The following is a 55,191-nucleotide window of genomic DNA, read 5'->3' on the forward strand; positions in this document are numbered from 1 at the left end:
CGGGATGCTTTTGTGGCGAGGGAGCTTGCTCCCGCTGGGCTGCGCAGCAGCCCCAAAGCGGCGGCTTATGCAAAATGATGTGCGGGCTTTCAGATTTTTGGGAGCGCTTCGCACTCCCGCGGGAGCAAGCTCCCTCGCCACAGGGTTTTGTGTCAGGGCTGGCTGGCCTTCGGTAGCTCAATCAGGAACCGCGTCCAGCCATCGGTCGATTCACAGCGGATCTGCCCGCCATGGGCGCGGATAATTGAGCGGGTGATGGCCAGTCCGAGCCCCGCGTGTTCGCTGCTGCCCTCCTGGCGAGCCGGGTCGGCGCGGTAGAAGCGGTCGAACAGGCGCGGCAGCAAGTCCGCTGCAATTCCTTCGCCACTGTTCTCCACACTGACGCTCATCCCTTGAGTCGCATCGACAATCTGCACCCGCACTTCGCCGTCAGCGGGGGTGAAGCGCAGGGCGTTGTCCAGCAGGTTGGAGAGCGCCCGGCGCAACATGTTGCGGTCACCCTCTATGCGGCCATCGCCCTCGCGGCTCAGGCGGACGTTGGTGTCTTCGGCCAGCGGCGCGAAGAAGTCCAGCAGCACGTCCACTTCCTCGGCCAATTGCAGCGGTTCGCGATTGAGCGCCAGCAAGCCGTGGTCGGCCTTGGCCAGGTACAGCATGTCGTTGACCAGTTGCGCCATCCATTGCAGTTCTTCGAGATTGCTGTGCAACGCCTCGCGGTAATCCTCCAGGGGGCGTTCGCGGGTGAGGGTGACCTGGGTGTGGGTCAGCAGGTTCGACAGCGGCGTGCGTAATTCATGGGCGATGTCGGCAGAGAACGCTGAGAGCCGCTGAAACGCATCGTCGAGGCGTCCGAGCATGGCGTTGATGCTGTGGGCCAATTCCGCCAGTTCGGCGGGCATTTGCTCTTCGGGCAGCCGGGCGTTGAGTGAGCGGGCCGAGACACTGCCGGCAATGGCGCCCATGCGTCGCAAGGGGCGCAAGGCCCGCCGGGCGGCCCAGGCGCCGAGCAGGGCGGTGGCCAGGGCCGAGAGGCCGACGGTCAGCCAGATCAGGCGCTGCATGCGTTGCAGGAAGTGCTGGTGGTGGGTGATGTCCAGCAACAGGGTCAGTTGCGGCGAATCGGCTCGATTGGGGTGCAAGGGCGCGTTCAACACTCGGTAATCGTTGTCGGCATCGCTGAGGGTCGACAGGCCGGGTTGCTCCGGCAACTGGGCCGGAATCCGGATCGAACTGTCGTACCAGCGCACACCGTCGCTGCCCTTGATGCGCAGCGCCAGGTCGGCCTGACGGCTCAATTCATCTTCCAGGCGGCGCTGGGTCTGCTCGGCGTCAAGGTCTTGCAGGGCCCGGCGCAGACCGATCAGCTTGCCTTCGAGCAGTTGCTGGTCCAGCTCGATGAAGTGCGCCTCGCTGCCGCGGCTGAACAACACCCCGGCAAACAACGACACCACGGCGGTGCAGGCGGCGAACAGCAGGGCCAGGCGACTGCTCAGCGACCACCGGCCCCTCACAGGCTGCGCTCTTCAAGCACATAGCCCATGCCCCGCACGGTATGGATGAGTTTGCTGGGGAAGTCATCGTCAATCTTGATTCGCAGGCGTCGTATCGCGACTTCGATGACGTTGGTGTCGCTGTCGAAATTCATGTCCCAGACCTGGGACGCGATCAGCGATTTGGGCAGCACTTCGCCCTGGCGACGCAGGAGCATCTCCAACAAGGCGAATTCCTTGGCGGTGAGGTCGATGCGTCGGCCGCTGCGTTCGACGCGACGGCGAATCAGGTCCAGGCGCAAGTCGGCCAGTTGCAGGCTGGTTTCCTGTTGCGTCGAACTGCCTCGACGCAACAGGCTGCGCACCCGTGCCAGCAACTCGGAAAAGGCAAAGGGCTTGACCAGGTAATCATCGGCGCCCAGCTCCAGGCCGTGTACGCGATCCTGTATCGCATCCCGCGCGGTGAGAAACAGCACCGGTGTATCCAGCCCGGCGCCACGGACGGCTTGCAGGATCTGCCAGCCATCGCGGCCGGGCAACATCACGTCGAGGATCAGCAGGGCGTATTCACCGCTCAAGGCCAGTTGCTGGCCGGTGATGCCATCGGCCACCAGGTCGGCGTTGAACCCGGCTTCACCCAGGCCTTGGCGCAGGTATTGGCCGGTTTTGGTTTGGTCTTCGACGATCAGCAGTTTCATGGGCAACTCAGGGCATGGTTTTAACGTGGGCGTTATACCGCAGCGGCCAGCGCCGTGGCACAACCTGACAGAGTTGTAATGCAACTGTCAGTCAATTGGCAGCCGCACCGATCTAGAGTCTTGGACAAGTTGAACCTTACCTTGTCGGAGTATGAATATGTTGATGGTAAACCGTCTGATCCTGGCCGCCTCTGCGTGGGTATTGAGTACCTCGTTGTGGGCGTCTCCTGGTGCGCACTTTGATTTCGGCCAGCCCGCACCGGCGGCCAAGGCTAGTCGCACCATCGAGGTGGTGATGGGCGACATGTCGTTCAATCCTGGCACGCTGGATATCAAGGCAGGCGAGACGGTGCGGTTTGTACTCATCAATAAAGGCCGGTTGTTGCACGAATTCAACCTCGGTAACGCCGCGATGCATGCCCAGCACCAGCAGGAAATGCTCAAGATGCAACAGAGCGGCATGTTGACGCCGACCGGGATGAAGCCGGGAATGGACCATGCCTCGATGAATCCGGCCTCGATGAAGCACGGTGGTAAAGACGGCATGATGCGCCACGACGACGCTAACAGCGTGCTGGTTGAGCCGGGTAAGTCCGCCGAGCTGACCTGGGCTTTCGATAAGGCTACCCGGCTGGAATTTGCCTGCAATGTCCCCGGTCATTACCAGGCGGGGATGAAGGGCGACCTGACAGTCAGTCAGTAAGCACTCAAAGGCTGTGGCAAAGGCTGATAGAATCGGCTGATTCTTCAGTCAGGTTTCCGTCATGCATCCCGCAGCCGAACATTCGCCGCTGGGCAAATCCAGCGAATACATCGCCACGTACACGCCGTCACTGCTGTTTCCGATCCCGCGCACGGCGAAATGGGCGGAATTGGGCCTGACGGCCGAGACCTTGCCGTACAAGGGCGTGGATTTCTGGAACTGCTTCGAGCTGTCGTGGCTGCTGCCGTCCGGCAAGCCGGTGGTGGCCATCGGTGAATTCGCGATCCCTGCGGATTCGCCGAATATCATCGAGTCCAAATCCTTCAAGTTGTACCTCAACTCCTTGAACCAGACCCCGTTTGCCGATACCGCGAGCCTGGAAGCGACCCTGCGCCAGGACCTGTCGGCGGCTGCCGGTAAAGCAGTGGGTGTGCGGATCCGCAGCCTCAAGGATGTGGAGCGTGAAGGTATCGTGGCATTGCCCGGTACGTGCATCGACGATTTGGACATCAGCGTCGACTCCTACGCGCACCCGCGCCCGGAACTGCTGCGTTGCGATGCCTCGCGCATCGTCGAGCAAAGCCTGCACAGCCATCTGCTCAAGTCCAACTGCCCGGTGACCAGTCAGCCAGACTGGGGCAGCGTGGCGGTGGAATATCGCGGTGCGGCCCTGGATCCCGCCAGCCTGCTGGCCTACATCGTCAGCTTCCGCCAGCATTCGGATTTCCATGAGCAGTGCGTGGAACGGATCTTTCTCGACCTGCAGCGCTTGCTCAAGCCGGAGAAATTGACGGTGTACGCGCGGTATGTGCGTCGGGGCGGGCTGGATATCAACCCGTATCGCAGTACTGAAGACGTTCAACTGCCGAACCACCGCCTGGTCCGCCAATGAAGCTATAAATGTGGGAGCTTGCTCGCTCCCACAATGGACTGCATTAAAAAGCCCCGCTCTCGATAGCAGGGCTTTTTGCATTTAAAGGGTTCAGATCCCCATATTGCCCAAAGCTTGCACAATGTTGCGCAAGGTCCCGGCAAGGGTGGGGTGTTCCACCTCGAAGCGCTCGACAGCCAGGTTTACATTGTCGGCGAGGTTGTTGTCCGGCGCTTTGGTTTCCAACTCAAGCTCAAGTTCGATCTTTTGCATCAGCGCGTGCAGGTCATCGCGCTCGACTTCGGAAAGTGGTGGATTCTGTTCCAATTGCTCGCGCAGTTTGTTGAGCTGTTCTTGCAATTCGCGGGCAGGCATTGGCGTACTCCCTTTATTGATAGGCACTGCCATGGACCGCGACGCTGGGTCAAAAGTCCATGGCCTGCCTTAAGAGTAATCTACCGTCGCGCTGCCTGCATGATCCCGGTCATGGCTTCTCGCCTTTGAGTCGGCGCAGGCTGATGTCGGCCAGGCACGTGTCGAGTTCACCCAAGTGATCGATCACCGAATGCACGCCCAGGCCAAATAATTGTACGGTGGCCTTGGCGCGCTTGGTTTCCCGTTGCTGTTGGCTCAGTGCCTGCCATTCGATGGGTGCCAGGCCGCATAGCGAACCGCAGGACGCCAATCCGATGGTCCATAAACCGGCGTTGAGCCCTGACTGCAACAACCGGGGTTCGCCACTGACCAACACGCAACCGTCCAGTTGCTGGACGTTCAGCGCCATCAAGGCTTGCCAACAGGCATGAGGCGCCGGCCAAGGATTAATTGTTGCTGGAAGTTGCGGCGGTTTGATCCACGTCGGCAATGAAGCCGCCAGGGCATGACTGGTGGCCGGTGGCAGTTCATCGAGCCAGGCGCAAGGAATTCCCTGGTCCTGCAGGTGATGCAAACTCTCAAGTGCGCCAGGCGTCGGCTGTGCATGCTCGACCGGTGCTGCCCCAGGCTGGCGAATGCGCGCCCCGAAATCCACCAGGCATCCACTCAGGCCAAACAGTACGGCGGTCAGGCTGGGGACGGGGAGGGGCAGGGCTTCGGCGCGGGCCATGGGAACATCCTTGAAATAACCAGCAGCCTAACGGCCCTCCATGACAGTCCCGTGACAGCGAAATGAAGGCAGCAGATGACAGAAGGGTCCTAGAATCAGCTTCTTTTTTTGAATGCTGCCAGTAGGACTTTTCCGCCTTATACTAGCCACCTTACCGCCTGGGCTCGGCGCCCTTGCCTGATTAATCCAAGGAGTTTTCCCCTATGCGCTGGAGCCATCGTCTAGCTCAGCTGTGTTTGTCTGCCAGCGTCATGCTGGTTCCGTTCGCTGCCCAGGCCGCCACGGAAGAAGATCCTTGGGAAAGCATCAACCGTCCGATCTTTACCTTCAACGACACCATTGATACCTACGCGCTCAAGCCACTGGCCCAGGGTTATCAATATGTGACGCCGCAGTTCCTCGAAGACGGCGTCCACAACATGTTCCGCAACATCGGTGACGTGGGCAACCTGGCCAACAACGTGCTGCAGGCCAAGCCGGCCGCTGCCGGGGTCGACACCGCCCGGTTGATCTTCAACACCACCTTCGGCCTGCTGGGTTTCTTTGATGTGGGCACCCAGATGGGCCTGCAGCGCAGCGATGAAGATTTTGGCCAGACCTTGGGCTACTGGGGCCTGGGCAGCGGGCCATATGTAATGCTGCCGCTGCTGGGGCCAAGTACCCTGCGTGACGCGCCGGCCAAGCTGGTCGATGACTACACCGCCCCGTATCGTTATATCGATAACGTCTCAGTGCGTAACTCTATTCGAGGCCTGAACGTCGTCGACACCCGCGCCAGCCTGTTGTCGGCCGAGAAGATGGTGAGCGGCGACAAGTATGTCTTCATCCGCAACGCCTACTTGCAAAACCGCGAATTCAAGGTCAAGGATGGCCAGGTCGAAGACGATTTTTAATTCCGACCTGTAAAACCACGAAGGCGGCCAAAAAGGCCGCCTCTGTGCTTTGGCGTCGTGTTTGAGCGGGTTTGATCCTTCCATTGAGTTACGCTTCGCTCGGTTCTTATAACTCTCTGTACTTTGACAAATAAAGACGGCAAGCGGCTATCTGCCTGAGCTTGAAACGCCCCGCGGATGGGAGTACCGTCTGCGCCTTAGAAGGGCACCTCTGGTGTAGTTGTGTGTAGGGCAATGGCCTGAAACCGGTACGACAGAGAGGCTAGAAAGCGAATCCAGTAGTGCGTGCAAGGCCAGACGGCCCAGCCCGCTACGCCAACCTAATTCTGGCGCCGTTTGCCCACATGCCAAAAACCAGTGCCACGCTGCTGATAATCGATGATGACGAAGTGGTGCGAGCCAGTCTCGCAGCCTACTTGGAAGACAGTGGTTTCAGCGTCCTGCAGGCCAGCAATGGCCAACAGGGTCTTCAGGTATTCGAGCAAGACAAGCCCGACCTGGTCATCTGCGACCTGCGCATGCCGCAGATGGGCGGACTCGAACTCATTCGCCAGGTCACCGAGATTTCCTCGCAGACCCCGGTGATCGTGGTTTCGGGCGCAGGCGTGATGAACGACGCGGTCGAGGCGTTGCGCCTGGGCGCGGCGGATTACCTGATCAAGCCCCTTGAAGACCTTGCGGTGCTCGAGCACTCGGTGCGCCGGGCCTTGGACCGCTCGCGCCTGTTGGTGGAAAACCAGCGCTACCGCGAGAAGCTGGAAACCGCCAACCGTGAGCTGGAAGCCAGCCTGAACCTGTTGCAGGAAGACCAGAACGCTGGGCGCCAGGTGCAGATGAACATGCTGCCGGTCAGCCCCTGGACCGTCGACGATTTCCGTTTTGCCCACCAGATCATCCCGTCGTTGTACCTGTCGGGTGATTTCGTGGACTATTTTCGGGTCGACGAGCGGCGTGTAGCGTTCTATCTGGCGGACGTTTCCGGCCATGGTGCTTCTTCGGCATTCGTCACGGTGCTGTTGAAGTTCATGACCACGCGCCTGTTGTTTGAGTCCAAGCGTAATGGCACTCTGCCAGAATTCAAGCCTTCTGAGGTCCTTGGGCATATCAACCGAGGCCTGATCAGTTGTAAGCTGGGCAAACACGTCACAATGGTCGGTGGAGTCATCGACGAGGAGACTGGTTTGTTGACCTATAGCATCGGCGGCCACCTGCCTTTGCCTGTGTTGTATACACCAGACAGTGTGCGTTACCTGGAAGGGCGTGGTTTGCCGGTGGGCCTGTTCAACGAGGCCACCTACGAAGACCACGTACTGGAATTGCCGCCGACATTCAGCCTGACGCTGATGTCTGATGGCATTTTGGACCTTTTGACAGAACCTACACTCAAAGAGAAAGAAGCGGCCTTGCCTGAACGGGTGAGTGCGGCGGGCGGCAGCCTGGAAGGCTTGCGTCAAGTGTTTGGATTAGCCACGCTCGGGGAGATGCCGGATGATATCGCCCTGTTAGTGTTGAGCAGGAACCTTTGATGAGTACCGGTAGAATCCAGTTCGCCGAGCAGGACGGCACCTTTGTCCTGAAGTTTGTCGGTGAAGTGCGCCTGACTCTGTGTTCGGCGCTGGATGCGACTATTGAGCGGATCTTCACTTCGTTGAATTTCAACGCCATCGTGATCGACCTGACCGAAACCCGCAGCATCGACAGCACCACATTGGGCCTGCTGGCCAAACTGTCGATCCTGTCGCGGCAGAAGGTCGGCCTGCTGCCGACTGTCGTCACCACCCACAACGACATTACCCGTCTACTGCAATCGATGGGCTTCGACCAGGTGTTCAACATCGTGGGCGACCCTGTGCCGTGCCCGGAATGCCTGGACGACCTGCCTGACCAGGACCAGTCCGAAGAAGAAGTGCGGATCAAGGTGCTCGAAGCCCACAAGATCCTGATGGGGCTCAACGATTCCAATCGTGAAGCCTTCCATGACCTGGTGAATGCGCTGGAAGGGCCTTGACCCCTGGGTTTTGCTTAGGCTGACCGGCCTCATCGTTGGAACGCCGCCCGGAGCAAGCTCGCTCCCACATTGGAGTGCAGTCACCTGGCTTGCTCGCGATAGCGTTTAACGATCCGCCATTCCCCTCAGGCCAAGCCACATAAAAAAGGGCGAACCCACCAAGGTTCGCCCTTTTTGCATGCCTTTGTGAATCAGCTCAAAGCTTGGCTTGCAGCAACGCCTCCAGCTTCTCCTGGTCCCGGGCAAACTGACGAATACCTTCTGCCAGTTTCTCGGTCGCCATGGCGTCCTCGTTGGACAACCAGCGGAACTGCGCTTCATTGAGGATCAAGCGCGCTTCCCCGGCTTGCCCTGGCGCCAGCTTGCGCTCCAGCTTGCCTTCGTCGGCGGCGAGTTTTTCCAGCAGGTCCGGGCTGACGGTCAGCCGGTCGCAGCCGGCCAGTTGCTCGATCTGGTTGAGGTTGCGGAAGCTCGCGCCCATGACCACGGTCTTGTAGTCATTGGCCTTGTAGTAGTTGTAGATGCGCGTCACCGACTGCACGCCTGGATCATCAGCGCCGGTGTAGTCGTTGCCATTGGCTTTCTTGTACCAGTCGTAGATACGGCCCACGAACGGCGAAATCAGGAACACCCCGGCATCGGCGCAGGCGGCGGCCTGGGCGAAGGAGAACAACAGGGTCAGGTTGCACTGGATGCCTTCACGCTCCAGCTGCTCGGCGGCGCGAATACCTTCCCAGGTGGAAGCGATCTTGATCAGCACGCGCTCGCGGCCAATACCGGCCTTTTCGTACAGATCGATCAGGCGATGCGCACGCTTCAACATGGCCTCGGTGTCGAACGACAGGCGCGCGTCCACTTCAGTGGAAATACGCCCCGGGATCACTTTCAGGATTTCTTGCCCAACCGCCACGGCAAAACGGTCGCTGGCCAGGCCCACATCGCCCTTGCAGTCCGCCACGCAGGCGTTCAGTTGCTCGGCGTAGCCTTGAATGGCCGACGCCTTGAGCAGCAGGGAAGGGTTGGTGGTAGCGTCCACGGGCTTGACGCGGGCGATGGCCTCGAAGTCGCCGGTATCGGCCACGACGGTGGTGAACTGTTTGAGTTGTTCCAGCTTGGAAGTCATGAGCGTGCTCTGTCCTATGGGTCCGTTGACATTACCCGAGGGCTGGCAGCCACTCAAGGGCGTGAAGGGGTATCGACGGGCCCCAGCGGCAACAACCTGAAAACGGCTGTTTGAAAGGCCGGGGCGGTATCGGTAGATACGATGCCAAAACAGCGCGCAGGTTCAAAGCAAGTGACGGTTAACGCCCTTCCAGCAGTTGCCGCGCCTGGTCGAGCAACGCCAGCGGATCCTTGGTCTTGTGGATGTCCACCGACAACAACTGCCGAAACCGCCGCGCCCCTGGAAAACCGGTACCCAGCCCGAGCACATGACGGGTGATGTGATGCATTGCGCCACCGGCGGCCAAATGATCGGCGATATAAGGCCGCAACTGCGCCAGCGCCTCGGCCCGGCTGATGATCGGCGCGGTGCTGCCGAACAGCTGTTGATCCACCTCTGCCAGTAGGTACGGGTTGTGATACGCCTCGCGCCCCAGCATCACACCGTCAAACGTCTGCAAATGCTCGTGGCAGGCCTCCAGCGTCTTGATCCCACCATTGAGCACAATCTCCAACTCCGGAAAATCCGCCTTCAACCGCGCGGCCACGTCATAACGCAGCGGCGGGATGTCGCGATTCTCCTTCGGCGACAGCCCCTCCAGAATCGCAATCCGCGCATGCACGGTGAAACTCGTGCACCCGGCCTCGCGCACCGTCCCGACAAACTCACACAACTGCTCGTAACTGTCCCGCCCATTGATCCCGATGCGATGCTTGACCGTCACCGGAATTGATACCGCATCGCGCATGGCTTTCACACAGTCAGCCACCAAATCCGGATGCCCCATCAGGCACGCGCCGATCATATTGTTCTGCACCCGATCGCTGGGGCAGCCGACGTTAAGGTTCACCTCGTCGTAACCGTGCTCCTGGGCCATACGGGCGCAGGCAGCCAGGTCGGCCGGGACGCTGCCGCCCAGTTGCAGGGCCAGGGGGTGTTCGGATGGGTGATGGCGCAGGAAGCGTTCGTGGTCGCCGTTGAGCAAGGCGCCGGTGGTGACCATTTCGGTGTAGAGCAGGGCGTGTTTGGAGAGGATGCGTAGGAAGAAACGGCAGTGGGCGTCGGTCCAATCCATCATGGGTGCAACACTGAAGCGGCGGGACAGCGTAGGGACTGTGTTTCCTAGGCTGGAATGGGTGTTTAGTAGCATTTTGCTCTGCATATTTTTAGCGTGTTTTGGGGCGTTTTCGGGCGTTTTTTTGACTCTCGGTGATACGACGTACCACTTCAAAACTGACACGTACCACTTTCGATATGGCGACTATCAGGGCAAGAAAACTGGCGGATGGGCACTGTGAGCTGTACGGCTCAGATCCGCATCAAGCGCGATGGAGTGCAAGTCTACCAAGAGAGCCAAACGTTCGCTCGAAAACAGGCGGCGCAGGCTTGGGTGCGCCGACATGAGGTAGACCTCGATCAACCAGGTGCGATTGAGCGAGCGAATTGGAAACGTATTACTGTCCAGGACATGATCAAACAGTACCTGAATTAGATGGAGAAAGTTCGCCCCTTGGGTAAAACCAAGGAAGCCACCCTCAAAGCCATTGCTGCGTCGGACTTCGGTCAGACCGTTGACTCCGACATCAATAGTCAGCGGTTGGTGGACTTTGCGCTATGGCGTATGAGCAAGGAGGGCGGTGGCGTTCAACCGCAGACTGCTGGCAATGACCTGGCCCATCTTGGGGCTGTTCTGTCGATTGCTCGACCTGCATGGGGATATGCGGTCGATCAGCATGCAATGACGGATGCTCGAAAAGTGTTGAGGAAGCTGGGCTACAACATGAAAAGCCGTGAGCGTGGCCGGCGGCCAATCAAGGATGAACTGGATAAGTTACTTAAGCACTTTGTTGGTATTTTGGAACGCCGTCCCAGCTCAATCAACATGCTGAAGGTGACTGGTTTCGCGTTGTTCTCAACGCGTCGGCAGGACGAGATCTGTCGCATTCTTTGGGCTGATGTCGACGAGGAAGGTCAGCGCGTGCTTGTACGGGACATGAAAAACCCGGGGCAGAAGATTGGGAATAATGTTTGGTGTTACGTCCCTGACGAGGCCTGGAACATACTGCAACGCATGCCAAAAGAACGTGCTGAAATTTCCCGTACAACTCTTCGTCAATCTCCACGGCTTGGGCAAAGGCCTGCAAGTTCCTTATGATTGAGGAGCTGCACTTTCACGATCTGAGACACGATGGCGTTAGTCGGCTATTTGAGATGGACTGGGAAATCCCCAGGGTTGCCAGCGTCTCTGGACATAGAGACTGGAACTCCCTGAGACGTTATACCCACCTCCGCGGAAGCCGTGAGCCATATCAAAATTGGGAGTGGTTGAGGGTGATTGTGCGAGCGACTGTGAGTCTTGGAGCTAATTAATTATTGTACTCGATGTTTCATAAATGTTACAGATGAGCTTGTTCCTATTACCTTTTGAAAGGTGCTCTGTGGGGCGCTAAAGTTTTTTGAAAGCTTCATAAGCTTGTCCTGAGTGTGCTGTTAAGCATTTCATGTCGCGTTAGCTAGACGGTTTTGAAAAACCCGACTACTGTGCAGTGTGTGCGAATTTTTCGTAGTTTATGACTGGCTTGTGCCTATCTAATGCGGGGTGGTCATGTATAGATGTGTTCATTTTGTCGCGTTGTTTGCATCGTTGGTCTTTCCGACGATGACTTATTCTAGTTACATGCAAAGTAACAAAGATAAAGCGCTGGAAGGAAAGGTGCATGCGGTACTTAGAGGTCTTCCGATCGCTCGTTCAAGTTTCGATGTGGGTGTTCATCGAGATGAGGTGTTGCTTGTTGGAATGATTGAATCTCCCGCGTTAGAGAAAACCGTGGTGAATGCGGTTTCTGCCGTTCCCGGCGTATTACGGGTTCATAATGAACTGAAGTCAGCGCCCCGTAGTGATAAATCCTACGATTTAACAATGGCAAAGCAGTTAGATGTTGTTGTAGAAAATTCTGGTATCGCCGGCCCCCAACGTATTGCTGCTTACGTAATCGAGGGAGGGTTATATTTGATGGGGCCAGTTACCGAGGCGGAAGGAAATAAAGTCGTGAAGGCTGTTGTGGCTTGGTCCTCTTCTCATCCTGAACTTAAGAAGGTATCTAAGCTTTTTGTGTATTGGAAAGAAGTTCCTGGGTTGGTAAGTATGAAGGGATGTCAAATCTACATTATGGATAGTGCAGTGGGGAAAAGTGAAAAAGTGTCTTGGGATGGACGTTGTGTTAAAGGCATTGCTGAGGGGCAAGGAGTAGTTACCCTTGTAAAAGGGGGTGAGAATATAAAAGGGGAAGGAGTGTTTGAACATGGTTCTTTGGTAATGGGTACTCTTAAGTATCAAAGAGGTTCCGAGTCATTTGTTTATAATGGTGGGGTATTCAATCTGCTGCCTCAAGGCCCCGGTACAGCGAAGATAGAGAGCACAGATGTGAGTGCAGAAGTGGTTGGTACATTCGATGAGGGAGAGATCACAAATTGGACAACCACAACGAATCTTAAAACCGGGGAGGTCCGTCGTTTTGGGGAGAGTCGAGCTGTTGTGGCTACGACCGAGCCTGATTCAGGCTCTGATGATGAGTCATCCGGGATTGGCAACATCATAGGCGGTATACTACAAGGGGCTGGGCAGGCAATGCAATCGATGGGCGGGACACAGTATGGTAGAGGAGTGCTTATTGAAGGAATTGGTGGTGCAGTTGCCGGTGATGAAGCTGTCGCCAATCGATCTATGGAATCTCTCAATTCGGGTCGTGCTACGGCGACATATGGTCGGGGTTTAGTTTCTGCAGAGTCAAAAAAAGGGAATTGTCGATACACGCCATCAGGTTCGATTCGTGGTTGTGTAGTACCAAATTTGAATCATTGTATTAAGGCCCAGCCAGGTCGAGATGGGCAAGCAATACGAATTAATGGGTGTTCGCAATCTATTAGCTTGTTCGTATGTAGTTCTGGTCAAGGCCAGCGTTCGGCTAATGCGGTTTCGCCACTTTGTTCAACATTGGTGAATCCTTCCAACAGCAAGTCTATTGCGGAACCTTTGAATTACTCCATTGAACCAGGTCAAAGTATTCCTATTTCTGCAACGTCAGTAACTTGGGCATGTCCTTTCGGATACACAGATGTTTTGGGGTGGGATGGCAGAACGCTTCAGACGGTCTGCTACGAAGCGGGGCTTCAAACGGATAGTCGCTGATTGTTAATCCCTATTACGAATCGGGTTCGATTTAGTAGGAAGCGGGCGCCCTCACATTGGGCGCCAATGATCAACATTGAGTTAACTGGTTCGGCGGCATCCGTTGAGCTGGTTGAATTCTTTCACCGCGGCTTCCCGTTGCAAATCTAGGTAAGTCGCCAGATCAGTAATGTGGATACTTTTGCGCTTTTTTGGCTCGACTCCATCCGCGTGATTGGGATTTTGATCTGTCCAGCCATGACTTGTGCTGGAACATATCGGTGGTTAGGTGCGTAACGTGGTCCTTGCAAACCATGTCCCGTGGGATGATCGCCTGGCCGCTGTACTGAGCCATCAGGATGAAACCAGTGTTCATTTTTCCTCCCGGGCTGCGGGTTGATCCTGTTGTTTCTCTGCTGAGTTCGGCCATTCCAGTGTTGCCTGCTTCCACGCCCGACGCATCCATGCTGCGAAACCCGCTTTATAGGCATAATGCTCGCGGGCGAACGTGTCAGATGTGCTTGCTCCTGATGTCCTGATGTATGTCACGCGCTTTCTGCAGTACTGCAGGCCTTCAAGTATTGGAAACTCTTTCTCGAACTCGGCCCGCTCGTCGATATGGACTACGTCAACGGCCAGCCTTGGCGGTCTTTCAAGAATGCATTCAGGGTGCGTATACCCGACAGCAGGCTGCGCGGGCGGGCGATTCTGAGCGATTAGCGTTGCATTGGGTGTGTCTGCCTCGCGCAGTTTTTCGTGGGGTATAAGCGCCTCAGTGGTGTTGCTGGAAGGAGCAACTGTGCGGTCATCGACTCCATCAGCAGCATGGGTTTGCAATTCCCAGGATCGGCCGGGCCGGGCGAGCTCATCTGGGCTTACGGGTGATTGCCTATTTTAAGAGGGCATTCCGCGTCGGCGCGATCCGTTGCGGACCTGCGAGTAAATTGCAGGTTGCTTAGAAATTGCTACAAAGCGAGGAAGTTTCAACGAAACAGCCAGTCTGGCTGGGTCTTAGGGGAGAGCTATGCCCAATCCATCATCGGGGCGACGGAGAAGCGGCGGGAGAGTGGTGCAGTTTGTAGGGGCATTGGGAATCTGAATCAGCGAGGCGGATGGCACAGTTTATCAGGGAAGGGCAGGAGGTGTTGGGAGAGCAATATTGCGCCGGATTCACCAGTTGGTGCGGGGGCGTTGTCGAGTGTGAAATACGCCGAGGATTTGGAGGCGATCACCGTGTACGCGATACGGAATCAGGTAAGACCAGTTTGGGACTGCCCATTCCCGCGTCTGTTTGACTCGTCCTTCTCGACCCATTGCGGGAAACTGAGCCAATTTGTCTACGCTGGCAAAGATCGCTTCGGAGAAGTCGTCAGCAGCCTTGGGGTTTTCAAGTGCAATATAGTTGGCTTCGTCCTCCAGGTTTTTGAGTGCTTTTTCCAGCCACTCAACCTGCATTCTGACTCCAGCGCCGAGCGCGCATTGCTGCGACTTGCTCATCGGTAGCAAATTTGCCTTGGTCAGCTTCCTTTACTGCAAGTTCGATCTGTGTAGTCAGAGCTTTTTCGTGTTCGATGTAGTCGCGAAGAACGTCCATCGCTAGGTAGCTCGCACTTTGGCCGTTGGTCTTGGCCAGATCGGCGAGGGAGTTTGATAGGTCTTCGGGCAGATTCAGGGATATGCCGGACATGGCAGCCTCGATGGTGGTCGTTTTCGGGCATCTTACACCGTTGACCGAGCGCTTGAATCAGCAGGCCGTCGCAAGGTGTATCTCGACGTGAATTGTTCCCCTCGTGCGCTGATCTGAAAAGCCTCACAGACGCCGCCGTCGAAGAAGGGTACATTTCTGCGGGTGAATCTGGTTTGGGCCAGGCCTGTGCAGTGACTACAAATTGTTCGGCTCTTACTCATATGCACGAAGCCTATCAATGCTTCGATGCCCCGCTGTTCATGAACGACAGAATGGACTACTCATTCACCATGCTGATACGGGAGACTTTTCCATCGGCGAAATGAACACGGATACCTGAGCAGGTCGGCGCACTGTTGAAGCAAAGGTAGGTGGCAGTTTTTTCAGTGACCTGACCTTTTTCATTCCTCTGAAACCCAATTTGGGCTCGATTCAAACCATAGGCAGCATAGGCTAAGCATTCTGGATCGCCGATGCGTACGTCCTGCTTCTCCGCTCGCTGTGCTTGTGAGCTGGTGAGGGCGCCTGAAGCAACAAGATTTTGTAATACCGCAGGTTCCTTGAACTTGTTATCCCATCGATAGCGCCCGCAACTGCTATATGCGTCCTCGTTGGTATTTTCAGTCCATCCACTGTCGTATGCACTTGAAGGCTTGCTTACGCATGCTGTGACTTGGGTAAGGAACGCTAAGATCAAAATTTTATTCAGAGTTTTCATGCTTCGTTACTCTCTCATGTGAAAAGAGCGACTACCTTCCATGCGCCAACATGAGGGTGGTCACTGAATCTGCAGTATCGTCCTGCGAGTGGAGCTAAGGTCCATGCTTCGTGTACAAAGCGCGGCGAGCCTAGTGGGCCGCCTCATTCCCTTTTCACTCCTCACGAACTACGCTGAAGCGTATATCGGCGGTGCCGCGTTTTACTTAATGCGACCCCATGCCTCCCCCAGTTGAAGGCTGTCCAGATGCCCTCATTGGCGAAGTGCTTTTCCAAGTTTTGAAGATGTGATGGAGGGCTAGCTTTAGCAGTGACCGGGAGGCAGTAGCTCATCTGATCGAACCTCTTGGTGGGTTCACCGACGGTGTCCTGTCTATGGATTGAGGATAAAGTGGTCGGTGCCGGCAAACCATAAAATAGGAATTCGTTATGATTTTTTCAGATTCACGCATGTACCACACTACCGATGGGGTTGATCGTGAAAAGCTTAATCCCTGTCAGGTGGTGGTACGCGAGGAAGCAATGATCATCGAGTATGTCGACGAGTTTGGTAGCCGTGTGACCTATCACGCTCGACAAGTTGCTGAGGGGCAGTTCGAAATACGGCAAGAGATTGAGGAGGAGGACTATCTCTATACCGCGACACTGCAGCAGGAAGGAAGTGGCTTCTACGATGGTAGGTGGTTCCAGCGCTACGGTAACCAGCAAAAGCGGGGCTCATGGTCTATTGAGCTGGGCTAACAGCGCAGGGAAAGACAATGATCCAAAAGCGTTACCGAATCGATCAATAAAAACTGCCGGCCGACTACCCAACTCACCGACACACGGACGAATTCTGGGAGCAGTTGGGTCGCACCGTTGCCACCTATGGCTTCTTGGAGTAAGTACTGGGCCGAGCTATCTTCGCCCTGATCGCCACACGCAAGTATGCTCAGGATGAGCTGGAGGAAGCGTAAAATGGTTGGGTCAGTATGAGCGGGCCTTGTCCGATCCTCTCGGCGGACTCATCACTGCGTACGACACCGCGTTGCGAAAACACCATGAATTGCCCGTCCATAATCCCGAGCAGTTGATCGGGGACCTGCAATGTGCCGCACAGTTGCGCAACGTGCTGTGCCACGGTTCCTGGCAGGCGCCGGATGGCGAAGGCGGGAATCTGAATCAGCGAGACGGATGGCACAGTTTTTCAGGGAAGGGCAGGACGTGTTGGGAGAGCAATATTGCGCCGACTTCAGTGGGTGCGGGGGCGTTGTCGAGTGTGAAATACGCCGAGAATTTGGAGGCGATCACCGTGTGCGCGATACGGCATCAGACACACACCGAGGATCAAAGCAAATGAGACTGCCCCATTCTCACTGGCCCATGCTTATGCTGATTATGGTTTCGGTTTGGATGTCTACCAAGCTCAATGCACCGTCGGAAAATGCGCAGCCAGTGTCGATATATACGACATTGCCCAAGCGCATAATGCTGGGTACTGTTGAATGACCAACATAGAGTCGGTCTATTCCTTTAATGGGCGTGTGGTCGTTTTGCTCGATTTTTTCTCTGGCATACAGCGCTGTCTTCAAGGCTTGCCGTTGATGTGACTCCCCAGAATTTCCAGTGATAGCGTCTTTGGCTTCCTGCCATCCATCGTCACTTCGGATGACAGGAACTTCGGCATGGACTATTCCAATTGTTTGATCGTTTGCTGATTTGATTTCAATAATCAATGGAAGTGCTTGCAAAGCTTTTAAAAGCTCATGCTGGACGGTTAGTTGTAACTCGTAGAGCCAGGCACCACCGTTTCGGATATGTCGGGGTATGTCACCATGGCCGGAGATGCAGTCAATAAGCATCTGCTCATGATTGCCGCGCACGGCATGGAACCACGGCTTTTCAAGCCAGTTCAATACGTCCATGGAATCGGGGCCGCGGTCGATAAGGTCTCCCACGGAAAAGATGCGATCCAGCTCAGTGTTGAAGTCTAGTTTGTTCAAGGCTGCTGTTAGAAGTTTGAAATGCCCGTGGATGTCGCCCACCACAAAGTCGCGACCTTTTTTGTTGGGTGGGAAAGATCTCGTCCTGTACATTGTCAGTTCTTTAGCAGACGTTAATTGACGGCGACTGTATCACTTGGCGAAATAAACCGTAAGGCGGTGAGCGAGGGAATAACGTTGTACGGTCAAGCTTGAATCGCCTGCCCGATACATTTCTCAAAAACCTGCTCCATAGGCCCCATGACGCCGTTATAAGCCGCAATGTTGGCAAAGATCCACTCGTCCTTCTCAATCCCCCACCAACTGATTTCAAACCCGGCATTCATGATGAGGTGTTCAAACAGGATGCGTTGCGCACGACCGTTGCCTTCGCGGAAGGGGTGTACGACGTTGATGTCGGAATAGGCCTCTGCAACGGCGACGATCAGCTCAGCCCGCTCCATGCCCTCGAACCAGTTGGCCGTCGCCATGTGCATGAAGATCTTGTTGGCTTCCGCTTGCATGTACTGGGGTTGGCAAAAGCGGGTGGCTTGTTTGGACATGCCAACGGTGCGCAGCTCTCCGGCCCATTCGAACAGGTCCGAAAAGAGGATTCGATGAATGTTCTGAAGGTAGGCCAGGCTGTAGGGAGGAGGGCTGAATTCGACGTTGTCCGCTGCGATGGCCGAGAGCTGTTGTTCGGCTTCGCTTAGGGTCGGTTCGTCACGGATATCGAGTTTGTTGCGAAGGACCGTGGAGCCGGGATAGCAATAAGCGTCCTCGCCGACTCCATATTTGTCAGCCATCAGGTTCTGGTCTGGGTGAAGGCCTTCAAGACCTCTTCACGCGTTGGCATTTTGCGTTCGCCGTCCGCGAAGGTCGTTTTAAAACCTTCCAGGCGGAGGCTGGCCGCGTAGTTGGATCTACGCGTCCTGGCGGCATAGGCCTTTTTGGTTTCAAGGCTGACATTGCCCATGGGCTGGACCTCAAATCGCGCTGGTGGGCGGATTATAGCCCATCCCGCAGGCGTGGCCTATGTTGTGGCTCGGGTGAAGGCCGTTGGGCGCTCATTCGTTTCGAGATTTGTCCTTGTCGCCCCTAGCTGCGCAGCCCAATCCATCGCCGGACACCCTCATCGGAAATTTCCCTCAACACGTGTCGCTCCTCGATGACTATCCACCCCATCACCCCGTGCGCTAAGTTTTCTCCGTCGCTGCAGATTCAGCGGAGGGTGTGGAAGCCCTAATGCCTGGGATTTTTTCAATTAATCCTGAGATCGCCCAATGAAAAAAGGTTTGGATGTGATGCCGTCATCGCGAGCAAGCTCGCACAGGTTGATCTGCGTTTCGATGGGTTTGCTTATATCCCCCCTGGGGGGATAGGATGGCGAGCGTAAATTCATCGAAACCCAAGGCTCAAACCATGACTGAGCACGACCACGAACATCCCCACCAAAGCCATGCGGCGATCATCAAGCGTCTCAAGCGCGCGGACGGTCATTTGCGCAGCATTATCACGATGATCGAAGAGGGCCGTGAGTGCGTCGATATCGCCCAGCAGTTGCATGCGGTGGAGAAAGCGGTGTGCCAAGCCAAGCGGACGTTGATCCAGGATCACATCGATCGCTGCCTGGAGGACACCGTTTCGTCGTTGAATAAAGGCGAGCGCGCTCCGCTGGAAGCCTTCAAACAAATCACCAAGTACCTCTAGGCCCGACATGCCCAATTTTGCTGAACTGCTGCAACAGGGGGGCACGCACGCCTGGCTGTATTTCCCCAGCGCTATCTTGCTGGGCGCCTTGCATGGCCTGGAGCCTGGTCATTCGAAAACCATGATGGCGGCGTTTATCGTGGCGATTCGGGGCTCGGTCAAACAGGCAGTGTTGCTAGGCCTGGCGGCGACGCTGTCCCACACCGTCGTGGTGTGGCTGGTCGCCCTCGGCGGCATGTACCTGGGCCAGGGGTTGGACGCTGAAACCACCGAGCCGTATTTCCAACTGGCATCCGCTGCGCTGATCGTTGCCATCGCGCTGTGGATGCTGTGGCGTACCTGGCGTGGCGAGCGGATGTTCAGGTTCGAGCAGGCACATGACCACCATCATCACGATCACGATCACGATCACCACCACCATGAACATGCCCACGGGCATCCCGAACCCAAAGGCCTGGCGCTGTCGCTGGAGGGCTATCAGGATGCCCACGAGCAGGCACATGCCAACGATATCCGTAAGCGCTTCACCAATCGGCAGGTCACCACCGGCCAGATCATCGTGTTCGGCCTGACGGGCGGGCTCATTCCTTGCCCCGCGGCCATTACCGTGCTGCTGCTGTGCTTGCAAGTCAAAGAGGTCGCGCTGGGTGGCCTGCTGGTCCTGTGCTTCAGCATCGGCCTGGCGATTACCCTGGTGACCGTGGGGGCTGCGGCGGCCATTGGTGCACGACAGGCTTCCAATCGCTGGCCTTGGCTGGGCACCGTTGCTCGCCGGGCACCTTACTTGTCCAGTGTATTGATCATCGGCGTCGGTCTCTACGTGGGCATCCACGGCTGGATCGGCTTGAACGCGTAGCCTCCACCGATCAGTTCGCACCTTCTGACGTAGTGGGTGCGTTGCCCGGTCGCTGCAGCGAAGCGCCTTCCAGGGTTTCCCACAGCTTACGCATCGTTGGGTTGCGATTGGCAATCGCACAGTACGAGCGAATCTCCAATCGCGTGCTCCATTGCTCGCTACCGGCCCGCACCAACAGTCCACGCTCCAACTCGTCGGCCACTGCACTCTGCGGCAGCCAGGCCACGCCGTAGCCCTCGATGGCCATGCGCATCAGTAGCATCGCCATGTCCGCTTCATAACAGCGTTCCAGGGTGATCGGTTCAGGGCCGTTGTTGATGACGATGTCCGCGACGCGCCCCAGGAACGTCGTTGCCGTGTAGGCCAGGTAAGGCACCGGTTTGCCGGCGCGGCCGGGCAGGCGGAACAGCGGTTCGCCCTTGCGGTTGGGCGCGCACAAGGGGATGAACGCATCGTGGCCGAGCACCAGGCTGCCAAAACGCTCGGGGTCCAGCAGGATGGGGGCAAGCGGATGGTGATAGACCATCATCAAGTCGCAACTGCCTTCCTCCAGTGCAATGACGGCGTCATGAATATTGGCGGCCACCACCCGGGCGTTGAACTGTTCGTTGTGTTGCTGGAACTGCGAGAGCCACTTGGGCAGGAAGGTCATCGACAGGCTGTGGCCGGCGGTGATCTGGATCGAGCGTCCGGGCATTCGTTCCACGTCGCGCAGTGTCGAGCGCAACCTCAGTAGTCCGGCGAGGGCCTCTCGGCTTTCATCGCAGAAGGTGACTCCCGCGGGGGTGAGCTGGACAGGGTAGGTGCCCCGGTCCACCAGCTTGACGCCCACCCATTCCTCGAGTGAGCGGATACGCCGGGACAAGGCCGATTGTGTCACGCAACGAACCTCGGCGGCGCGGGAGAAGTTTTTCCATTCGCCAATCGCCTGAAGATCATCCAGCCATTTGAGTTGCATATCGAGAAACTCCCCCTGTGAGAGCGCGATTTTACTGCGCAATCTCCCGGCATAGCGCGGCCTTTCGCTAACTATTCCAAAAGCGCATGGGGTTAGCTGGATTACTCATCATCTCTGCGAATCGGCTCCTTAGAATCGATCCTGCCAAGTAAAAAAACTCCAAGAACTACTTGAGGACAGCACCGTGAAGAACAAGCTCCCACGTCGAATTGCCATGGGCATTGCCCTGGGCGTACTTGTTGGTTGGGCGTGTCACTATTTCGCAGGGAGCGAGCAAAGTGCCAAAGAGATCGCCAGTTACTTCTCGATGGTTACTGATATTTTCCTGCGCATGATCAAGATGATCATCGCGCCGCTGGTTTTTGCGACGCTGGTCGGGGGTATCGCTAGCATGGGTAGTTCCCGTTCCGTCGGCAGGATCGGGGCCCGGGCGATGGCCTGGTTTGTCACCGCCTCGGTCGTCTCGCTGCTGATCGGCATGGGGCTGGTCAACCTGTTTCAACCCGGTGCCGGGCTGAACATGGACGTGGCCCAGCACGCAACGGCGGCCGTGCCGGTCAACACCGGCGACTTCAGTCTCAAGGCGTTCATCGGTCATGTGTTTCCGCGCAGCATTGCCGAAGCGATGGCCAACAACGAGATCCTGCAGATCGTGGTGTTCTCGCTGTTCTTCGGCTTTGCACTGGCCGGCGTGAAACGGGCGGGTTACACCCGGATCACCGATTGCATCGAAGAACTGGCGAAGGTGATGTTCAAGATCACCGACTACGTGATGGCGTTTGCGCCGATTGGGGTGTTTGCCGCGATCGCCTCGGCCATTACCACCCAGGGGCTTGGCCTGCTGGTGGATTACGGCAAGCTGATTGCTGAGTTCTACCTGGGAATCCTGATTCTCTGGGCGCTGCTGTTCGGTGCCGGTTACCTGTTCCTTGGTCGCTCGGTTTTCCACCTCGGCAAGCTCATCCGCGAACCGATTCTCCTGGCCTTTTCCACCGCCAGCAGCGAGTCCGCCTACCCGAAGACCATCGAGGCACTGGAGAAATTTGGTGCGCCCAAACGCGTGTCCAGTTTCGTGTTGCCCCTCGGTTACTCGTTCAACCTCGACGGTTCCATGATGTATCAGGCGTTCGCCATCCTGTTTATCGCCCAGGCCTACAACATTGATTTGAGTTTCACGCAGCAGTTGCTGATTCTTCTGACGCTGATGGTCACCAGCAAGGGCATGGCCGGTGTCGCGCGGGCTTCGGTGGTTGTGGTCGCGGCCACGTTGCCGATGTTCAATCTTCCCGAGGCGGGGCTGCTGTTGATCATCGGCATCGACCAGTTCCTCGACATGGCCCGTACCGCCACCAACGTGGTGGGTAACAGCATTGCGACGGCGGTTGTCGCCAAGTCCGAACCCCACGAAGAGGCCGACGAGGACGAGGGCGCAGGTGCCCCGGTTCGGTCGCGATCCGAGCCGGTGCCGGTGGCTTGAGGATACGTTCATGAAGGCTAAAGCGAAGTCGAGTCACAAGGCTTCTGTGGTGCGCAAGTTGGGCATCGTCGGTGGGCTTGGGTCTCTGGCCGGGGGCGATCTGTTCTTCAAGTTGGTCAAGTCCCGGGCGGTGCTCGAGGATCAGGGGCGCTACCATTTCCTGTTCGAACAGCACCCGTTCAAGGACGTGCTGCTGCCGCTGGACCAGGGCGCGAGCATGACGTCGCGCAAGTTTTATGTGTTCCAGGTGTGCAAGTCGTTCGAGGACAGTGGCTTCGATGCGGTGATGCTCCCATGCTTCGCCAGTCATACCTTTCGCGCTGAAATCGAGGAGGAACTGGGCATTCCCGTGCTGGACATGATGGCCGCCTTGACCCGGCACGTCAGCCACACGGTGCCGCCCCAGGCGACGTTGGGGGTGATCGCCTCCGACTTCGTGCGCCATTGCGGATTGTTCGAGCGATATTTTGGGAAAGACTTCCGGATTGTTTACCCCGACGCAGACGCTCAAGTGGGGTTGATGGAGGCGATGTACGGCCTCAACGGCATCAAGGACGGTCATCTCGAAGGCGTGCCGCTTGAGGCGGTCTATCGGGCGTGTCTCTCATTGCAGACCCAGGGTGCGACGGTGATTCTGCCCGGCATGACCGAGCTGTCCCTGGTTTGTGCCGATTTGCAGCGTCGCGGGATCACCGTGCTGGACATCAATGAGATCTACGCCGACTTCGCGACACTGGACCCGCAGCCCAGGCGCCCACCTTTCAAGCTGGGCATCGTGGGAGGCGTCGGGCCTGCCGCCACAGTGGACTTCATGGCCAAGGTGGTGGCCAATACCCCGGCGGGAAAGGACCAGGACCACATCAAGATGGTGGTCGAGCAAAACCCGCAGATACCGGATCGGACGGCCAGCCTGCTGCGTGATGAAACCGACCCGACGATGGCGATGTATGCCACCTGCAAACGTCTCGAAAGTGCTGGCGCCAATGCCATTGCGATTCCCTGCAACACCGCCCATGCCTTCGTCGAGCGGATCCAGGCCCACCTGAGGGTGCCTATCGTGAACATGTTGAGTGAGACGGTGGAGTGGATCGCGCGGACCTATGGTTCGGGCAAGGCGATTGGCCTGCTGGCGACTTCCGGTACGGTGCAGAGTCAGGTCTATCACCAGGCGGCGCGCCATGCCGGGCTCCAGGTCCTCACGCCAGGTGTCGATTACCAGGCGATGGTCATGGACGCCATCTACGGACCGCGGGGTATCAAGGCCGGCTTCACACAAGGGCTCTGCAAGGAGCAACTGTTGCTGGCGGCCGAGCATCTGTGTGAGCTGGGGGCCGGGGTGTTGATCCTGGGGTGTACGGAGTTGCCGCTGGTGCTGGCGCATTGCGATGCGTTCGATATCAATGGGCACAGGGTGGCGCTGGTTGATCCGACGATGATTCTGGCGTTGAGGTGTGTGACGTTGGCGCAGAGGGCTGACAAGCCGATGAGCGTTCTGAAAATGTCGATGGATGTTGCTGCTATCTGACGGTTGAAATTTGGCTCTTGTGGCGAGGGAGCTTGCTCCCGCTTGAGTGCGAAGCGCTCACAAAAGGGGCTGCTACGCAGCCCAGCGGGAGCAAGCTCCCTCGCCACAATGAGTCAGGCCACAATAAGTCAAACCTGAATCTATCAAACCACCTTGGTGTGGTTGGCCGGCCCACGCAACGCCGCAATGTCCCGCTTGGGCGGCACACCAAACAAACGGGCGTATTCGCGGCTGAACTGGGAAGGGCTTTCATAACCCACCTTGAAGGCCGCACTCGCCACGTCCACGTGCTCATTGAGCATCAAGCGTTTTGCTTCGTTCAACCGCAGCCTGCTCAATCAACGGATCTACCGCTTTGGGGAACTGCGAAAGGCCATTCCCGGCATCACGCAATACATGTTGACGGCGCAACTTCGCTAACTGGAAAGAGATGGCCTGGTGTCTCGCGCTGTGTTCGCAGAAGTGCCGCCGCGGGTGGAATACGAAATCACGCAAAGACCCGAGGGCTTGGGCCGACGATGGAGGCGTTGACGACCTGGGGCGGAATATGGCAACAGCGTGCCTGTGAAGGGGACCTCGCGCGGACGCAAAGCCAAAGACCGTTGAAAGGGCGACCTCAAGGGTCGCCCATTTGCGTTAAAGCCCCAGGCCTTGCTCTACCAGCGCGAGCAAGGTGTCCTCGTCCAGCATGGCGGGTTCTGGACGCGGTTGTTCGCTCAGGCGCAGTGCCTGGATATGCCAGAGCGATTCACCATGTTCGCCAAGTTTGCGTACGATGCAGTGTTCCTGCCCCTTCATATGAACTTCAATACATCCCTCTCCCTTGGACGAGAAACGTGCAATGGGGTCGAATGAAATGCGGTGATGATTGCCTTCGATCACCAGTTGATCGATGGCGTAGCTGTACGTCGAACCGCTGGAATGACTTTCAAATACATGGGTGGGGTTGCGCCGAATGTCCAGGCCGGCCTCGCACACGGGCGCCAGCCAGATTTCGATCTGGCGATACAGTTCGTAGACCTGGGCGGGCCAGTGTTCGATCGCCAGGTCGGCGCAATTGTCGGTATCCGCGCGGGTTTGCTGGGTTTTCCTCAGTTTGGCCGCTAGCTCGTCTGCCTTGCTCATGTCGATTCCCTGTCGTGATGATAGGTTGAGCTTAGCTGATGGGCTGGGGGGTTCATTTGCGCTGGGTCATGGGGTGGTGTGTTGTTGAGTTTCGGTGCGATGACGATCACCGGAACAATTTACGAGGAGCAAGTCATGCACATGAGAATACTGAGCAACAACGACCTGGGACCTTTGCGCGATGCGCTCACCCTGGCCGGTCTACCCATCGACGATCTGGCGTATCCCGGTCGACAGTTCTTCAGCTTCAGCGACCAAGATGTTGTTGTGGCGTTTGGTGGCATCGAGGGGGAGGGGGCTGACCGGTTGCTGCGCTCGCTGGTTGTCCTCGAGGGGCAGCGGGGGAAGGGCGTTGGCGCGGCGGTGTTGGCCGCTATCGAGGCGTTTGCAAAACGTGAGGGTGTAGAGCAGCTCCATCTGCTGACTGACAGTGCCGCCGCGTTTTTTACCAGCCAGGGCTATCAGGCGCGGGACCGATCGCTGGCGCCTGCTTCGATCGGTGCGACGGCCCAATTCAAAACCTTGTGCCCGGCTTCGGCGACCTACCTGGGCAAACGTCTCGTCTAGCGCAGCAAGTGCACCGCCAGCCCAGCCAGCCCGCACGCGATCAACACCTGGATCACCCCCAGCTTGTAGCGAAACAGCGCAACGGCCGCTGCGATTGCGATGATTGCCGACGGCCAGTCCAGGGCACCTGCAAAACCATTGGGCCAGAGTACGTGGTAACCGAAGAAGCACGCCAGGTTGAGGATCACCCCGACCACCGCCGCGGTGATCGCAGTCAGCGGCGCGGTGAATTTCAGCGCGTTGTGCGTCGACTCCACCAACGGGCCGCCGGCCAGGATGAACAGGAATGAGGGCAGGAACGTGAACCAGGTCACCAGCGTGGCCGCGACGGCCCCGGCGAGAAACGCCTGTTCGGGACCGAACACCTGCATCACGTAGCCTCCGACGAAACCGACGAAGGCCACGACCATGATCAGCGGCCCGGGCGTGGTTTCGCCCAGGGCCAGGCCGTCGATCATTTGTGTCGGTGTCAGCCAGCCGAAGTGGCCGACGGCACCCTGGTACACGTAGGGTAAAACCGCATAGGCACCGCCGAACGTCAACAATGCAGCCTTGGTGAAAAACCAGGCCATTTGCGTCAGCGTGCCTTCCCAGCCGAACACCGCGGTCAGCAGGCCCATTGGCAACGCCCACAGCAGGGCACCGATGATCGACAGCCGGGCGAGCCTGAAAGCGCTGAACCGGACGTGCTCCGGGGGCGGGGTGTCATCGTCGATCAATGCCGGGCCGAAGGATTGGTGCTTGTCATCGTGGCCGCCCAGGCTGAATTTTTCCGGTACCCAGCGACCCCCCAGGTAACCGATGACGGCGGCACCCAGCACGATCAGCGGGAAGGGCACGTTGAAGGCGAATATCGCGGTGAACGACGCCGCAGCGATCGCCCACAGCCAATTGTTCTTGAGTGCGCGGGAGCCGATCCGGTGGGCGGCATGCGCCACGATTGCCGTTACCGCTGGCTTGATGCCGTAGAAAATGCCCGCCACCACCGGCACTTCGCCAAAGGCGACATACAACCAGGACAAGGTGATGAGGATGAACAGTGAAGGCAGTACGAACAATGCCCCGGCGATGATCCCGCCCCAACCGCGGTGCATCAGCCAGCCCAGGTAGGTGGCCAGTTGCTGGGCTTCTGGCCCCGGCAGCAACATGCAGTAATTGAGGGCATGCAGGAATCGTCGTTCGGAAATCCAGCGTCGGCGCTCCACCAACTCCTGGTGCATGATCGAGATCTGCCCCGCAGGGCCGCCGAAGCTGATGAAGCCTAGTTTGAGCCAGAACCAGAAGGCCACGCGCAGGCTGACGGCGTCGGGTCGGGTCAGGGGCTGTTCGTCATCGGTTCGGGTCGATTTGCTCATGGGCGACGGGGCACGTAAAAGTCAAAGGCGATCTACGTTATGGGGCGTTACGCAATTTAGATAGCCCCCCGGCAAGGTTTGCTTGTAAAAAACAGCCCTTCAGAGATTTGAAACACAAGGTTGAAACAATCATCGCCCGATCATCTTGCTTTCGCACAATCGCCCCAAGGAGTGGGTCAATGAAACAACGTCTTGCCATTGTCGTGCTGATGGTACTGACACTGGGTTCCATGGGCGCGGCCAATGCCCGCGAATCCGGCAATGCACGGGCGCAATCCGTGGCCGGGGTATTCGATTACTATTTGCTGGCGCTGTCCTGGTCGCCGACGTTCTGCCTGACTCACCAGAAGGATGCGCAGTGTTCCGGCAAGGGCTACGGCTTTGTGCTCCATGGCCTCTGGCCGCAATACACCCGGGGCGGCTGGCCGCAATCCTGTGCGCCCCAGGTGCCGTTGACGGCAGCGGAGCAGCAGAAGGGCCTGACCTTGTTTCCCACCCGCAAGTTGATGGCGCATGAATGGTCCAAGCACGGCACTTGCAGTGGCCTGAGCGCCATGGGCTACCTGGAGGTTGCCGACAAAGCCTTGGGCGCGGTGAAAATCCCACCGCAGCTGCAACCGCTCAACTCCTCGTATTATTTCGAGGCTGATGAAATCATCCGGCTGTTCCGCCAAAGCAATCCAGGCATTGCGTCCGACGGCATTGCGGTGATTTGCAGCGGACCTCAATTGTCGGAAGTGCGAGTGTGCATGGACAAGGACCTGGCGTTCGCCGCGTGTGGCAGGGGCGTCAGGACACAATGCCGGGCCGGGGAGATCCGGGTGCCCCCGGTACGGTGAGAGCCAAAAACCTGGCCTGTGGCGAGGGGATTTATCCCCGTCGGGCGCGCAGCGGCCCCCAAAAACCAGGCAACTCGGTGTGCCAGGAAGATTGAGTTCACTGCTTTAGGACTGCTGCGCAGCCCAGCGGGGATAAATCCCCTCGCCACGGGGAATTTCTTCGTTCTGAAGAGGGCATTTTTATCGGCTGGCAGGCGGTTTTTTGGATCCACTGCAGCCACCCATCGGCTCTGCTGCACAGGCAAATTGCCGCCTCACAAGCGGTAGGCTAAGCTCACGAATATTGGGGGCTTTGAGCGAATTCGCTCATGTTTTGCCCCCTTCAGGAATTCGCTTGCCTATCCCTATTCTCGATCCTTTCCATGCCCCTGGCGGTGCCTTGAAGCGCCTGCCGTTGCTCAAGGCAGCGGTGACGTTTATCGCGGCGGTGTGCCTGTGCTTGTGCGGTTTGCTTTACCTGCAGCTGGAACAGTCCCGCAGCCACGATCTGGAGTCGGCCCGCGTCGCTTCGGCGACCCTTACCCGGGCCATGGCCCAGCAGGCCCAGGACACCTTTCTCCAAGCTGATCTGGTGTTGGCCAGCCTGGCGGATTGGATCCAGGTCGATGGCTATGGTCCCGCCGTACAGCCGCGCTTGCAGCAAACCTTTGCCCGACGTGTGCAATCGCTTGAGCAGTTGCATGGCCTGTTCCTGTTCGACAAGCACGGCCACTGGGTGGTGACCTCTTTTGACAACCTGCACAGGGGCGCAGGGGTGGCGGATCGGGAGTATTTTACTTTCCACGAACAGAATGCCTCCTTGATCGCTCATATCGGCCCGGCAATCCGCAGCCGGCAAAACGGCGAGTGGATCATTCCCGTTTCCCGACGTTTGAACGATCAGGATGGCAACTTCCAAGGCGTGTTGATGGCCGGCATCAAAATGTCGTACTTCGACCGATTTTTCAGGAGCTTCAGTCTGGATGATCAAGGCGAGATGGCCCTGGCCTTGTCTGACGGGACACTGTTGGCGCGTCGCCCTTTCGATCAGGCGCGAATCGGTCATCCGCTGGGTGAAGAGAATATCTTCAAGCATGACGCGGCAAGCGTGATGGCCAGCGATGCAATCATCCGATCAGCCATCGATGGCGTCGTCAGGCTGTATGGGCACCAACATTTACAGGCTTATCCGCTGGTGGTCAGTGCCGCGGTGTCCGAAGAAGCGATCCTGTTGGGGTGGTATGACAGGGCTTTCCAATCCAGTCTGATTGTCGGCCTGGTGGTGCTGGGCATTTGCTTGTTCGGCTGGGTATTCGTGCGCCAGGTACGTAACAGCGAACGGATCGAGGCTGACTTGCGCAAGGCTCAGGAAGCGTTGGAGCTGATTGCCACCCATGACAGCCTCACCGGGCTGGCGAACCGGCGTCTGTTCGAACGGGCCTTGGACGTCGAATTCGGGCGGGGCGCCCGTCAGCGCAGTCCCTTGAGCCTGATCATGCTCGATATCGATTTCTTCAAGCGCTACAACGACGCCTATGGGCACGTGGCCGGGGACCATTGCCTGGCGGAAGTGGCCAAGGTGCTCAAGGGCTGTTGCCATCGCAAGGCCGATCTGGCGGTGCGGTATGGCGGCGAAGAGTTTGCGGTTTTGTTGCCCGACACCAATCTTTCGGGGGCCATGGCGTTGGCCGAACAGATCCGCCGCAGCGTCATCGACAAGCACATCATCCATTCCGGCTCTCCGACCGGTTACCTCACGGTGAGCCTGGGCTGCTATGCCTTTGTGCCCAGCAGCCTGGACAGCATCGAAGTCTTCATCCAGCGGGCCGATGCGGCGCTTTACCAGGCCAAGTACAGCGGCCGCAACCGTGTGGCGGTGCTATCGACGGAAGGTGGGCTCGATACACTGGCGCGCTCGGATCGTTGAGATCGGTTGGAATCATCGGCAACGTGCCACGGTCCATTGTTCAGACACTGCGCTGGTGCCATAGACGAGGTGTGTAGGTTCTTTCGCAAAAAACCGTGGGCTCGCCAAATGATCAGGCAGCGGGTGCTAAGGTTGGGAGCATGACTGGCCGCGGATCCTCACCGTTCTCGATCGGAGCCAGCGTTGACAGGACAGGAGCAGATCAATGGATTCCGCTGCCGATCCCCCTTCAAACACTGCGCGTCACACACCGATTACCCGTCGCCTGGTGGTGGCGGTCGGGGCACTATTTGTCCTGGGCGTTCTGGTGGCGGTTGCCGCGTTGTTCAATATTGCGCAAAAGCTGGACGCGGAGGATGTGCGCAAGACGCATTTTTATATCGAGCGTGCCCTCGAAAATCGCATTACCGCTTCGAAAAACTACATTGCCAGTTATGCCTACTGGACCACGGGCTACGAGCGCCTCAACGGTGAAGTCGATGTGCAATGGGCCTACGCCGAACAGAACATGGGCAAGACCCTGTTCACCAATGATGAATACGAGGGTGTGTTTGTCATTGATCGGCAACGCACCAAATATGCCGTGGTGCGCGGGCGCAATGTCCAAGGTGATGCCGCGATGTATATGAATGCATCGCTGACGGACCTGGTCGACCAGTTCCAGGCGCAGCCCGACCTGACGATGTCCATGACCCGCTACACCTTGTTCGAGGGCTGGCCGGCCATCATGACGGCTTCGGTGATCCTGCCCAACGACGAACGGCCCCAGGTCGAGTCCAAAGGCACCTCGGTCTTGCTGTTCGTCGACCAACTGACGCCGGTCAAGCTGCGCAAGTTGGGCAAGAGTTATGGCCTCACCGACTTGAATCTCAAGAAAGACACCGAGCTTGAGCCCGGCCAGCCGGCCGTGTTGCTGGACAGTACCGGTTTCAGCCTGGTGTCTCGCCTGGAGCGGCCGGGCCAGCAATTGCTCTGGTCCCTGTTGCCGCCGCTGGGTGGCGCGTTGCTGATTCTGGCACTGCTGACCGCTTACTTTTCTCGCTATGCGTTGCGCACGGCACGGCATGTGGACGCCAGTTACGACAGCCTGGAACAGTCGGCGCATGCCCTGGAGGCCAGCGAAGAGCGCTTCCGGGCCGTGGCCGAGGCGGCTTCCGACTGGATTTGGGAAATCGATGGGCAGCAACGCATCACTTACCTGTCGGGGCGTTTCAATACGGTCACCGGGTTTTCCGACCAGCAATGGCTGGGGCAGGACATCGAACAACTGCTGTATTGCGACACCACGCCGATTGCCCTCTGGCTGGGCAAGTTGACGGAGGAACAGAACGCCAGCAACTTGCGCTGTTCCTACCGTGATCATTCCGGGCAATTGCGTTTCTGCCGTGTATCGGCACGCCCGATCTTTAACAAGGCTCAGGTGGTGGGCTATCGCGGCACCGCCAGTGACATCACCGATGAAGTGGCGGTCCATGCCCAGGTCCAGCACCTGTCGATGCATGATGCACTGACCGGCCTGCCGAACCGTAACAAGCTGGCGCGACACCTCGATGATGCGCTGGTGGCCAAGGAGCATTCCGCGCCGCTGACCTTGCTGATGGTCGACCTGGACAACTTCAAGCCGATCAACGACTCTCTCGGCCACCCGGCCGGCGACGCGGTGTTGCTGGAAGTGGCCCAGCGACTGCGCGACTGCACCCGCGAGCAAGACCTGGTGGCGCGCCTGGGAGGGGACGAGTTCGTGGTAGTGCTCAACGGGATGGAGCACACCACGGAGATCGATCGATTCTGTGAGCGGCTGATCGACAGCCTGCAGCAGCCGATCCTCTACGAAACCCATTCGTTGCACATCGGCGCGAGCATTGGCATCGCTGTCAGCCGCCGCCAGGGTTATATACCCGGAGAACTGATCCGCTGCGCCGACATTGCCTTGTACCAGGCCAAGTCCGAGGGCAAGAAAACCTGGTGCTATTTCGCTTCGCAGATGAACGATCAGATCCAGCATCGTCGCCAACTGGAGAGCGACCTGCGTCAGGCGGTGAAGAAAAACGAATTCGTCCTGCATTTCCAGCCGCGCTACACCGTCGATGGTCGGGAGATCGTGGCGGTCGAGGCGTTGGTTCGCTGGCAGCATCCGCCCCAAGGCTTGTTGAGCCCCGACGCCTTTATTCCATTGGCCGAGCAAACCGACCTGATTGTCCCGCTTTCGCGATGGGTATTGCGCGAGGCCTGCGAAACCGCACTGACCTGGCCAGGAGAATTGATGGTTTCGGTCAACCTGTCACCGGCGCAGTTTGAGCGCAGCGATGTGGTGGAGGATGTGCGACAGGTGTTGATCGAAACCCGTTCCCGGCGAGTCGCCTGGAACTGGAGATCACTGAAAACGTGATGCTCAATGACGTTGATGGCGCCCTGCAGGTCATGAATGCCCTGAAGGAACTGGGCGTGCGCTTGAACATGGACGATTTCGGTACCGGTTATTCGTCCCTCGGTTATCTGCGCACCTATCCATTCGATGGCATCAAGATCGACAAGCGCTTCATTGCTTCGATGAGCAACAGCAGCAATGACCGCGCCGTGGTGCAGGCGATCATCAACCTGGGCAAGGCCATGGGGCTGACGGTGACTGCCGAGGGCGTGGAAACCCTGGCCCAGCTCGGCTCACTGGGCTCGGACCAGTGCCACGAGGTGCAGGGTTATTTCCTCAGCCGGCCGATCGACAAGCAAGCCTTTGCACGCTTATTGGAGAGTGGCCTGCCCCTGCCGAAAACGGGTTCCTGAAAACCTGTTGCAACCACCCAGTCCGGTTGTCGGTCACAACTGTGACTGGGCATTTCGAGTTCTGGCGCTATGAAAAACCTTCGGATCGCGACCTTCAATATCAATGGCATCCGGGCCCGGCTGCCCAACCTGCTGGAATGGCTGGAGCGGGAAAAACCCGACATTGCCTGTTTGCAGGAGCTCAAGGCCGTGGACAATGATTTCCCGGCGGCGGAACTGGAGTCGGTGGGGTACGGGGCGATCTGGCATGGGCAGGCGTCCTGGAACGGCGTCGCGATCCTGGCCCGTGACGCGCAGCCGCTGGAGAGCCGCCGAGGCCTGCCTGGTGGGGATGACGACAGCCACAGTCGCTATCTGGAGGCGGCGGTGCATGGCGTGCTGGTGGGCTGCCTGTACCTGCCCAACGGCAATCCGCAGCCGGGTCCCAAGTTCGACTACAAACTGGCGTGGTTCGAACGGCTGATCGACTACGCCCAAGGGTTGCAGGCCAGCGATCACCCTGTGGTGCTGGCCGGTGACTACAACGTAGTTCCCACCGACATGGACATTTACAACCCGCGCTCCTGGCTCAAGGATGCGCTGTTGCAGCCAGAAAGCCGCGCGTGCTACCAGCGACTGCTGGACCAGGGCTGGACCGATTCGTTGCGCCACCTGTATCCAGATGAGCGGGTCTACACTTTCTGGGACTATTTCCGTCAGCACTGGCAGAAAAACTCCGGGCTGCGCATCGATCACCTGCTACTCAACCCGACGGCCAGCGCGTACCTGAGCGAGGCCGGCGTGGACGCCTGGGTCCGGAACCAACCCCACCCCAGCGACCACGCGCCCACCTGGATCCGGCTGGCGTCACGCAAGCGGCGGTGACCAGGCGAGGCATCCCGGTCGATTGTTGTCTCTGTGAGGGGAATGCCTTATACCTGGCGCCCAACACCGGTGCGCTTGTCGTGAGCGTAGCGCCGACCCTGGAAAAGGACACCCCTCATGAGTCACCTCCAACTGAGCGACACGGCCCGCTATCTGCTGCGCCTGGGTTTCGACACCCCGCCAGCGCCGACCCTCGACACGTTGCGTCAACTGCAACGGCGCCATACCGCCGAGTTCCCTTTTGAAACCCTGTCGACGTTGCTGCGTCAACCCGTGCCCATCGACCTTGAATCGGTCGAACGAAAAGTGTTCGAACAAGGGCGCGGCGGCTATTGCTATGAACTCAACCAACTATTTTTTGCGCTGTTGCTGGAGTTGGGTTTCGACGCCCGCGGCATCACCGGGCGCGTGGTGATGAACGCGCCTGAAGGCTCTTGGGCTGCCCGGACCCACCGGTTGAGCCTGGTGACGTTAGACGGCGTGCGCTACATCACCGACGTCGGCTTTGGTGGCATGGTGCCCACTGCGCCGTTGCTGCTGGACAGCCGTGAGGCCCAAACCACCCCCCATGAGCTGTACCGCATCGAAACCCATGCGGACGGTTACCTGCTGCGCGCCAACGTCGACGACGAATGGCGGCCAATGTATCTGTTCGATCTGCAACGCCAGGAAGACATCGACTACACCCTCGGTAATTGGTACGTCAGCAGCCACCCGGAATCCCCGTTCATGGGCCGGTTGATGGTTGCACGCACCGGTGAAGGGTTGCGCAAGACCTTGAACGGCAACAGCTACGCGGTGCACCGGATAGGGCAGCAGAGCGAACGCCGGGTGATCGCCGATGCCGATGAGTTGATTGACTTGCTCGAACAAGAGTTTGGCCTGCGCGTACCGCCGCGCGAGCTGTTGCGACCGGCGATTGTGAAGGTGCTCCAGCCATAAGAAGGCTGTTGGCCGGGGTACCTGTTCCTGGGTAGGGCAACAAGTTGTATACAACTATATGGACATTTGTCCTGAATTTTGAATACAGTGTGCCCATAACAAAAAACAGGGAATCCCCGAACCATGAAAACGCCCCATGTTTCACTCCCACGGCCCGAGGACGAAAACCTTGGCGTCGGCGCGAATATGGCTTACGGCCTGCAACATGTGTTGACCATGTACGGCGGCATCGTCGCCGTGCCGTTGATCATCGGCCAGGCGGCCGGGCTCTCGCCCGCGGACATCGGTCTGTTGATTGCCGCGTCATTGTTCGCGGGGGGCATGGCAACGTTGCTGCAAACCCTCGGCCTGCCGTTTTTTGGCTGTCAATTGCCCTTGGTGCAGGGCGTATCGTTCTCGGGCGTGGCGACCATGGTGGCGATTGTCGGCAGCGGCGGGGAAGGCGGCTTTCAAGCCATCCTGGGCGCGGTGATCGCCGCGTCGCTGATTGGTTTGCTGATTACCCCGGTGTTTTCGCGCATTACCCGGTTCTTTCCGCCGTTGGTCACCGGCATCGTGATCACCACCATCGGCCTGACCCTGATGCCGGTAGCGGCGCGCTGGGCCATGGGTGGCAACAGCCATGCCGCTGATTTTGGCAGCATGGCCAATATCGGCCTGGCGGCGGTGACCCTGGTGCTGGTGCTATTGCTGAGCAAAATGGGCAGCGCAACCATCTCCCGGTTGTCGATTCTGTTGGCGATGGTCATTGGTACCGTCATCGCCGTGTTCCTTGGCATGGCGGACTTTTCATCGGTCAGCCAAGGCCCGATGTTCGGCTTCCCGACACCGTTCCATTTCGGCATGCCGACTTTCCACATCGCCGCGATCCTGTCGATGTGCATCGTGATCATGGTGACCCTGGTGGAAACCTCTGCCGACATCCTGGCGGTGGGCGAGATCATCGACACCAAGGTCGACTCCAGGCGCCTGGGTAACGGCTTGCGGGCTGACATGCTGTCGAGCATGATCGCGCCGATCTTTGGCTCCTTCACCCAGAGTGCGTTTGCCCAGAACGTCGGGCTGGTGGCGGTGACCGGGATCAAAAGCCGTTTCGTGGTGGCGACCGGCGGGGTCTTCTTGGTGGTGCTCGGGCTGCTGCCGTTCATGGGCCGGGTGATCGCGGCGGTGCCGACCTCGGTACTGGGCGGTGCCGGTATCGTGCTGTTCGGCACCGTGGCTGCCAGTGGCATCCGCACGCTGTCCAAAGTCGATTACCGGAATAACGTCAACCTGATCATCGTCGCCACCTCCATTGGTTTTGGCATGATTCCCATCGCCGCACCGAATTTCTATGACCATTTCCCGAGCTGGTTCGCGACCATTTTCCATTCGGGCATCAGTTCTTCGGCGATCATGGCGATCGCGCTGAACCTGGCGTTCAACCACTTCACCGCCGGTAACTCCGACCAGCAGTCGGTTTTCGCCGCCGGCACCGAGCGAGTGTTGCGCTATCAGGACCTGGCAGCGCTACGTGAAGGTGATTACTTCAGCGATGGCAAGCTGCACGACTGCGATGGCAACGAGATTCCCGTGGTGGCTGAGCCTGTTCACGGGGCGGCGGAGCATGCGCCGATCCGTCTGAAAAGCAGCGAGCACGTCTGACAATTCCCTGTGGCGAGGGAGCTTGCTCCCGCTGGACGCGAAGCGGCCCTGTTTTAGGACTGCTGCGCAGCCCAGCGGGAGCAAGCTCCCTCGCCACAGGGGTTATCCAGTGGACACGAAAAAGCCTGGGATCAATGATCACAGGCTTTTTTGTGCCGCCCGGGAGCCGGTTACCAGCGGCCGTAATGACCCCGGGGTGGGCCGTAGTAATAGCCCCGTGGTGGCCCGTAATACACGGGTGCCGGGCGATAGTAGATCGGTCGCTCTACATACACCGGCTGCGGCTGGTAGTAGACCGGTGGCGGGGCCTGGTAGTAGACCGGCTGCGGCTGGACATAGACCGGTTGCTGCACATACACCGGCCGATCACGGTTGATGATGGCTGAGCCAACGATGGCCGAACCGACGATGGCACCAAAAACGGCGGGCCCCTCCCAACCACCACGACCGTGGGCGGATGCCTGGCCGGTGACCGCGAGTGCCCCCATGAGCAGGGCGATGATGGGAAGTCTACGATTCATGGCTGTTCCTCGTTTCGGCCCCGGCGCCTGTGGTCTGCAACAGACCCGATGAGGGTCGCGGGGATACTTGCTATGACAGCGATTTTCTCAGGATTTGCAACGCCGTTGGGTAAATATTGTGTAAGGTCTGTAGCGCTTTTATTGACCGCGCCGGGTCATCCTGTGGCCTGAGATAGGGCCGGGCCTGGCGGTATCATCATCGAATAGACCTTTCGCGACGGCCCTTCCATCTGTCCGAAAGTGAATGCAAGGAGACACGCATGCAGATCAATCCCAACAAAGACACCCAACTGTGCATGTCGCTCTCGGGGCGTCCCGGAAACTTCGGCCTGCGTTTTCATAATCACCTGTATGAACAATTGGGCCTGAATTTCTATTACAAGGCGTTTAGCAGCCAGGATTTGCCTGGAGCCGTGGGCGGTATCCGTGCCCTGGGGATTCGTGGATGCGGTGTGTCGATGCCGTTCAAGGAAGCCTGCATTGCCCTAGTGGATGAGCTGGATCCTTCCGCCGCCGCGATCCAGTCGATCAATACGATCGTCAATACCAACGGCCATCTGAAGGCCTACAACACCGACTACATTGCCATCGCCCAGTTGTTACAAAGCCACGCGGTGCCCAAGGACTCGACCTTTGCCTTGCGCGGCAGCGGCGGCATGGCCAAGGCTGTGGCCAGTGCCTTGCGCGATGGGGGTTACCAGAACGGGCTGATCGTTGCCCGCAATGAAGCCGCGGGGCGAGCCCTGGCCGAGTCCCTGGGATATGAATGGCAAGCTGACCTGGGTACCCGGCGGCCGCAGATGCTGATCAACGTCACGCCGATCGGCATGACTGGCGGCCTGGAGGCCGATCAGTTGGCGTTTGAGCCTGAGACCATCGTCGCGGCCGAGACTGTGTTCGATGTCGTGGCGATCCCGTCGGAAACGCCACTGATCGTGCGCGCCCGCGCCGAAGGCAAGCGGGTCATCACCGGGCTGGAAGTCATTGCGATCCAGGCCCTGGAACAGTTCGTGCTGTACACCGGCGTGCGGCCCAACCTGGAGCAATTTGAAAAAGCCGTGACCTTCGCCCGGTCGGCGTAGGCACTGCTATTCCAGCCGCGACAGGCGTTCTTCCAGGGCTGCGATCCGGGCTTCGAGTTCTTCGATGCGCTCCAGCGAGACAGCGCCACCGGCTCCACGCTCCAATGGGTGCTGGCGGGCGGCGAGAATCGCTTCGATGTCCGCCGGATCGCCCATGGCGTGCACATAGCGGTCTTCGCGCTGGCCGGCCTGGCGTGGCACCAGCAGCGCCAGTCCCCGGGCAATCAGGCGCTCAAGCTGGTGCACCACTTGTTCGGCGTCTTCGAAGTCGTGCATCCGACCGCTGCGGGTTAGTAGCTCATTGACTGTTTGCGGGCCACGCAGGAACAGCAGGCCCATCAGGACCACCTGGGCTGGCACCAGCTCCAGGGCTTTGTCGACCCGATGTTCCCAGCGGTCGGCGCGGCTGCCCATCACCAGTTTGGTAAAGCCGCGACCTTCCAACGCCCGCAGGCTCTGGCCGACCTGGCCCGGGTTGAGGTTCATCACCGGTTCGCGGCTGGTTTTCTGGTTGCAGGCCAGTACCAGGGCGTTGAGCGTCAGCGGGTAGGTCTCAGGGTTGGTGGCCTGTTTTTCGACCAGCGCGCCGAGGATGCGGATTTCCGTGCTATTGAGCCGTGGTTCTTCAGCCTGCTGTTGTTCTTCGATGCTCATCGCGCGTTCCCTATGCTGTGGAAGCCGCCTAGCCTAATCCTTGCGCAATAAAAGACAAGTCGTGCAACAAGCCGTGGCTATAATCGCAGCCGTTTGATTCATTCTTTCCTGCCACCTGCATGAGATTGCCATGACTATTTCCCTGTACGCCGCTTCCGTCCCGGTTTTCAAGCAGATGCTCAACGCGTTGAGCGACGTTCTGAACAAGGCCGAAGCCCACGCCACCGCGAAAAACATCGACCCGAACGCCTTCCTGCAAGCTCGCCTGTACCCGGACATGTTCCCGCTGGTGCGCCAAGTACAGATCGCGGTGGACTTCGCCAAAGGTGTGTCTGCACGCCTTGCCGAGATCGACGTGCCGAAGTATGAGGACACCGAGACCACGTTCGCCGAGCTGCAAGCCCTGATCGCCAAGGTCTTGGCCTTTATCGACGGCATCAGCCCTGCGCAGATCGATGGCAAGGAAGGCATCGAAATCGTTACCCGTCCAGGGACGCCGAAAGAGAAGCGCTTCAGCGGCCAGAATTATCTGCTGACCTACGGCCTGCCGCAGTTCTTCTTCCACGTCACCACCACTTATGCCTTGCTGCGCCACAATGGCGTGGAAGTGGGCAAGCACGACTACATGGGCGCGTTCTAACCCCGCAGGCATGAAAAAGCCCGGGACGGTGTGGGCCGTTCCCGGGCTTTTTTGTGGCTGTCACATCCTTGGCGGATGTACCACCGCTGTCGCGAGCAAGCTCGCTCCCACAGGGGATCTGTTGTGTAGCGGCTATTGTGTGAGCGCCGCTGCCCTCTGTGGGAGCGCTTGCACCGGGCGGCGATCCGACGATGACGACGAATAGCCACCGCAGTTGTTACGCCATACGCGCGAGCTTTTCTTCCTCTCCCAGGCACGCCGCCGCTGTGAACAGCACATCCGTAGACGAATTCAACGCCGTCTCCGCCGAGTCCTGCAGGACACCGATGATGAAGCCCACCGCGACCACTTGCATGGCGATCTCACTGGGAATGCCAAACAGGCTGCACGCCAGGGGAATCAGCAACAGCGAACCACCGGCCACCCCGGATGCGCCGCACGCGCAAATGGCCGCGACAACGCTCAGCAGCACGGCCGTTGGGATATCCACTGCGATACCCAGGGTATGCACGGCCGCCAGGGTCAGTACGGTGATGGTGATGGCGGCGCCGGCCATGTTGATGGTCGCGCCCAGGGGGATCGACACCGAATAGGTGTCTTCGTGCAGGCCCAGGCGTTTGCTCAGCTCCAGGTTCACCGGAATATTCGCCGCCGAGCTGCGCGTGAAAAATGCCGTGATACCGCTCTCGCGCAGGCAGGTGAATACCAGCGGGTAGGGGTTGCGACGCAGTTTCCAGAACACGATGAGTGGGTTGACCACCAACGCCACGAACAGCATGCAGCCGATCAGTACGGTGAGCAGGTGCAGGTAACCAAGCAGCGCGCCGAAGCCGGAAGTGGCCAGCGTCGAGGCTACCAGGCCGAAGATCCCCAGTGGGGCGAAGCGAATGACCACGCGCACGATGACAGTCACGCCGTTGGACAGGTCTTCGAGCACGGTGCGGGTGGTCTGACCAGCATGACGAATGGCGATGCCCATGCCGATGGCCCAGGCCAGGATGCCGATGAAGTTACCGTCCATCAGCGCCCGGACCGGGTTATCCACCACGCTCAGCAGCAGGCTTTGCAGCACCTCGCTGATGCCCCCGGGCGCCGTGACCGCGACGTCTTGGGTCGATAGCACCAGGCTGGACGGAAACAGTGTACTGGCAACCACCGCGACCACCGCCGCGGCGAAAGTGCCCAGCAGGTAGAGGAACAGGATCGGCCGGATATGGGTTTCCTGGCCGTGCTTGTGGTTGGCGATGGATGCCATGACCAGCACGAATACCAAAATCGGTGCTACGGCCTTGAGCGCGGACACGAAGACCTTGCCGATGAATGCGGTGGACTTGGCCACGTCGGGCGCCAGCCATGCCAGGACAATACCGGCGATCAGACCGATGATGATTTGCGTCACCAGGCTGGTGCGTTTGAGGCGTTGCATAGGGGTAACGGACGAAGCTGTCATAGCGGCATCTCTGATTTTATTGTGTGCGACGGTCGACGAGTCAGGGCAACAAGCGGGCAGGCCACATGAGCGGACCGTGGGAAAGTACGGCGTTTGCAGGCCGCGGACTTTATCACAGCCGGTAACAAATCTGACGGACCTGTGACAGTCCGTCACCCTTATCCGGGTCCTGGCATGCGTTTGTAAGACGCGCGCATTCTGTTAGGCTTTGCCGTTCTCACTTTCTTACTGCCAGCGGGCCCTTGGGCTAACGCTGGTGTCGTCGTTTCGCTGGAGTTCTGCATGTTGTTACCCATTTTCCTGTTGTCGGCCGCCGGTTTTACGGTGCTGACCACGGAATTCGTCATCGTTGGCCTGTTGCCCTCTATCGCCCGCGACTTGCAGGTCAGCATCCCCCAGGCCGGGCTACTGGTGACGTTGTTCGCGTTTACGGTGGCGGCGTTCGGGCCATTCCTGACGGCCTGGTTCGCCCGTTTTGAGCGGCGCAAGTTGTTTATCAGCGTGTTGGTGATGTTCGGTCTGGCCAACATGCTCGCCGCCGTTGCCCCCAACATCTGGGTGATGGCCGTTGCCCGGTTGATCCCGGCCCTGGGCCTGCCGGTGTTCTGGGCGCTGGCCAGTGAAACGGCGGTGGACATTGTCGGGCCACAGTTGGCCGGGCGGGCCATCGCCCGAATCGGCTTTGGTATCGTTTGTGCCACGGTGTTCGGCATCCCCGTGGGCACGTTGATTTCCGATGCGTTTGGCTGGCGCAGTGCGTTCGCGATCCTGGCGGTCATCGCCTTCGCCAAGGCCTTGCTGCTGTTTATCTACTTGCCGAAAACCAACCTGCATCAGCATCAGGTGAGCTTTCGTTCGCAATTCAAGATCCTGCGCAGCCCGTTGATGCAAGGGCATGTGCTGTTGTCGATCCTGGTGTTCAGCGGCATGTTCACCGCCTACACCTACCTGGCGGATATCCTCGAACGCCTCGCTGGGTTCGATGGCACCCTGGTGGGCTGGTGCCTGATGGGCTTCGGCGCCGTCGGGCTGCTGGGCAATTCCCTGGGCGGTCGGGCGGTGGACCGGCATCCGTTGATCGCATCGATGGTCTTCTGCCTGTTCCTGATCGGCGGCATGGTGGCGTTGGTGCCGAGCATTCATTCGCCCCTCGCGCTGGCGGCGGCAATGGGCATCTGGGGCGTAACCCAGGCGGCCTTGTTCCTGGTCAGTCATGTGCGGCTGATGAAGGCGGCTCCGCAGGCCCCGGCCTTTGCCGCATCGTTGAACATCGCCGGGGCCAACCTGGGGATTGGCCTGGGGGCGATGGTCGGTGGCCGGGTCATCGATACCTTGGGCCTGGGCAGTGTCGGGTTTGCGGCGGCCGGGTTCATCTTCATATCGATCCTGCTGGCGTTGCTGCTGATGACCTTCAAACCTCGTGTTGCCTGCTAAGCGCTGAACAACTCGCGACGAGCGCCTTCGGCAATCGCGACGATGCCGGGGTGGCTGACCTTGCGCTCCACGGAAATGGCGTAGAAGGATTCGCTCACCGCATTGGTCTGGCCGATCACTTCTACGCCGTACTGGCGCTTGACCTCTTCGGCGATCACGCTCGGGCCGATGAAAATCCCGCTGCCTGATTGGCCGAAGGCCTGCATCAATGCGCTGTCGTCGAACTCGCCGACGATACGCGGCTGGATCTGTTGCTCGGCGAACCAGCGTTGCAAGCGACTGCGCACCACGGTTTCCGGCCCGGGAATCAGCAGTGGAGCGTCATGCAGGCCGTGGGGGAAATCCTGCCCGTAGCGTTCGGCCAGCGCGGCGGTGGCGAAAAAGCTGATCCCGCATTCTCCCAGTTTCTGGCTGTAGCCCTTGATGTCCAGGTGGGTCGGCATCGGGCTGTCGGAAATCACCAGGTCCAGACGCTGGATTGCCAAGTCCGCCAGCAACCGTTCGAGCTTGTCCTCGCGACAGGTGATGCGCAGCGGCTCACTCAACTCCATGGTCGGCGCGAGCAGCCGGTAGACGATGGATTTGGGCACCACATCCGCCACCCCGACCCGAAACAGGGTTTGCTGCTCGTTGGGCTGGGCTCGCAGCATCAATTCCAGCTCGCCACCCAACTGGAACATGTGTTCGGCGTAGGGCAAGGTCTGGCGGCCGGCCTCGGTCAGTTCCAGCTGCCGTCCGACGCGGCGAAACAGCTTGATGTTATAGGTCTGTTCGAACAGGGAAATCTGCCCGCTGATGGTCTGTGGGGTCAGGTTCAACTGCTCGCAGGCGCGCACGATGCTGCCGGTTTTAGCCACCACCCAGAAATAATGCAGTTGTCGATAGTTGAGCATGGGATCACGTTTCTTCGTAAAAACCGAAGTATAACCGCTGAAAATACGAATTTTCCTGAAGTATTCGCGTCTCTAGAATGCCTTGCCATTGGTGGGCCACTTTCGTGCTCCTTTTATTCTCCCAAGAGGCATTCATTCCATGACATACAAATCCCTGGGGCTGGCAGCCCTGCTTGTGATGTCCGTAACGACACTGGCGGGTTGTGAACAGGCTGAGAAAAGTGCCCAGCAACTGATGGGCCAGGCTGCGGAAACCGCCAAGCAGGCCATTGATGACACCCACAAGGCCGCCGAACAGGCGATCAGCGAAGCCACCGGCGGGTTGATCAGCCCGAAGAAAAAACCGGCGGACGAAGCTGACGAAACACAAACCCCGACCAAAACCATCTAACACGTCACATCAGTCAGGACTGACCCATGGATTATCTTCTACAACTCGCCGCCAGCCCCACCGCGTGGATCGCCCTGGCAACTCTGGTGGTCATGGAAATCGTGCTTGGCATCGATAACCTGATCTTCATTTCGATTCTGACCAACAAGCTGCCCGCCCAGCACCGTGCCAAGGCGCGGCGGATCGGTATAGGCATGGCGCTGATCCTGCGCCTGGGCTTGTTGAGCACCATTGCCTTCATTGTGCAGTTGACCGAACCGGTTATCGAAATCCTGGGCCAGGCGTTCTCCTGGAAAGACATGATCCTGATTGCCGGCGGCCTGTTCCTGCTGTGGAAAGCGACCACTGAAATTCACCACAGCATGGACCCTGCACCGAATGATCCCAAGTCGGCCACGTCCGCCGTGACCCTGGGCTTTGCTGCAGCAATCGGTCAGATCCTGATGTTGGACCTGGTGTTTTCCATCGACAGCATCATCACGGCTGTGGGCATGACCGAACATTTGCCGATCATGATCATCGCGGTCGTTGTGTCGGTGTTGGTGATGCTGCTGGCGGCCGAACCGCTCGCCAAGTTCATCAATGACAACCCGACGGTGGTGATGCTGGCCCTGGGTTTCCTGATCATGATCGGCATGACGCTGATCGCCGAAGGCTTCGGTGCCCATGTGCCCAAGGGCTATATCTATGCGGCCATGGCGTTCTCGGCGGCGATCGAAGTGTTGAACATGTTGTCCCGCCGGGCCAGGGAAAGGGCGTTGGCCGACAACGCCTGATGCCAGGCAGACAGAAGCCACCCGGGTCCAGGCCCGGGTGGCTTTTTTGTTAGGGTTTGAAAAGCGAATGCTCAGTGTGCGGTGGCGTGGTGTCGCGCGGGTTTTCTGGTTTTTTCCGATTGCGCAGGTGGTGCGTGATGATGGCGCCGGGTGATCCGGAGCACACCCCACAGCATGGCCGTGGCTACGCTCAGCCAGCCGAATATCAGCATCAGAATTGTCGTGGTCAGGCTCATCTGTGCCTCCTTTTTATCCCGGTCCGGGATCACGCACCTAATACATGGACAGTCTAGTCGTCCAAGTGTTGCAGGTAATCGATCCGTGGCGCTCGGGCACGGATCGGTTCGTTCTATCGCGCTCGTAAAACTGCTGTTATGGCTATACCCAGGGCTGTGCGCGCCTTATGATCGTCGACCTAAGCCTGGCCCCGGATGCCGGGCGTCTGAACAAGAGAGTCATCATGTCGCCGGTTATTTCATCTTTTCGATCACTGGTCCTGACGCTGTCCTGCCTCGTTGCCCTGGTGGGGTGTGCGGGCAGTGTGTCGCCGCAGATACAGCGCCTGCCCGAGCGGGTGGAACTTAACAGCGTGCCGTTCTTTCGCGGCGAAATGTACCAGGGCGCCCCGCAGTCCCTGGCTGCCCTGCTGACGTTGCAAGGCACGGTGATCACGCCGGGGCTGCTGGAGAAACCGTTGCACCTGCCGGGTGGCGAAGCCGGTTTGCAACTGAATATGCAGACCCTGGCGCGTGAATACGGGTTGCTGGTGTATCCCCTCGACGCCAAGCTGCCCGCGTTGTTGGAACAGGTCGCGGCGGGCTATCCGGTGCTGGTGCGCTATATCGACGGTTCGACGTTCTGGGCCGAGCCTCGGTATGGGATTCTCGCCGGCTACAACCGTCAGAAGCAGACGGTATTGCTGCGCTCAGGCATGAACCGGCGGCAATTGATAAGCTTCAGTGCCTTCGAGTCGGCCTTCCAGAGCGCGGGTGGCTGGGCGGTGCTGGTCCAGCGACCTACGCAGCTTCCGGCCAATGTCGACTCGCAGCGGTGGCTCAAGGCGGCGGTCGAATTGGGCGGGGCAGGGCAGGAACAAGCCGCGGCGCGGGCCACCAAGACCTTGGAAGCGGCGCATTGATCGCTCACTCCGTTCGTCACTTGCCGGGCACAACCAGGCAGGTCTGAAGCTCTTATCGTCAGGGTTGGGCATTTTCCGACCGTGATTGGAGGAGGCACGCATGGCGCAGTCGAAAACACCTACGGGGCCACATTCGTCAGAGCATTCCAGCGGCGATGATTTGGGGTTCGATCCGGATTCACCGGATCTTGAGGATCCCCAGGTCGATCCGGTAGGGCCGGCCAAGGCGCCCCTGGACAAGAAGGATGAGCGCAAGCCCAAGCCCTATGATCCGCTGGGGGACTTGAAGCCATAAATAACCTGTGGTTATTGGGAGGCTTCCACCACGCCACTCTGGCGGCTCTTGAGATTCTTGGCGGCCTTGTATTGCAGGGCCACCGCTGGTACCGCGGCGCTTTTTCCGGTTTCCACCCAGCTACGAATCCGGCTGGCATCGGCGAAGTGCGTGTACTTGCCAAAGGCGTCGAGGATCACCAGCGCCATCGGGCGATTGCCCATTTTCGTCACCAGCACCAGGCAGTGACCGGCCTGGTTGGTGAAGCCAGTCTTGGTCAACTGGATATCCCAGTTAGCCTTGTGGACCAGGTGGTCGGTGTTGCGGAATCCCAGGCTGTACACAGGCTTGCGGAACGTAACGGTCTTTTCCTTGGTCGTGCTCAGTTCGCTCAGCAGAGGGTACTTGCGCGCGGCGATCAGCAGCTTGGTCAGGTCCCTGGCAGTCGAGACGTTGTGGATCGACAGGCCCGTCGGTTCGACGTAATGGGTGCTGGTCATGCCCAGCGCCTTCGCCTTGGCGTTCATGGCGGCAATGAACGCCGCATAGCCCCCCGGATAGTGGTGGGCGAGGCTGGCGGCGGCGCGGTTTTCCGAAGACATCAGGGCGATCAGCAGCACGTCCCGGCGCGACAGCTCGCTGTTGAGCTTGACCCGGGAAAACACGCCCTTCATCTCTGGGGTGTTGGCGATGGTGATGGAGATGGACTCATCCAGGTTCTGTTTGGCATCCAGCACGATCAGGCCGGTCATCAACTTGGTCACCGACGCGATGGGCACCACCACGTCCGGGTTGCTCGAATAAACGACTTTATCCGTCTGCAGGTCCAGCAACATCGCGCTGCCCGAGGCGACTTGCAGTTTGGCCGTATCCCGTGGGGCTGCGATGGTTTCCTGTGCAGCGACACTCTGCGTGATAAAACTGCCTGTGAAAGCGATGAACAGGCTGATGATCGAAAGACGGATTTTCACGCGAGTAGGCTCGATAGAGTTGAAGGTGCCGTTGAGCAACGACTTTTAAAAAAAACGTCGCATTTTAGGAGTATGGGCGACAGCAGCGCTATATGCCTGTACCGCCAAGGCTTATGAATAAATAAAGTTTCATGGCGGGGGATTTTGGCGAAACGAATCTGAAAAATGTGTAATTTGGCGGCTAAAGTCCGTCGCCGGAAACATCTGCGGGAGCGAGCTTGCTCGCGATAGCGGTGTGTCAGTCAACTGGATGTTGGCTGGTCCATCGCTATCGCGAGCAAGCTCGCTCCCACAGGTTTTTTGTTGACGCGTATCAGCTGTGCAGCGTTTCAGCCGCGTACAACGTGTTTTCCAGCAGGCAGGCGCGGGTCATCGGGCCTACGCCGCCAGGTACCGGCGTGATCCAGCCGGCGCGGGGCAGGGCGGTCTCGTAGACCACGTCGCCCACCAGCTTGCCATCTTCCTGGCGATTGATGCCCACGTCGATGACGATGGCGCCTTCCTTGATCCACTCGCCTTTGACCAGGCCGGGTTTGCCGGCGGCCACCACCACCAGGTCCGCGCGGCCGACATGGCCAGCCAGATCCTTGGTGAAACGATGGGTCACGGTCACGGTGCAGCCGGCCAGCAGCAGCTCCATGGCCATTGGACGACCAACGATGTTGGACGCACCCACTACTACGGCGTCGAGGCCATACAGGTCCACGCCAGTGCTTTCCAGCAACGTCATGATGCCTTTCGGGGTGCAGGGACGAAGCAACGGGATGCGCTGGGCCAGGCGACCGACGTTATAAGGATGGAAGCCATCGACGTCTTTGTCCGGGCGGATACGCTCCAACAGCTTGGAGGCGTCGAGGTGTTCAGGCAGCGGCAGCTGGAGCAGAACGCCGTCGATGTTCGGGTCATCGTTCAAGCGATCGATCAGATCGGCCAACGCTTGCTGGGTGGTTTCGGAAGGCAGGTCGTAGGCCTGGGAAAGGAAGCCGACCTCTTCACAGTCTTTACGCTTGTGCGAGACATAAACCTGAGAGGCAGGATCGCTGCCGACCAGGATCACCGCAAGGCCGGGCGTGCGCAGGCCTTGCTGGCGGCGCTCGGTGACTCGTTGGGCGATCTGCTGGCGCAGGCTGGCGGCGATCGATTTGCCGTCGATAAGTTGTGCAGTCATTGCGCGTGGTTAACCATCGAGAGGGGAAAAAAAGAGAACGCATTCTCGCATGCCGGGGCGTGAGGGCAAAGGCGCTTGGTCTGCAAATTCCCCTAACCCCTTTAATTAAATGAATTTTTTTTAAAAAAGAGTTGACGACCTATCAGGCCGTCTATAACATTCGTCGCACTTGTCGGGCACAGCCTAGCACTGGTTAAGAAGGTGGAGCGGAGTTGGTTGTTTAAACTCGGCGAAACTGAAAGCACTTAGTTTGTAATCGTCCAAGAATACAGATTAAAAAGGCGCCCGTAGCTCAGCTGGATAGAGCATCCGCCTTCTAAGCGGATGGTCGCAGGTTCGAGTCCTGCCGGGTGCGCCAATTAGGCAGCTTTGGCACAAGTAAGGCAACAAGGCAATATGGTGGGCGTAGCTCAGTTGGTAGAGCACGGGATTGTGACTCCCGTTGTCGTGGGTTCGATCCCCATCGTCCACCCCATATTCTAGAAAGGCGCCAGATCTAACAATCTGGCGCCTTTGCTTTAAAAGCTTGATACGCGGATGTGGTGGAATTGGTAGACACACTGGATTTAGGTTCCAGCGCCGCAAGGTGTGAGAGTTCGAGTCTCTCCGTCCGCACCATACAAGTCGCTATTTAAATAGCAGAAAACGGCGCAGTACCTGAAAGGGGCTGCGCCGTTTTTGTTTTCAGTGGTTCTGTGTTTGGCGTCGGTACGGTTTTTTGGCGCTGCGCGTAGCGGTCGGTTTTCGCGAATGTGTTTCGCGATGATGCGTGACATGTCCGTCGGTCCCCTTGTGGGGGCGGGCGTCGCGCGATCGGGCAAGCTGCTTCTATATATAGAAGCGTCGGCGCAGAGCCCTGGGCTGAATCGACTGTATTTGCAATCCGGGTGGGGCATGAGCGTTTGTCCCGTCCTAAATCCGGCGCCTGTTTCCAGCGCGTTTTCAGTAGGGTGACTTCTTGAGTTTGACCTACTAGAATGCATGCCCTTGATTCTGGGGTCGGAAACGCCCGGCCAACGTCTGTGCAACGAGGAATATCCATGCAAGTTTCTGTTGAAAATACTTCTGCTCTTGAGCGCCGCATGAGCATCACCGTGCCGGCTGAGCGCATCGAGACTCAGGTCAACAAGCGTCTGCAGCAGACTGCCCAAAAGGCCAAAATCCCAGGTTTCCGCCCAGGCAAAGTGCCAATGAGCGTGATCCGTCAGCGTTACGAAGCTGATGCGCGTCAGGAAGCCGTGGGCGACGTGATCCAGTCTTCGTTCTACGAAGCGGTCGTCGAGCAGAAGCTGAACCCGGCCGGCGCTCCGTCCGTCGAGCCTAAAGTGTTGGAAAAAGGCAAGGACCTGGAATTCGTCGCCACGTTCGAAGTGTTCCCTGAGTTCACGGTTGCCGGTTTCGAATCCATCGCCGTCGAGCGCCTGAGCGCTGACGTGTCGGATGCCGACCTGGACAAGATGCTGGACATCCTGCGCAAGCAGAACACCCGTTTCGAAGTGACTGAGCGTGCTGCCCAGAACGAAGATCAACTGAACATCGATTTCGTCGGCAAGGTCGACGGTGAAGTGTTCGCCGGCGGTTCCGCCAAGGCTACTCAGTTGGTGCTGGGCTCCGGTCGCATGATTCCTGGCTTCGAAGATGGCCTGGTTGGCGCCAAGGCCGGTGAAGAGCGCGTTCTGAACGTGACCTTCCCTGAGGACTACCAGAACCTGGACCTGGCTGGCAAAGCCGCCGAGTTCACCGTGACCGTCAACACTGTTTCCGAGCCGAAACTGCCTGAGCTGAACGAAGAGTTCTTCGCCCAGTTCGGCATCAAGGAAACCGGTCTGGAAGGTTTCCGCGCCGAAGTTCGCAAGAACATGGAGCGTGAGCTGCGCCAGGCCATCAAGTCCAAGGTCAAGAACCAGGTCATGGACGGTCTGCTGGCCTCCAACCCGATCGAAGTGCCAAAGGCTCTGCTGGATAACGAAGTGAACCGTCTGCGTGTGCAGGCTGTTCAGCAGTTCGGTGGCAACATCAAGCCGGACCAACTGCCTGCCGAATTGTTCGAAGAACAAGCCAAGCGCCGCGTCGTACTGGGCCTGATCGTCGCCGAAGTGGTCAAGCAGTTCGAGCTCAAGCCTGACGAAGCCCGCGTTCGCGAGCTGATCCAGGAAATGGCCTCGGCCTATCAAGAGCCTGAGCAAGTCGTGTCCTGGTACTACAAGAACGACCAGCAACTGAACGAAGTCCGTTCGGTTGTGCTGGAAGAACAAGTTGTGGATACTGTTCTGCAGAAAGCTAGCGTGACCGATAAAGCGGTCTCTTACGAAGAAGCGGTCAAGCCGGTGGAAGCTCCACAAGCCGATTGATGGTTCTGCGGTAAGAAATAAACACCCATAAGCCAGCCTTCGCGCTGGCTTATGCGTATTCAAGACATAACTATTTGGGAGTGACTGCGAGACATGTCCCGCAATTCTTTTTATCAGCAGAGCTCTGACATCCAGGCCGCAGGCGGCCTGGTCCCGATGGTTATCGAGCAGTCCGCCCGCGGCGAACGTGCCTATGACATCTACTCGCGTCTGCTCAAGGAACGCGTCATCTTCCTGATCGGCCCCGTTGAAGACTACATGGCCAACCTGGTCGCGGCGCAGCTGTTGTTCCTTGAAGCGGAAAACCCGGACAAGGATATCCATCTGTACATCAACTCACCTGGCGGTTCGGTGACTGCGGGCATGTCGATCTACGACACCATGCAGTTCATCAAGCCTGACGTTTCCACCATCTGCATCGGCCAGGCCTGCAGCATGGGTGCTTTCCTGCTCGCCGGCGGCGCAGCGGGCAAGCGTCACTGCCTGCCTAACTCGCGGATGATGATTCACCAGCCATTGGGCGGCTTCCAGGGCCAGGCGTCGGATATCGACATCCATGCCAAGGAAATCCTCCACATTCGTTCGCGCCTGAACTCGTTGCTGGCCCATCATACCGGCCAAAGCCTCGAAACCATTGAGCGTGACACCGAGCGTGACAACTTCATGAGCGCCGAGCGTGCGGCCGAATATGGCCTGATCGACTCCGTGATCAACAAGCGTCAAATGCCTGCCTAAGCCGCTCAATATGCAGGTGGTTGGGATGACCGGCCGCCTGCGGGCTTGAAAAAGCCCGCAATTGCCTTCATCTTGTGTTGCAAGCCTATCGGATTTGGATCGATCGAATGACTGACACCCGCAACGGCGAGGACAACGGCAAACTGCTTTATTGCTCCTTCTGTGGCAAAAGCCAGCATGAAGTGCGCAAATTGATTGCCGGCCCCTCGGTCTTCATTTGCGACGAGTGCGTCGACCTGTGCAATGACATCATCCGCGAGGAGGTGCAGGAAGCCCAGGCCGAGAGCAGCGCGCATAAATTGCCTTCGCCTAAAGAAATCAGCGGCATCCTTGATCAGTATGTGATTGGTCAGGAACGTGCGAAAAAAGTACTGGCCGTAGCGGTGTACAACCACTACAAGCGCCTGAACCAGCGTGACAAGAAGAATGACGAGGTCGAACTCGGCAAGAGCAACATCCTGCTGATCGGCCCGACAGGCTCGGGTAAGACCCTGCTTGCCGAAACCCTGGCCCGCTTGCTGAACGTTCCGTTCACCATCGCCGACGCAACCACCCTCACCGAGGCGGGTTATGTAGGTGAAGACGTCGAGAACATCATTCAGAAGCTGTTGCAGAAGTGCGACTACGATGTGGAAAAGGCCCAGATGGGCATTGTCTATATCGACGAAATCGACAAGATTTCACGCAAGTCCGACAACCCGTCCATCACCCGGGATGTTTCCGGTGAGGGCGTGCAGCAGGCCTTGCTCAAGTTGATCGAAGGTACGGTCGCTTCCGTTCCACCCCAAGGTGGCCGCAAGCATCCGCAGCAGGAATTCCTGCAAGTCGACACCCGTAACATCCTGTTCATCTGCGGTGGTGCGTTCTCCGGCCTGGAAAAGGTTATTCAAAACCGTTCCACCCGTGGCGGCATTGGTTTCAACGCCGAAGTGCGAAGCAAGGAAGAGGGCAAGAAGGTCGGTGAGTCCCTGCGTGAAGTCGAGCCTGACGATTTGGTCAAGTTCGGTCTGATCCCGGAATTCGTCGGTCGTCTGCCGGTCCTGGCGACGCTGGACGAGTTGGATGAAGCTGCGTTGATGCAGATCCTGACCGAGCCGAAAAACGCCCTGACCAAGCAGTATGCCAAGCTGTTCGAAATGGAAGGTGTAGACCTGGAGTTCCGTTCCGACGCGCTGAAATCGGTCGCAAAACGTGCCCTGGAACGCAAGACCGGTGCGCGTGGATTGCGCTCGATCCTCGAAGGTGTATTGCTCGACACGATGTACGAGATCCCCTCGCAGTCAGAGGTGAGTAAAGTCGTGATCGATGAAAGCGTCATAGAAGGCAAGTCCAAGCCATTGTATATCTATGAAAACAATGAGCCGGCTGCCAAGGCCGCACCGGACGCTTAAGCGTCCCGCTGCCGGAACAAAGAAGGGGCCTTCGGGCCCCTTTGCTTTTTGCGCGTTTTAGACGTGTCTTAGCGCTTGTTTTTTTTCGAGGCTGCCCCCATCTTGGTTTCAAGCTTACTTCCATCTGTTTCCGGCCCGAGGGCCGCCGTAGAGGCGAAATCATGAAGACAACCATCGAATTGCCTCTCCTGCCATTGCGCGATGTCGTGGTGTATCCGCACATGGTTATCCCGCTGTTCGTGGGGCGCGAGAAGTCCATCGAAGCCCTTGAGGCTGCGATGACGGGTGACAAGCAGATTCTTCTGCTGGCTCAGAGAAATCCTGCCGACGATGATCCCGGCGAAGACGCACTGTATCGCGTAGGTACGATTGCAACGGTTCTGCAATTGCTCAAGCTGCCCGACGGCACCGTCAAGGTCCTGGTCGAAGGCGAGCAGCGTGGTGCTATCGAGCGTTTCAGCGAAGTGGACGGCCATTGCCGGGCCGAGGTGTCGCTGATCGAAGAGGTCGATGCGCCCGAGCGTGAATCAGAAGTGTTTGTCCGCAGCCTGCTGTCGCAGTTCGAACAATACGTGCAACTGGGCAAGAAGGTGCCTGCAGAGGTCCTGTCGTCGCTTAACAGCATCGATGAGCCTGGGCGATTGGTCGATACGATGGCGGCCCACATGGCCCTCAAAATCGAGCAGAAGCAGGAAATTCTCGAAATCATTGATTTGTCGGCCCGTGTCGAACACGTGCTGGCACTGCTCGACGGCGAAATCGATCTGTTGCAGGTCGAGAAACGCATTCGCGGTCGCGTCAAGAAGCAGATGGAGCGCAGCCAGCGCGAGTACTACCTGAATGAGCAGATGAAGGCCATCCAGAAAGAGCTGGGCGATGGCGACGAAGGTCACAACGAAATCGAGGAGCTGAAAAAGCGCATCGATGCTGCCGGCTTGCCCAAGGATGCACTGGCTAAGGCCCAGGCCGAGCTGAACAAGCTCAAGCAAATGTCGCCAATGTCTGCCGAGGCCACCGTCGTGCGCTCCTACATCGACTGGTTGGTCCAGGTGCCGTGGAAAGCCCAGAGCAAGGTGCGTCTGGACCTGGCGCGTGCCGAAGACATCCTCGACACCGATCATTACGGCCTGGAAGAGGTCAAGGAACGCATCCTGGAATACCTCGCCGTGCAGAAGCGCGTGAAGAAGATCCGTGGCCCGGTCCTGTGCCTGGTTGGTCCTCCAGGGGTCGGTAAAACCTCCCTTGCGGAGTCGATTGCCCACGCCACCAACCGCAAATTTGTACGCATGGCCCTTGGCGGCGTGCGCGATGAGGCGGAAATTCGGGGCCATCGCCGTACCTACATCGGTTCGATGCCAGGAAGATTGATTCAAAAGATGACAAAGGTCGGCGTGCGCAATCCGCTGTTCCTTTTGGACGAAATCGACAAGATGGGTAGCGACATGCGCGGCGATCCAGCCTCTGCGTTGCTCGAAGTCCTCGATCCTGAGCAGAATCACAACTTCAACGATCACTACCTGGAGGTCGATTACGACCTGTCGGACGTGATGTTCCTGTGCACCTCCAACTCCATGAACATTCCGCCAGCGTTGCTGGACCGGATGGAGGTGATTCGTCTGCCGGGTTACACCGAGGACGAGAAGATCAACATCGCCGTGAAATACCTTTCGCCCAAGCAGATCCAGGCCAACGGCCTGAAAAAAGGCGAGCTGGAATTCGACGAGGAAGCGATTCGCGACATCATCCGCTACTACACCCGCGAAGCCGGTGTGCGTGGCCTGGAACGGCAGATTGCCAAGGTTTGCCGCAAGGCGGTCAAGGAACATGCGCTGGAAAAACGCTTCGCGGTCAAGGTCACTGCGGACCTGCTGGAGCACTTCCTGGGCGTACGCAAGTTCCGCTATGGCCTTGCCGAGCAACAGGACCAGATCGGCCAGGTGACTGGCTTGGCCTGGACCCAGGTCGGTGGTGAGTTGCTGACCATCGAAGCCGCCGTGGTGCCGGGCAAGGGGCAACTGATCAAGACCGGTTCCCTGGGCGACGTGATGGTCGAATCGATCACCGCTGCGCTGACGGTGGTTCGCAGTCGCGCCCGGAGCCTGGGTATTCCCCTGGACTTCCATGAGAAGCGCGATACGCATATCCACATGCCTGAAGGGGCTACGCCCAAGGACGGCCCAAGCGCTGGTGTAGGCATGTGCACGGCCCTGGTTTCGGCATTGACCGGTATTCCGGTGCGCGCCGACGTCGCCATGACGGGTGAAATCACGTTGCGTGGCCAGGTCCTGGCGATTGGCGGCCTGAAGGAAAAACTGCTGGCGGCACACCGTGGCGGGATCAAGATCGTGATCATTCCCGAAGAGAATGTCCGCGACCTGAAGGAAATTCCTGACAACATCAAGCAAGATCTTCAGATCAAACCCGTTAAATGGATTGACGAGGTCCTGCAAATTGCGCTGCAATACGCGCCGGAGCCCTTGCCGGATGTGGCTCCGGAGATTGTCGCGAAGGAAGAAAAGCGAGAGTCTGACTCTAAGGAAAGAATTAGCACGCATTAATACGCATTTGCCTGGGGGGCTTCCTTGACAGTTTTTTAGAGCCCTTGTTATAAAGCGGCTCTTAAGTGTCTGCAGGCCATTCAGCACTCGTTTTTGCTTTCACCAAAAAAACTTAGAATCATCTCAAATAGATATAAGGGGACTTAGAGTGAACAAGTCGGAACTGATTGATGCTATCGCTGCATCCGCTGATATCCCGAAAGCTGCTGCTGGCCGTGCGCTGGACGCTGTAATCGAATCCGTCACTGGCGCTCTGAAGGCTGGCGACTCCGTTGTTCTGGTTGGTTTCGGTACCTTCTCCGTGACCGATCGTCCTGCTCGTATCGGTCGCAACCCGCAGACCGGTAAGACGCTGGAAATCGCTGCTGCCAAAAAGCCAGGCTTCAAAGCTGGTAAAGCACTGAAAGAAGCCGTTAACTAAGGTTTCGTTGAGTTTATCCGGGTCGGGGTCATGCCTGGCTTGGCAGCGGAGCGGTAATACGGCCGGTTGCAACCGGTCTGGCACACCAGGGCTTGCAGGTTAGAGCCCGGTCCGCTCCGCCAGTTACGAGAAGGCGCATCCTCGGATGCGCCTTTCTTCTATCCGGATTCTACCCACGCTCCACGGTTGCCTAAATTTGAAGTTCAACCGTTTCTGGGGGACGCATGCTGCAGAATATCAGGGACAATTCACAAGGCTGGATTGCCAAGACCATCATCGGGGTCATCGTCGCATTGATGGCGTTGACCGGTTTCGATGCCATTTTTCAAGC

54 protein-coding genes, 3 tRNA genes and 5 pseudogenes (1 of these 62 only partly in view) are annotated in these 55,191 nt (G+C 58.3%); 37 read left to right on the forward strand and 25 right to left on the reverse strand.

Annotation, left to right across the window (positions count from 1 at the left end):
* Positions 1–152 precede the first annotated feature (152 nt).
* Together BLT00_RS00005 and BLT00_RS00010 are read right to left on the reverse strand one after the other, a co-directional pair.
* Entirely contained in the window at positions 153–1,511 is a 1,359-nt protein-coding gene (locus tag BLT00_RS00005) for a heavy metal sensor histidine kinase (RefSeq protein WP_092145346.1), read from the reverse strand.
* Complete coding sequence (locus BLT00_RS00010; RefSeq protein ID WP_063322168.1) at positions 1,508–2,188, reverse strand: heavy metal response regulator transcription factor; 681 nt, start codon at positions 2,186–2,188, stop codon at positions 1,508–1,510. The genes BLT00_RS00005 and BLT00_RS00010 overlap by 4 nt, the downstream gene beginning before the upstream one ends.
* A 157-nt stretch (positions 2,189–2,345) precedes the next feature.
* Between BLT00_RS00010 and BLT00_RS00015 the strand changes: the two genes are divergently transcribed.
* Both BLT00_RS00015 and queF read left to right on the forward strand, forming a co-directional pair.
* The gene (locus BLT00_RS00015; protein WP_092145348.1) at positions 2,346–2,891 is read left to right on the forward strand and encodes a copper-resistant cuproprotein CopI; all 546 of its coding nucleotides are present in this window, start codon (positions 2,346–2,348) and stop codon (positions 2,889–2,891) included.
* Between the two features lie 61 nt (positions 2,892–2,952).
* Positions 2,953–3,783, forward strand: coding sequence for an NADPH-dependent 7-cyano-7-deazaguanine reductase QueF (queF, locus tag BLT00_RS00020; RefSeq protein WP_013692631.1), 831 nt, complete (start codon positions 2,953–2,955; stop codon positions 3,781–3,783).
* Between the two features lie 90 nt (positions 3,784–3,873).
* Here queF and BLT00_RS00025 read toward each other — a convergent pair whose 3' ends face one another.
* Both BLT00_RS00025 and BLT00_RS00030 read right to left on the reverse strand, forming a co-directional pair.
* The gene (locus BLT00_RS00025) at positions 3,874–4,137 is read right to left on the reverse strand and encodes a DUF4404 family protein (RefSeq protein WP_018609983.1); all 264 of its coding nucleotides are present in this window, start codon (positions 4,135–4,137) and stop codon (positions 3,874–3,876) included.
* Between the two features lie 109 nt (positions 4,138–4,246).
* Entirely contained in the window at positions 4,247–4,867 is a 621-nt protein-coding gene (locus BLT00_RS00030) for an HAD superfamily inactivated hydrolase PcrP (RefSeq protein WP_063322164.1), read from the reverse strand.
* Between the two features lie 251 nt (positions 4,868–5,118).
* Between BLT00_RS00030 and BLT00_RS00035 the strand changes: the two genes are divergently transcribed.
* From BLT00_RS00035 to rssC, 3 genes are all read left to right on the forward strand, one after another.
* Complete coding sequence (locus BLT00_RS00035; RefSeq protein ID WP_371856949.1) at positions 5,119–5,760, forward strand: MlaA family lipoprotein; 642 nt, start codon at positions 5,119–5,121, stop codon at positions 5,758–5,760.
* A 344-nt stretch (positions 5,761–6,104) separates the two neighbouring features.
* Positions 6,105–7,286 carry a two-component system response regulator RssB gene (rssB, locus tag BLT00_RS00040; RefSeq protein WP_053120765.1) on the forward strand — a complete coding sequence of 394 codons (1,182 nt, stop codon included), beginning with the start codon at positions 6,105–6,107 and terminating at the stop codon, positions 7,284–7,286.
* The gene (gene rssC, locus BLT00_RS00045; RefSeq protein ID WP_028237685.1) at positions 7,286–7,768 is read left to right on the forward strand and encodes an anti-sigma factor antagonist RssC; all 483 of its coding nucleotides are present in this window, start codon (positions 7,286–7,288) and stop codon (positions 7,766–7,768) included. Before rssB ends, rssC begins: the two co-directional genes overlap by 1 nt.
* Before the next feature lie 196 nt (positions 7,769–7,964).
* Here rssC and tal read toward each other — a convergent pair whose 3' ends face one another.
* The gene (gene tal / locus BLT00_RS00050) at positions 7,965–8,891 is read right to left on the reverse strand and encodes a transaldolase (protein WP_003199698.1); all 927 of its coding nucleotides are present in this window, start codon (positions 8,889–8,891) and stop codon (positions 7,965–7,967) included.
* A 178-nt stretch (positions 8,892–9,069) separates the two neighbouring features.
* Positions 9,070–10,080 carry a tRNA dihydrouridine(20/20a) synthase DusA gene (dusA, locus tag BLT00_RS00055; RefSeq protein WP_092145703.1) on the reverse strand — a complete coding sequence of 337 codons (1,011 nt, stop codon included), beginning with the start codon at positions 10,078–10,080 and terminating at the stop codon, positions 9,070–9,072.
* 104 nt (positions 10,081–10,184) lie between these two features.
* Between dusA and BLT00_RS00060 the strand changes: the two are divergent.
* Both BLT00_RS00060 and BLT00_RS30620 read left to right on the forward strand, forming a co-directional pair.
* Positions 10,185–11,300, forward strand: a pseudogene (locus BLT00_RS00060) (tyrosine-type recombinase/integrase).
* 289 nt (positions 11,301–11,589) lie between these two features.
* Positions 11,590–13,119 (forward strand): BON domain-containing protein, encoded by a 1,530-nt coding sequence (locus tag BLT00_RS30620; RefSeq protein WP_158265813.1) that lies wholly within the window; start codon positions 11,590–11,592, stop codon positions 13,117–13,119.
* Positions 13,120–13,200: 81 nt separating this feature from the next.
* Here the strand turns inward: BLT00_RS30620 and BLT00_RS00065 are convergent.
* The 5 genes and pseudogenes from BLT00_RS00065 to BLT00_RS30630 all read right to left on the reverse strand — a co-directional run bounded on the left by BLT00_RS00065 (position 13,201) and on the right by BLT00_RS30630 (position 15,503).
* Positions 13,201–13,474: pseudogene (locus BLT00_RS00065) on the reverse strand (pyocin activator PrtN family protein).
* Complete coding sequence (locus BLT00_RS00070) at positions 13,471–13,935, reverse strand: hypothetical protein (RefSeq protein ID WP_092145352.1); 465 nt, start codon at positions 13,933–13,935, stop codon at positions 13,471–13,473. Before BLT00_RS00070 ends, BLT00_RS00065 begins: the two are co-directional and overlap by 4 nt.
* Positions 13,936–14,268: 333 nt before the next feature.
* Positions 14,269–14,553, reverse strand: a complete 285-nt coding sequence (locus tag BLT00_RS00075) for a type II toxin-antitoxin system RelE/ParE family toxin (protein WP_092145355.1) — start codon at positions 14,551–14,553, stop codon at positions 14,269–14,271.
* Complete coding sequence (locus tag BLT00_RS00080) at positions 14,543–14,785, reverse strand: CopG family ribbon-helix-helix protein (protein WP_092145358.1); 243 nt, start codon at positions 14,783–14,785, stop codon at positions 14,543–14,545. The genes BLT00_RS00075 and BLT00_RS00080 overlap by 11 nt, the downstream gene beginning before the upstream one ends.
* A gap of 277 nt (positions 14,786–15,062) precedes the next feature.
* The gene (locus BLT00_RS30630) at positions 15,063–15,503 is read right to left on the reverse strand and encodes a hypothetical protein (RefSeq protein WP_139197630.1); all 441 of its coding nucleotides are present in this window, start codon (positions 15,501–15,503) and stop codon (positions 15,063–15,065) included.
* Between the two features lie 428 nt (positions 15,504–15,931).
* On the opposite strand from BLT00_RS30630, the gene BLT00_RS00085 reads away from it, so the two are divergent.
* Positions 15,932–16,243 carry a hypothetical protein gene (locus BLT00_RS00085; RefSeq protein ID WP_092145360.1) on the forward strand — a complete coding sequence of 104 codons (312 nt, stop codon included), beginning with the start codon at positions 15,932–15,934 and terminating at the stop codon, positions 16,241–16,243.
* Between the two features lie 241 nt (positions 16,244–16,484).
* Positions 16,485–16,841 (forward strand): hypothetical protein, encoded by a 357-nt coding sequence (locus BLT00_RS31735; RefSeq protein WP_158265812.1) that lies wholly within the window; start codon positions 16,485–16,487, stop codon positions 16,839–16,841.
* A gap of 13 nt (positions 16,842–16,854) precedes the next feature.
* Here BLT00_RS31735 and BLT00_RS00095 read toward each other — a convergent pair whose 3' ends face one another.
* The 3 genes from BLT00_RS00095 to BLT00_RS00105 form a co-directional block, all read right to left on the reverse strand.
* The gene (locus BLT00_RS00095) at positions 16,855–17,577 is read right to left on the reverse strand and encodes a metallophosphoesterase (RefSeq protein ID WP_092145364.1); all 723 of its coding nucleotides are present in this window, start codon (positions 17,575–17,577) and stop codon (positions 16,855–16,857) included.
* Positions 17,578–17,669: 92 nt separating this feature from the next.
* The gene (locus BLT00_RS00100; protein ID WP_092145366.1) at positions 17,670–18,269 is read right to left on the reverse strand and encodes a putative adenosine monophosphate-protein transferase Fic; all 600 of its coding nucleotides are present in this window, start codon (positions 18,267–18,269) and stop codon (positions 17,670–17,672) included.
* Complete coding sequence (locus tag BLT00_RS00105; protein ID WP_003199786.1) at positions 18,269–18,439, reverse strand: YhfG family protein; 171 nt, start codon at positions 18,437–18,439, stop codon at positions 18,269–18,271. Before BLT00_RS00105 ends, BLT00_RS00100 begins: the two co-directional genes overlap by 1 nt.
* A gap of 446 nt (positions 18,440–18,885) precedes the next feature.
* Here BLT00_RS00105 and BLT00_RS00110 point away from each other — a divergent pair, with 446 nt between their 5' ends.
* Positions 18,886–19,173 carry a metal-sensing transcriptional repressor gene (locus BLT00_RS00110; RefSeq protein ID WP_092145368.1) on the forward strand — a complete coding sequence of 96 codons (288 nt, stop codon included), beginning with the start codon at positions 18,886–18,888 and terminating at the stop codon, positions 19,171–19,173.
* Between the two features lie 7 nt (positions 19,174–19,180).
* Complete coding sequence (locus BLT00_RS00115) at positions 19,181–20,029, forward strand: nickel/cobalt efflux protein RcnA (protein WP_092145369.1); 849 nt, start codon at positions 19,181–19,183, stop codon at positions 20,027–20,029.
* 10 nt (positions 20,030–20,039) lie between these two features.
* On the opposite strand, the gene BLT00_RS00120 is transcribed toward BLT00_RS00115, so the two are convergent.
* Positions 20,040–20,987 (reverse strand): LysR substrate-binding domain-containing protein, encoded by a 948-nt coding sequence (locus tag BLT00_RS00120; RefSeq protein ID WP_092145371.1) that lies wholly within the window; start codon positions 20,985–20,987, stop codon positions 20,040–20,042.
* A gap of 214 nt (positions 20,988–21,201) precedes the next feature.
* On the opposite strand from BLT00_RS00120, the gene BLT00_RS00125 reads away from it, so the two are divergent.
* Positions 21,202–22,464, forward strand: a complete 1,263-nt coding sequence (locus BLT00_RS00125) for a dicarboxylate/amino acid:cation symporter (RefSeq protein ID WP_092145373.1) — start codon at positions 21,202–21,204, stop codon at positions 22,462–22,464.
* Between the two features lie 10 nt (positions 22,465–22,474).
* Positions 22,475–23,989: a cysteate racemase gene (locus tag BLT00_RS00130; protein WP_092145375.1), complete on the forward strand. Its 1,515-nt coding sequence runs from the start codon at positions 22,475–22,477 to the stop codon at positions 23,987–23,989.
* A 143-nt stretch (positions 23,990–24,132) separates the two neighbouring features.
* Here the strand turns inward: BLT00_RS00130 and BLT00_RS00135 are convergent.
* Positions 24,133–24,318 (reverse strand): annotated as a pseudogene (locus BLT00_RS00135) (helix-turn-helix domain-containing protein); the annotation flags it as partial.
* Here BLT00_RS00135 and BLT00_RS00140 point away from each other — a divergent pair.
* A pseudogene (locus BLT00_RS00140) lies at positions 24,284–24,595 on the forward strand (winged helix-turn-helix transcriptional regulator). The pseudogenes BLT00_RS00135 and BLT00_RS00140 sit on opposite strands and share 35 nt — an antisense overlap.
* A 30-nt stretch (positions 24,596–24,625) precedes the next feature.
* On the opposite strand, the gene BLT00_RS00145 reads toward BLT00_RS00140, so the two are convergent.
* Entirely contained in the window at positions 24,626–25,114 is a 489-nt protein-coding gene (locus BLT00_RS00145; RefSeq protein WP_092145379.1) for a hypothetical protein, read from the reverse strand.
* 99 nt (positions 25,115–25,213) lie between these two features.
* On the opposite strand from BLT00_RS00145, the gene arsN2 reads away from it, so the two are divergent.
* A complete protein-coding gene (gene arsN2, locus BLT00_RS00150) occupies positions 25,214–25,681 on the forward strand; it encodes an arsenic resistance N-acetyltransferase ArsN2 (protein WP_256571493.1) in 468 nt (155 codons plus the stop codon).
* On the opposite strand, the gene chrA is transcribed toward arsN2, so the two are convergent.
* On the reverse strand, positions 25,678–27,036 hold the full coding sequence (gene chrA, locus BLT00_RS00155; protein ID WP_092145381.1) for a chromate efflux transporter: 1,359 nt from the start codon (positions 27,034–27,036) through the stop codon (positions 25,678–25,680). The two genes, arsN2 and chrA, sit on opposite strands and share 4 nt — an antisense overlap.
* Positions 27,037–27,215: 179 nt before the next feature.
* On the opposite strand from chrA, the gene BLT00_RS00160 reads away from it, so the two are divergent.
* From BLT00_RS00160 to BLT00_RS00185, 6 genes and pseudogenes are all read left to right on the forward strand, one after another.
* On the forward strand, positions 27,216–27,875 hold the full coding sequence (locus tag BLT00_RS00160) for a ribonuclease T2 family protein (RefSeq protein WP_092145383.1): 660 nt from the start codon (positions 27,216–27,218) through the stop codon (positions 27,873–27,875).
* A gap of 334 nt (positions 27,876–28,209) precedes the next feature.
* Positions 28,210–29,781 carry a sensor domain-containing diguanylate cyclase gene (locus tag BLT00_RS00165; RefSeq protein WP_092145385.1) on the forward strand — a complete coding sequence of 524 codons (1,572 nt, stop codon included), beginning with the start codon at positions 28,210–28,212 and terminating at the stop codon, positions 29,779–29,781.
* Positions 29,782–29,986: 205 nt separating this feature from the next.
* Positions 29,987–32,562: pseudogene (locus BLT00_RS00170) on the forward strand (EAL domain-containing protein).
* A gap of 69 nt (positions 32,563–32,631) precedes the next feature.
* Positions 32,632–33,426: an exodeoxyribonuclease III gene (gene xth, locus BLT00_RS00175; RefSeq protein WP_092145387.1), complete on the forward strand. Its 795-nt coding sequence runs from the start codon at positions 32,632–32,634 to the stop codon at positions 33,424–33,426.
* A 117-nt stretch (positions 33,427–33,543) separates the two neighbouring features.
* A complete protein-coding gene (locus tag BLT00_RS00180) occupies positions 33,544–34,368 on the forward strand; it encodes an arylamine N-acetyltransferase family protein (RefSeq protein ID WP_092145389.1) in 825 nt (274 codons plus the stop codon).
* A 123-nt stretch (positions 34,369–34,491) separates the two neighbouring features.
* The gene (locus BLT00_RS00185; protein WP_092145391.1) at positions 34,492–36,012 is read left to right on the forward strand and encodes a nucleobase:cation symporter-2 family protein; all 1,521 of its coding nucleotides are present in this window, start codon (positions 34,492–34,494) and stop codon (positions 36,010–36,012) included.
* Between the two features lie 170 nt (positions 36,013–36,182).
* Here the strand turns inward: BLT00_RS00185 and BLT00_RS00190 are convergent, their stop codons facing one another.
* Positions 36,183–36,533, reverse strand: coding sequence for a hypothetical protein (locus tag BLT00_RS00190; RefSeq protein ID WP_063322141.1), 351 nt, complete (start codon positions 36,531–36,533; stop codon positions 36,183–36,185).
* 260 nt (positions 36,534–36,793) lie between these two features.
* On the opposite strand from BLT00_RS00190, the gene BLT00_RS00195 reads away from it, so the two are divergent.
* Entirely contained in the window at positions 36,794–37,615 is an 822-nt protein-coding gene (locus BLT00_RS00195; RefSeq protein ID WP_092145393.1) for a shikimate 5-dehydrogenase, read from the forward strand.
* A gap of 6 nt (positions 37,616–37,621) precedes the next feature.
* On the opposite strand, the gene BLT00_RS00200 is transcribed toward BLT00_RS00195, so the two are convergent.
* Positions 37,622–38,269 carry a YceH family protein gene (locus BLT00_RS00200; protein WP_092145395.1) on the reverse strand — a complete coding sequence of 216 codons (648 nt, stop codon included), beginning with the start codon at positions 38,267–38,269 and terminating at the stop codon, positions 37,622–37,624.
* 130 nt (positions 38,270–38,399) lie between these two features.
* Between BLT00_RS00200 and BLT00_RS00205 the strand changes: the two genes are divergently transcribed.
* A complete protein-coding gene (locus BLT00_RS00205; protein WP_092145397.1) occupies positions 38,400–38,909 on the forward strand; it encodes a DUF1993 domain-containing protein in 510 nt (169 codons plus the stop codon).
* Positions 38,910–39,126: 217 nt separating this feature from the next.
* Here BLT00_RS00205 and sstT read toward each other — a convergent pair whose 3' ends face one another.
* Positions 39,127–40,359: a serine/threonine transporter SstT gene (sstT, locus tag BLT00_RS00210; protein WP_092145399.1), complete on the reverse strand. Its 1,233-nt coding sequence runs from the start codon at positions 40,357–40,359 to the stop codon at positions 39,127–39,129.
* A 282-nt stretch (positions 40,360–40,641) separates the two neighbouring features.
* Between sstT and BLT00_RS00215 the strand changes: the two genes are divergently transcribed.
* On the forward strand, positions 40,642–41,793 hold the full coding sequence (locus BLT00_RS00215; protein WP_092145401.1) for an MFS transporter: 1,152 nt from the start codon (positions 40,642–40,644) through the stop codon (positions 41,791–41,793).
* Here BLT00_RS00215 and nhaR read toward each other — a convergent pair.
* Positions 41,790–42,686, reverse strand: a complete 897-nt coding sequence (gene nhaR, locus BLT00_RS00220; RefSeq protein ID WP_092145403.1) for a transcriptional activator NhaR — start codon at positions 42,684–42,686, stop codon at positions 41,790–41,792. The genes BLT00_RS00215 and nhaR overlap by 4 nt on opposite strands.
* Positions 42,687–42,825: 139 nt before the next feature.
* Here nhaR and BLT00_RS00225 point away from each other — a divergent pair, with 139 nt between their 5' ends.
* Both BLT00_RS00225 and BLT00_RS00230 read left to right on the forward strand, forming a co-directional pair.
* Entirely contained in the window at positions 42,826–43,077 is a 252-nt protein-coding gene (locus tag BLT00_RS00225) for a hypothetical protein (RefSeq protein WP_063322134.1), read from the forward strand.
* Between the two features lie 26 nt (positions 43,078–43,103).
* Positions 43,104–43,853, forward strand: coding sequence for a TerC family protein (locus BLT00_RS00230; RefSeq protein ID WP_092145405.1), 750 nt, complete (start codon positions 43,104–43,106; stop codon positions 43,851–43,853).
* A 71-nt stretch (positions 43,854–43,924) separates the two neighbouring features.
* Here BLT00_RS00230 and BLT00_RS31740 read toward each other — a convergent pair whose 3' ends face one another.
* On the reverse strand, positions 43,925–44,089 hold the full coding sequence (locus tag BLT00_RS31740) for a hypothetical protein (protein WP_170862005.1): 165 nt from the start codon (positions 44,087–44,089) through the stop codon (positions 43,925–43,927).
* A gap of 224 nt (positions 44,090–44,313) precedes the next feature.
* Here BLT00_RS31740 and BLT00_RS00235 point away from each other — a divergent pair, with 224 nt between their 5' ends.
* Both BLT00_RS00235 and BLT00_RS00240 read left to right on the forward strand, forming a co-directional pair.
* Entirely contained in the window at positions 44,314–44,991 is a 678-nt protein-coding gene (locus tag BLT00_RS00235; protein ID WP_092145407.1) for a hypothetical protein, read from the forward strand.
* 100 nt (positions 44,992–45,091) lie between these two features.
* On the forward strand, positions 45,092–45,286 hold the full coding sequence (locus tag BLT00_RS00240) for a DUF6021 family protein (protein WP_060738326.1): 195 nt from the start codon (positions 45,092–45,094) through the stop codon (positions 45,284–45,286).
* Between the two features lie 11 nt (positions 45,287–45,297).
* On the opposite strand, the gene pbpG is transcribed toward BLT00_RS00240, so the two are convergent.
* Positions 45,298–46,236, reverse strand: a complete 939-nt coding sequence (gene pbpG / locus BLT00_RS00245; protein WP_092145409.1) for a D-alanyl-D-alanine endopeptidase — start codon at positions 46,234–46,236, stop codon at positions 45,298–45,300.
* A gap of 313 nt (positions 46,237–46,549) precedes the next feature.
* Positions 46,550–47,404 (reverse strand): bifunctional methylenetetrahydrofolate dehydrogenase/methenyltetrahydrofolate cyclohydrolase FolD, encoded by an 855-nt coding sequence (folD, locus tag BLT00_RS00250; RefSeq protein ID WP_003199858.1) that lies wholly within the window; start codon positions 47,402–47,404, stop codon positions 46,550–46,552.
* Between the two features lie 281 nt (positions 47,405–47,685).
* On the opposite strand from folD, the gene BLT00_RS00255 reads away from it, so the two are divergent.
* The 9 genes from BLT00_RS00255 to BLT00_RS00300 all read left to right on the forward strand — a co-directional run.
* Positions 47,686–47,762, forward strand: a tRNA-Arg gene (locus BLT00_RS00255).
* A 41-nt stretch (positions 47,763–47,803) separates the two neighbouring features.
* A tRNA-His gene (locus BLT00_RS00260) sits at positions 47,804–47,879 on the forward strand.
* Between the two features lie 58 nt (positions 47,880–47,937).
* Positions 47,938–48,022 (forward strand) — tRNA-Leu (locus BLT00_RS00265).
* A gap of 422 nt (positions 48,023–48,444) precedes the next feature.
* Positions 48,445–49,755, forward strand: coding sequence for a trigger factor (gene tig, locus BLT00_RS00270; protein ID WP_063322130.1), 1,311 nt, complete (start codon positions 48,445–48,447; stop codon positions 49,753–49,755).
* 93 nt (positions 49,756–49,848) lie between these two features.
* Positions 49,849–50,490 (forward strand): ATP-dependent Clp endopeptidase proteolytic subunit ClpP, encoded by a 642-nt coding sequence (gene clpP / locus BLT00_RS00275; protein ID WP_003183177.1) that lies wholly within the window; start codon positions 49,849–49,851, stop codon positions 50,488–50,490.
* Positions 50,491–50,597: 107 nt separating this feature from the next.
* A complete protein-coding gene (gene clpX, locus BLT00_RS00280; RefSeq protein ID WP_063322129.1) occupies positions 50,598–51,881 on the forward strand; it encodes an ATP-dependent Clp protease ATP-binding subunit ClpX in 1,284 nt (427 codons plus the stop codon).
* A 161-nt stretch (positions 51,882–52,042) separates the two neighbouring features.
* On the forward strand, positions 52,043–54,439 hold the full coding sequence (gene lon, locus BLT00_RS00285; protein WP_092145411.1) for an endopeptidase La: 2,397 nt from the start codon (positions 52,043–52,045) through the stop codon (positions 54,437–54,439).
* Positions 54,440–54,587: 148 nt separating this feature from the next.
* Positions 54,588–54,860 carry an HU family DNA-binding protein gene (locus tag BLT00_RS00290; protein WP_002552737.1) on the forward strand — a complete coding sequence of 91 codons (273 nt, stop codon included), beginning with the start codon at positions 54,588–54,590 and terminating at the stop codon, positions 54,858–54,860.
* 224 nt (positions 54,861–55,084) lie between these two features.
* Positions 55,085–55,191: the 5' end (the start) of a SurA N-terminal domain-containing protein gene (locus BLT00_RS00300; protein WP_092145413.1), read on the forward strand. The gene runs 1,765 nt beyond the window's last position; only the first 107 of its 1,872 coding nucleotides appear in the window; its start codon is at positions 55,085–55,087; its stop codon lies off the right edge, out of view.

The sequence above is a fragment of the Pseudomonas sp. NFACC51 genome (assembly GCF_900103575.1).
In the GTDB taxonomy this organism is placed as follows: Bacteria; Pseudomonadota; Gammaproteobacteria; order Pseudomonadales; family Pseudomonadaceae; genus Aquipseudomonas; species Aquipseudomonas fluorescens_Q.

What these genes read in the sequence shown, in the direction of transcription:
- BLT00_RS00010 (WP_063322168.1), bottom strand. Translation starts at nt 2,188, where the DNA reads ATGAAACTGCTGATCGTCGAAGACCAAACCAAAACCGGCCAATACCTG.
- BLT00_RS00015 (WP_092145348.1), top strand. Translation starts at nt 2,346, where the DNA reads ATGTTGATGGTAAACCGTCTGATCCTGGCCGCCTCTGCGTGGGTATTG.
- queF (WP_013692631.1), top strand. Translation starts at nt 2,953, where the DNA reads ATGCATCCCGCAGCCGAACATTCGCCGCTGGGCAAATCCAGCGAATAC.
- BLT00_RS00025 (WP_018609983.1), bottom strand. Translation starts at nt 4,137, where the DNA reads ATGCCTGCCCGCGAATTGCAAGAACAGCTCAACAAACTGCGCGAGCAA.
- BLT00_RS00030 (WP_063322164.1), bottom strand. Translation starts at nt 4,867, where the DNA reads ATGGCCCGCGCCGAAGCCCTGCCCCTCCCCGTCCCCAGCCTGACCGCC.
- BLT00_RS00035 (WP_371856949.1), top strand. Translation starts at nt 5,119, where the DNA reads ATGCTGGTTCCGTTCGCTGCCCAGGCCGCCACGGAAGAAGATCCTTGG.
- rssB (WP_053120765.1), top strand. Translation starts at nt 6,105, where the DNA reads ATGCCAAAAACCAGTGCCACGCTGCTGATAATCGATGATGACGAAGTG.
- rssC (WP_028237685.1), top strand. Translation starts at nt 7,286, where the DNA reads ATGAGTACCGGTAGAATCCAGTTCGCCGAGCAGGACGGCACCTTTGTC.
- tal (WP_003199698.1), bottom strand. Translation starts at nt 8,891, where the DNA reads ATGACTTCCAAGCTGGAACAACTCAAACAGTTCACCACCGTCGTGGCC.
- dusA (WP_092145703.1), bottom strand. Translation starts at nt 10,080, where the DNA reads ATGCTACTAAACACCCATTCCAGCCTAGGAAACACAGTCCCTACGCTG.
- BLT00_RS30620 (WP_158265813.1), top strand. Translation starts at nt 11,590, where the DNA reads ATGACTTATTCTAGTTACATGCAAAGTAACAAAGATAAAGCGCTGGAA.
- BLT00_RS00075 (WP_092145355.1), bottom strand. Translation starts at nt 14,553, where the DNA reads ATGCAGGTTGAGTGGCTGGAAAAAGCACTCAAAAACCTGGAGGACGAA.
- BLT00_RS00080 (WP_092145358.1), bottom strand. Translation starts at nt 14,785, where the DNA reads ATGTCCGGCATATCCCTGAATCTGCCCGAAGACCTATCAAACTCCCTC.
- BLT00_RS30630 (WP_139197630.1), bottom strand. Translation starts at nt 15,503, where the DNA reads ATGAAAACTCTGAATAAAATTTTGATCTTAGCGTTCCTTACCCAAGTC.
- BLT00_RS00085 (WP_092145360.1), top strand. Translation starts at nt 15,932, where the DNA reads ATGATTTTTTCAGATTCACGCATGTACCACACTACCGATGGGGTTGAT.
- BLT00_RS00095 (WP_092145364.1), bottom strand. Translation starts at nt 17,577, where the DNA reads ATGTACAGGACGAGATCTTTCCCACCCAACAAAAAAGGTCGCGACTTT.
- BLT00_RS00100 (WP_092145366.1), bottom strand. Translation starts at nt 18,269, where the DNA reads ATGGCTGACAAATATGGAGTCGGCGAGGACGCTTATTGCTATCCCGGC.
- BLT00_RS00105 (WP_003199786.1), bottom strand. Translation starts at nt 18,439, where the DNA reads ATGGGCAATGTCAGCCTTGAAACCAAAAAGGCCTATGCCGCCAGGACG.
- BLT00_RS00110 (WP_092145368.1), top strand. Translation starts at nt 18,886, where the DNA reads ATGACTGAGCACGACCACGAACATCCCCACCAAAGCCATGCGGCGATC.
- BLT00_RS00115 (WP_092145369.1), top strand. Translation starts at nt 19,181, where the DNA reads ATGCCCAATTTTGCTGAACTGCTGCAACAGGGGGGCACGCACGCCTGG.
- BLT00_RS00120 (WP_092145371.1), bottom strand. Translation starts at nt 20,987, where the DNA reads ATGCAACTCAAATGGCTGGATGATCTTCAGGCGATTGGCGAATGGAAA.
- BLT00_RS00125 (WP_092145373.1), top strand. Translation starts at nt 21,202, where the DNA reads ATGGGCATTGCCCTGGGCGTACTTGTTGGTTGGGCGTGTCACTATTTC.
- BLT00_RS00130 (WP_092145375.1), top strand. Translation starts at nt 22,475, where the DNA reads ATGAAGGCTAAAGCGAAGTCGAGTCACAAGGCTTCTGTGGTGCGCAAG.
- BLT00_RS00145 (WP_092145379.1), bottom strand. Translation starts at nt 25,114, where the DNA reads ATGAGCAAGGCAGACGAGCTAGCGGCCAAACTGAGGAAAACCCAGCAA.
- arsN2 (WP_256571493.1), top strand. Translation starts at nt 25,214, where the DNA reads ATGACGATCACCGGAACAATTTACGAGGAGCAAGTCATGCACATGAGA.
- chrA (WP_092145381.1), bottom strand. Translation starts at nt 27,036, where the DNA reads ATGAGCAAATCGACCCGAACCGATGACGAACAGCCCCTGACCCGACCC.
- BLT00_RS00160 (WP_092145383.1), top strand. Translation starts at nt 27,216, where the DNA reads ATGAAACAACGTCTTGCCATTGTCGTGCTGATGGTACTGACACTGGGT.
- xth (WP_092145387.1), top strand. Translation starts at nt 32,632, where the DNA reads ATGAAAAACCTTCGGATCGCGACCTTCAATATCAATGGCATCCGGGCC.
- BLT00_RS00180 (WP_092145389.1), top strand. Translation starts at nt 33,544, where the DNA reads ATGAGTCACCTCCAACTGAGCGACACGGCCCGCTATCTGCTGCGCCTG.
- BLT00_RS00185 (WP_092145391.1), top strand. Translation starts at nt 34,492, where the DNA reads ATGAAAACGCCCCATGTTTCACTCCCACGGCCCGAGGACGAAAACCTT.
- BLT00_RS00190 (WP_063322141.1), bottom strand. Translation starts at nt 36,533, where the DNA reads ATGAATCGTAGACTTCCCATCATCGCCCTGCTCATGGGGGCACTCGCG.
- BLT00_RS00195 (WP_092145393.1), top strand. Translation starts at nt 36,794, where the DNA reads ATGCAGATCAATCCCAACAAAGACACCCAACTGTGCATGTCGCTCTCG.
- BLT00_RS00200 (WP_092145395.1), bottom strand. Translation starts at nt 38,269, where the DNA reads ATGAGCATCGAAGAACAACAGCAGGCTGAAGAACCACGGCTCAATAGC.
- BLT00_RS00205 (WP_092145397.1), top strand. Translation starts at nt 38,400, where the DNA reads ATGACTATTTCCCTGTACGCCGCTTCCGTCCCGGTTTTCAAGCAGATG.
- sstT (WP_092145399.1), bottom strand. Translation starts at nt 40,359, where the DNA reads ATGACAGCTTCGTCCGTTACCCCTATGCAACGCCTCAAACGCACCAGC.
- BLT00_RS00215 (WP_092145401.1), top strand. Translation starts at nt 40,642, where the DNA reads ATGTTGTTACCCATTTTCCTGTTGTCGGCCGCCGGTTTTACGGTGCTG.
- nhaR (WP_092145403.1), bottom strand. Translation starts at nt 42,686, where the DNA reads ATGCTCAACTATCGACAACTGCATTATTTCTGGGTGGTGGCTAAAACC.
- BLT00_RS00225 (WP_063322134.1), top strand. Translation starts at nt 42,826, where the DNA reads ATGACATACAAATCCCTGGGGCTGGCAGCCCTGCTTGTGATGTCCGTA.
- BLT00_RS00230 (WP_092145405.1), top strand. Translation starts at nt 43,104, where the DNA reads ATGGATTATCTTCTACAACTCGCCGCCAGCCCCACCGCGTGGATCGCC.
- BLT00_RS31740 (WP_170862005.1), bottom strand. Translation starts at nt 44,089, where the DNA reads ATGAGCCTGACCACGACAATTCTGATGCTGATATTCGGCTGGCTGAGC.
- BLT00_RS00235 (WP_092145407.1), top strand. Translation starts at nt 44,314, where the DNA reads ATGTCGCCGGTTATTTCATCTTTTCGATCACTGGTCCTGACGCTGTCC.
- BLT00_RS00240 (WP_060738326.1), top strand. Translation starts at nt 45,092, where the DNA reads ATGGCGCAGTCGAAAACACCTACGGGGCCACATTCGTCAGAGCATTCC.
- folD (WP_003199858.1), bottom strand. Translation starts at nt 47,404, where the DNA reads ATGACTGCACAACTTATCGACGGCAAATCGATCGCCGCCAGCCTGCGC.
- tig (WP_063322130.1), top strand. Translation starts at nt 48,445, where the DNA reads ATGCAAGTTTCTGTTGAAAATACTTCTGCTCTTGAGCGCCGCATGAGC.
- clpP (WP_003183177.1), top strand. Translation starts at nt 49,849, where the DNA reads ATGTCCCGCAATTCTTTTTATCAGCAGAGCTCTGACATCCAGGCCGCA.
- clpX (WP_063322129.1), top strand. Translation starts at nt 50,598, where the DNA reads ATGACTGACACCCGCAACGGCGAGGACAACGGCAAACTGCTTTATTGC.
- lon (WP_092145411.1), top strand. Translation starts at nt 52,043, where the DNA reads ATGAAGACAACCATCGAATTGCCTCTCCTGCCATTGCGCGATGTCGTG.